Below are 55,895 nucleotides of genomic sequence, written 5' to 3'. Positions count from 1 at the left end.
GGTGTTGGGGTGCACGAAGAGCATCCGGGCCGCCCCTTCGAGGCTGCTCGCCTGCTCCAGATAGACGCTGAGCGTCTCCAAGAGCGCGGAGCCCGCCTCCTCCAACGGTCTGTAGATCTCCTCCACCAGCTGCTCGCGGGCCGCCGGATCCCCGGCCATCGCCCGCTCCGGCAGCAGATCGTCCGCGAGAACGGGCCGCGGGGCGTCCTGCCAGGCCGCGCTCGCCTTGAGCCCGGCGGCCGCGGCCTGCGCCGAGCGGGTCGCGGCGAGCAGGTCGGGAACGATGGGGCCCGCCACGACGGGACCGGCGGCGTACGGGCCGATCAGGGACTTCGCGACGTGCAGCGGATTGTCGTTGCCGCCCGCGATGACGACCAGACGGTCACCGAGAACACCGGTGAGGACCTGCAGCTTCGCGTGCCGGGCGGCGCGGCGGATGGCCTCGACGGTGAGCTCGCTGTCGCCGTCGGGGGCGGTGCCGAGGATCACGCAGACGTGCTCGGGGGAGTTCCAGCCGAGGGCGGCCGCGCGGGAGACGGCCCCCTCGTCGGCCTCCCCGGACAGCACCGCGTTGACGACCAGCGATTCGAGACGGGCGTCCCAGGCACCGCGTGCCTCGGCGGCCTGTGCGTACACCTGCGCGGTGGCGAAGGCGATCTCGCGGGCGTAGACGAGGAGCGCCTCGCGCAGCACGGACTCGTCGCCGGGCGCGGCGACCTCGTCGATCGCGGACTCCATCACCTCGATCGTCGTACGCACCATCTCCACGGTCTGGCGCAGGGTGATCGCCCTGGTCAGCTCGCGGGGCGCGGTCCCGAAGACATCGGTGGAGATGGCCTGCGGGGCGTCCGGGTACCGGAACCACTCGGTGAACGCGGCGATACCGGCCTGCGCGACCAGGCCGATCCATGATCGATTCTCCGGCGGCATCGCCCGGTACCAGGACAGCGTCTCGTCCATGCGCGCGATGGCCTGCGCCGCGAGACTCCCGGACGACTTCTCCAGACGCTTCAGGGTCGCGGCGTGGGCGTGGGCGGTCCGACGGGCGTCCTGGCCGGACTCCTGATGGGCTTCGTTCGCTGAGGGTTCGGGCACGTGACAAGACTGCCTTATCGGGACGGGGAGATGCGGTGCCGGGGCTACCGTGGGGTGCGTGATTGATGTACGGCGCTCCGGCGACCGGTACCGCGGCGGGGAGACCGCGGCCGGTATCGAGTCCTCCCACGCCTTCTCCTTCGGGCCGCACTACGACCCCGACAACCTCCGCTTCGGCGCGGTCCTGGCCTGCAACGAAGAACGGCTCGCCCCCGGCGCGGGCTTCGACGAACATCCGCACAGCCACACCGAGATCGTGACCTGGGTCGTCGAGGGCGAGCTCACCCACCGCGACTCGACGGGCCACGCGTCACGGGTGCGCCCCGGCGACGTGCAGCACCTCTCCGCCGCGGGCGGCGTCCGCCATGTGGAACGCAATGACGGCACGGGCCCCCTCGTCTTCGTCCAGATGTGGCTGGCCCCCCTCACCCCGGGCGGCGACCCCGCCTACGAGGTGGTGCGCGGCATCGCCGACTCCACGCCGTACGCGGTCCCCGGCGCCGGCGCCCTGCTCCATGTGCGGCGCCCGGCCGCGGGCGAGCGGCTCGCCCTCCCGGACGCGCCGTTCGTGTACGTCCATGTGGTCCGCGGCGAACTGGCCCTCGCCGACCACCGACTTGGCCCCGGCGACTCGGCCCGGATCAGCGACGAGACGGGACTGGAGGCCGTGGCCCCGGAGGCCTCGGACGCCCCCGCGGAACTCCTCGTCTGGGAGATGGCGAACGCGTCGTAGGACGCGGGCGAACGCGTCGTAGGACGCAGGGGACCGCGTCCTGCTGGGCGAGTGGCGTGGCGTCAGCCGCGGAGGCCGGCGAGGCGGGAGGCGACGTGGGAGGCGTGGGAGACGAGGTGGGAGAGGGGTGTGCTCAACCGCGGAGGCCGGCGAGTACCGCGTCGGTGAACGGGGGCCACACCTCGGCCGCCCACGGTCCGAAGGGCCGGTCGGTGAGCGCGACACAGGCCGCCCCCGCATCCGGGTCGACCCACAGGAACGTGCCCGCCTGCCCGAAGTGCCCGAACGTCCGCGGCGACGACGAACTCCCCGTCCAGTGCGGCTCCTTGGAGTCCCGGATCTCGAACCCGAGCCCCCAGTCGTTGGGGTTCTGATGCCCGTACCCCGGCAGGACGCCCTTCAGCCCCGGGTACGTCACGGTCATCGCCGCCGCGACCGTCCGCGCGTCGAGCAACCGTGGGGCCTGCACCTCCGCCGCGAACCGCACCAGGTCGTCGACCGTCGACACCCCGTCCTTGGCGGGCGAGAGGCCCCCTTCGAGCGCGGTGGAGGTCATCCCCAGCGGTACGAGGACCGCCTGGCGCAGGTACTCCGCGAAGGGAATGTCCGTCGCCTTGGCGATGTGATCCCCCAGCACCTCGAACCCCGCGTTCGAGTACAGCCGCCGCGTCCCCGGCTCCGACGTCACCCGGTGCTCGTCGAACGCCAGCCCGCTGGAGTGCGCGAGCAGGTGCCGCACCGTCGACCCCTCGGGCCCGGCCGCCTCGTCGAGCTCGATCGCCCCCTCTTCGTACGCGACGAGCGCCGCGTACGAGGCGAGGAGCTTGGTGACCGAGGCGAGGGCGAAACGCCGGTCCGTGGGGCCGTGCGTCCCGACCACGGTGCCGTCCGCTCGGACGACGGCCGCCGCGGCGGTGGGGACCGGCCAGTTCTCGATCAACGCCAGGCTCTGCATGCCCCGAGCCTAAGCGCCCCACCGACTCGACCGCCAAGCGCCCTATGGGTACGGTCGCCCCCCAGAGCACTCAGGGCCCCCAGAGGGCCCTATGGGTACGGCCGCCCCCAGGGCCCCAGGGCCCCAGGGCCCTCAGCCACCCCGGGGGCTTTACCGGCACAGTCGCCGCGCGCCTTGCGGGTTCGGCCGCCCAGCGCCTCACAGGTTCAGCCGCATCGAGGGGTCGGGCTTGCGCGTGAAGCCGAGCGAGACGTACAGCGGCTCCGCCTCCGCGGACGCGTTGAGGTCCACGCTCGCCGCCCCGCGCTCGCGGAACCACTCCAGCAGCGACTCCATGCACGCCCGCGCATGCCCCTTGCGTCGCTGGTCGGGATCGGTGGCGACACTGAAAACATGGCCGACCCGGCCGTGCGGATTGCCCAACCGTCCGATCCGGTACTCCAGCGTCCCCACCACCAGCGCCGCGAGGCCACCCGGCCGCTCCGGATGGTCGACGACGAACGCCACGAAGTCCCCCTCGGGCTCCCCGAGCCGCTTCCGCACGGTCGTCACGGACTCGGCATGCCAGCTGGTGTCGGACTCGGCCCCGGAGCGGGCGGCGAACACCGAATCGATCATCACCTGCCGCAGCCTGATCAGTTCCTCGGCGTCCTCTGGCGTGGCACGGCGTACGAGACTCATGCCCGGGACGGTAGTGACCACGAGGTGAGACGTCTCCCGAATTTCCCTCCGGATCCAACGGCGTCCTCCGAATCTGCTTGCTTGGAGTGCACTCCAAGGTTCTAGCGTGAGGGGCATGACGGTGATCGAGACGAGCAGCGCGCCGACCCGCCCGGCACGCGGGGCCCATGTCTGTGCCCCGGCACCCGCCCGGCCCCGGAGGCCGGACGGCCAGGACCACTACACGATCAGCGAAGTCGCCGCCTTCACCGGCCTCACCGCCTACACCCTGCGCTGGTACGAGCGGATCGGCCTGATGCCGCACATCGACCGCTCCCACACGGGCCAGCGCCGCTACCGCAACCGCGACCTGGACTGGCTCGCCTTCGTCGGCAAGCTGCGCCTGACGGGCATGCCGGTCGCGGACATGGTCCGTTACGCGGAGCTGGTGCGCGAGGGCGAGCACACCTTCGCCGAACGTCAGGAACTCCTGGAGCAGACCCGGCGCGACGTCCGCACCCGCATCGCGGAGCTCAACGACACCCTCGCCGTCCTCGACTACAAGATCGACACGTACGCGGGCGCCCGGAAGGCGTCAGAGAGGCCCTGACACTGATGACTGCCGAAAACCCCGCTACCTCCTCCACCCCCTCCACCTCCTCTGCTTCTGCTGTCTCCGTCGGCTCTTCCGCCCGGCTGGGGACGGTGCGGCTCGGGGCCGGCGGGCCCGAGGTCGGCCTCCAGGGCCTCGGCTGCATGGGCATGAGCTTCGCCTACGGCCCCACGGACACCGGCGAGGCCACGGCCACCCTGGACCGCGCCCTCGAACTGGGCGTCACCCTCTTCGACACCGCCGACGTCTACGGCATGGGCGAGAACGAGAGGTTCCTGGCGCCCTTCCTCAAGGCGCACCGCGACGAGATCGTCCTCGCCACCAAGTTCGCCCTCGGCATCGACCCGGCCGAGCCGACGAAGCGGCGCATCGACAACTCGCCGGAGTACATACGCTCCAGCGTCGACGCCAGCCTGCGCCGCCTGGGCACGGACGTCATCGACCTCTATTACATGCACCGCCGCGACCCGGCCGTGCCGATCGAGGAGACGGTCGGGGTCATGGCCGAGCTCGTCGCCGCGGGCAAGGTCAAGCACCTCGGCCTGAGCGAGGTGACCGGCGCCGAACTGCGGGCCGCGCACGCCGTCCACCCCGTGGCCGCCGTCCAGTCGGAGTGGTCGCTCTTCAGCCGCGACATCGAGCAGGGCGTGGTGCCCACCGCCGCCGAACTGGGAGTGGCCCTCGTGCCCTACTCGCCGCTCGGCCGAGGTTTCCTCACCGGCTCGTTCGTCAGCGCGGACAAGGAGCTCGGCGAGGACGACTTCCGCCGGCAGCAGCCTCGCTTCACCGGCGCCAACGCCACCGCCAACGCCGCTCTCCTGGACCCCGTCCGCACCGTCGCCGACGCCCACGGGGCGAGCCTCGGGCAGGTCGCCCTTGCCTGGGTCCAGCAGCAGGCCGCGGTCCACCACCTGCCCGTCGTCCCGATCCCCGGCACGCGCAGGCCCACCCGCGTCGAGGAGAACACCGCGGCCACCCGCATCACCCTCACCGACGAGGACCTCGCCCTGCTGGCCCCGATCGCCGCCGCCGTCGCGGGGGACCGGTATGCCGACATGACCTCCACCTCGGTCGGCCGCGAGTAGCCCGACGCGCCACCGTTCGTCTCCTCTCCCGCTCTCGCTCCCTCTCCCTCTCCCGCTCTCGCTCCCGCCCTCGTTCTTGGCTGGGGCTGGGGCTGGGGTTGCGTCGGCGCTTGGGGCTGGTGCTGGTGCTGCGTCTGGGGCGGCGTCCGGGGCCGGGCCGCGGAAGCTCGATCCGGTGCCCGTCACGTCAGCCCCAGGGCGAACACCGCGAACCCGGCCGCCAGCAATCCGGCCAGCGCCCGTCGGGCGCCGGTCGCCCGCTTCCAGGGGGCCTCGAACCCGCGGGCGTACCGGCCTATCAGCACCAGCAACCCCGCGAAGACGGGAAGCCAGGCGACGCGCGCGGCTGTCCAGCCGAGCGTGTCGGGACTCGTGGTCAACCCCGGCACCGCGCCGAGGAACGAGCCGGGAACCGCCGCCGCGAGCAGCGCCGTCTGGTGCCAGCACAGGATCGTCATCGCCGAGAGGTTGATGACGACGACCGGCGCCCACAGGGCGGGGCGGCGCAGCAGCCTGCCGATGCGGTCCCGCAGCAGGATCGCCGCACCGCTCTGTGCCCCGGCGAGGGCGAGGACCAGGAGCGACGGGGGATGGGAGTTCGTGCGGGCCTCGCCCGGGACGCCGACCATCGACGCCGGATAGTGGAAGACGAGGAGCAGCGCGGCGAAGAGCGCGGATCCGCCGGCGAGCAGGAACCACGCGCCGCGCCTGCCCAGCTTCTTCTCGCCCCAGCTGACGCCCAGCTGATAGGCGAACAGCCAGCCCGGCAGCAGATTCAGCAGGCTCAGCCAGGACGGCATGGCCGCCGCGAACGGGCCGTAGCGCAGGAGGTCGACGACGGCCACCGATCCGAGCAACGGCGCCGCGGACCAGGCCCCCAGCCGTTCCGCCGCCCGGATGCACCATGGGGTGAGGGCCGTGATCACCGCATAGACGCCCACGAACCACAGGGGTTGGACGACCAGCGTCGACGCGGTGTGCAGGGTCGTGCCCGGCACGCCCAGGGCGTACAGCGTCGGGACGAGCGCCGCCCATACGGCGGTGACCCCGAGGACAGGGCGGCCGAGCCGTGCGAGGCGCCCGCGCAGCCAGCCGCCGGTCGAACGGCCGCGTGCCACGGCCCGGCGGTAGGACAGCGCGGAAGCGTAGCCGCCCACCAGGAAGAAGATGCCCAGCATCTGCAGCACCCAACTGAGCGGGGCGAAGAAGCCGAACGCGGCCAAGGGGCTGGCGTTGTGCAGCGCCCCGCCCGAGTCGAGGCCGAAGCCGCCAAGGAGCCAGTGCCCGGTCGGCACGGCGAGCAGGGCGAGGGCGCGCAGCCCGTCCACGGCCCGGTCGCGATGGGAGGGAGTCCTGACGTCGATCTCCGACGCGGTGCTGCGCAGGGCACGCAGCGCGTTCCGTGGTCTCAGCGCGCTCCGGGACTTTCGGGAGCTCCGAGAACTTCGCGCGCTCCGAGGACTCTGGGTGCTCCGCGAGCTTGGGGAACTCAGGGTGGGGAGGCTCATGTCCGTACTCCGGTGGTTCGGTTGCCGGTGGGGGAGTCGGCTCCGACGGCGATGCGGGCGAAGGTCCGCAGGGAGTCGGTGCCGGGGGCGAAGTAGCCGGTGTGGCCCTCGGCCCGCTCGGCCGGGACGCGGCGGGCGCCGAAGTCGGGGCCGGTCGGGTCCGCGCCGTGGCCGAGGCCGAAGAGCTCGACGCTCGGCACGTTGTCGATCCAGTCGCTGTCGTCCTTCGCGGCCCAGACGCGGGCGGTGGTGTGCAGGTCCGCCACGCTGTCCGCCCGCATGCCGGGGGAGCCGAGCACCACGAGGTCGGACGCGGCCAGGCGTGGGGCGGCCAGGCCGCACACCACCGAGCCGTAGCTGTGGCAGAACACGGCGGGGCGCGGCGTGCCGGACGCCGTCAGGCCCTGGGTGAAGCGCGCGAGGCGCGGCGCCCCTGCCGCTGCCAGCCGTCCCGTGGCGGCGTCGGGGCCGAGGCCGACCGGGGTGGTGTATCCCACCCAGGCCACCACGGCGGTGCTCGCGCCCGTCGCCGCGCGCAGGGAGCGGCCCATCCCGGCCGGCGTGCCGTACGTGTCGCGGGCGCGGTCGAAGGTGCTCAGGTCGATGTCGGAGCCCGGTACGACGACGGAGACGTGCCCGGCAGTCGCCAAGTCTCCGTATACCTCGGCGACTTGGCCGCGCCCGCGCGGGTCGAACGCCAGTATCTGACGGCCGGGCGTCAGCAGCTCGTCGTAGCGGGCGACCAGCGCGCGGGCCTGGTCGTGATCCTGCAGGGTGAGGCCGGGGTCGGTCGACCGGACCTTCTCGCGGGTGCGCTCGGCGCGCAGGTAAAGGGAGTTGGCCTCGTAACGCAGGGAGGCGGGGGCGCCGTCCAGATTCCCGACGACCGAGGGGTGGCGTGCCACGAGACGCTGACGCTGAGCTTCGCTCAACGAGTCGAAGAACGCGGCGATCCGGGTGGGTGTCGCGGCCACCGGGTCCGGCAGCCGCTCGCCCCGCACTTCGTCCGCGCGCCAGGAACTGGTGCCGGGCGGCGGGCCCGTGAGCGGCTGCTGTTCATTGCCGACGGCCCAGCCTGCCGTGCCGACGACGACCGTCGTCATGAGTGAGGCTGCGACGAGCGCCCTCTTGCTCCGTGCTCTCCAGGATCGAAGCCCCATGGCTCGTCTTCCTCCCCGCTTCGTGGCGCGCTCTGGCCTGACGAAGGGAAAGGTAGGAAGACGGTGTGCGGCGGCACGTCACACCGCGGAGCCAACTCTCAGGTGATACCGGGGTATGCCGTGGTGATACCGAGGTAGGGGGGGTGGCTACTGCTCGCCGGGAGTGACCAGGCCCGACTCATAGGCGAAGATCACGGCTTGGGCGCGGTCCCGCAGGTCCAGCTTGTTGAGCACACGGCCGATGTGGGTCTTCACGGTCTGCTCGGCGAGTACCAGCCGTTCGGCGATCTCCTGGTTGGACAGGCCGCGGGCGATCAGCACCAGTACCTCGGTCTCACGCGGCGTCAGGCCGTTGAGGCGGAGGGACGCGTCGCTGCGCGGTGTCGTCCGCTGTTTGGCGAAGTCGGCGATCAGGCGGCGGGTCACCGACGGCGCGAGCAGCGCCTCGCCGGCCGCCACCACGCGGACGGCCGAGATGAGATCGGCGGGCGGCGCGTCCTTGAGCAGGAAACCGGAGGCGCCGGCACGCAGCGCCTCGTACACGTAGTCGTCCACGTCGAAGGTGGTCAGCATGAGCACCTTGGGCCGGTGCACCACGCCCGGCGGCGGGTCCAACAGGGCGCGGGCCGCGCCGAGTCCGTCCAGCTCCGGCATGCGGACGTCCATCAGCACGACGTCGGGATGGGTGCTGCGGCTGACCTCGATGCCCTTCCTGCCGTCCGGCGCCTCACCCACGACGTCGATGTCGCTCTGCGCCGCGAGCAGTGCGGCGAACCCCGCGCGCACCATGGCCTGGTCGTCGACGATGATCACGCGGATGGTCATGCGGTGCCGGATTCCTTCGGGATGAGAGGGAGACGGGCGGCCACACGGAAGCCGCCGTCGGGCAGCGGACCGACGTCGACCGTGCCGCCGACCAACCGTACGCGTTCGCGCATGCCGACGAGGCCGTGTCCCGTGCCGCTGCCCTCCAGCGGCGAGGAGGGCTCTGTGGACGGGCCGTTGACGACGAGGATCAGGAGGTGCTCCGGGTCCAGGGTCAGAGTGATCTTGGTGGGTGCGCCTGGCGCGTGACGCATCACGTTCGACAGCGCTTCCTGGACGATGCGGTACGCGGACAGGTCCACGGCCGGGGTCACCTTGGCCAGTTGCCTGAGGATCGCCAGCTCCGGACGTGACAGGTCGATCGGTATGCCGGCCCGCACCGTGGCCTCGACCAGGTGCGGCAGCCTGTCGAGTCCCGGCTGGGGCGCCCGCTCGCCGTTCGCCCCCTCGCTGCGCAGCACGGCGAGCAGCCGCCGCATCTCGGTGAGGGACTCCCGGGCGCTCGCCGCTATGCTCCCGAACTCCTCGCGCGCCGCGGCGGGAAGGCCGTCGAGCCGGTAGGGCGCGGAGTCGGCCTGGATGGTGATGACCGACATGTGGTGGGCGACGACGTCGTGCAACTCGCGAGCGATGCGGGCCCGTTCCTCAAGGAGGGTGCGCTGGGCGCGCTCGGTCTCGCTGATGGTCTCCTGCTCGACGAGCCTGCGCCGGGCGTCGCCGCGCTCGCGCAGCAGCGCGCCCAGCAGCAGCACCGCCCCGCTGAGCACGGTCAGGAGCACGCCGGTGTCCTGGCTCTCCTTGCCGCGGTACATGCCGAGCACCAGCCCGGATGCCACGGTGATCAGCCAGATGCCGAGGAGGGTGCGGCGGCTCTGCCGCAGGGACAGCGCGCAGCAGACGACCAGATAGCCCACGATGATCATGGGGGTCCAGGGCGCGGGGCGGTCGGGATCGGAGGCCATCGCGGCGATGGACCCGAGGACGTCCGCGACGATCACGATCCACCACGCCGGAAGCGGCCGGACGACCGCGAGGAGCAGGGGCGCGGACTGGGCGACGCCCAGGGCACCGGCCAGGCCGCCGTCGACGCCGTAGTCGTGCGTGAGGACCTGGACGGTGACCGGGATGAGGACGGCGACGAAGCAGGCGGCGATCAGCAGCGGCAGTCTCCGCACCCAGCGGTTGGAGGCGTGCGCGAGCAGCGGCTCGGACGGTTCTGCGGGCTCCGACAGCGCGGCTCCCGCCGCGTGCAGGCCGTCGCGGACGGCCGTGGCGGCACGGCGGAGGGCGGCACGGCGGAAGAAGGCGGCCGGGTGACCGGCCGGCTCGTGCGCCGGACGGCGTGGCTCTTGGTCGGGAGGTATCGATGCGCTGCTCATGGCCTGATCAGCGTAGGCGTGAAGCAGTCGGCGTGACGTCATACCGGGGAGCTGGATCGACCCCGTACCGCGGTATCAGGAGTGGCCCTCACGGATGGCTCCGGCGACGCTCCCGCGCCGCACGCCCGTCGCTCGCCGCCCGCCGCTCGCGCACGGGCACAGCCCTCGCAGCAGAGCCCCACGCGACACGAGACACCGCCCGCCCGCGGTGCGGGTTGCGGCCCCCGCACCGTACGGGTCAGAGCTCCGCCAGCAGCTCGGCCTTCTTCGTCGTGAACTCTTCGTCCGTGAGCAGGCCCGCCTGGTGCAGCTCACCCAGGTGCCGGATGCGGTCCGCGATGTCCGCCGGATCCCGCCGCACGGCCGTGGCCGTGGGGGAGCCCGTGCCGACGCCGTCGGAGAGCTGGGCGGGCCCCGACGCCTTCACCGCCGCGAGGACCGAGGCGGCGAACGGCAGTGACTCGTGGACCGGGCCGTAGCCGAGGCCGAAGACGACGGCCGCCGGATCCTGGTCGGCCTGCGCGGGCTGGGCCAGGGGGGTCTCGCGGCGCAGCAGCCGCAGATGGCCCTCGAACACCTCCGGGGAGCGCCATTCGATGCCGCACAGGTCGGTGACGGGGAAGCTCTGGTCGCCGGCCTTCCATTTCGCCGACGAGGCGCCCGTCCAGAACCAGCGGAAGGACACCAGCTTGCCGTCGAAGGACGCCTTGCCGTCGTACGCCTTGAACTGCTGGGGCGTCTCGGGAGCGGCCACCAGATAGCGATCGGACGGCTCACCGTCGTCCGGGGCGAGCTGCGCCCGCAGCTCGTCCGCGTAGTACTCGGCGAGCGTCTCCCGCTCGGCCGGCAGCACGAGGCGGTACGGGTCACCGCTCTCCTTGAGCTGCCCCGCCGCGGCCTCCATCAGAGGATCGGCGCCCGGTCTCGGTACGGCATGCAGAACCACCGTCCCGCGTTTGCCCGGGGAGAGAGTCACCGCCGCGATCGCCTCATGCGGGATGCGCCGTTCACCGAGAGCCTGGAAGAGCTTCGGCGTGCGGATTCCCCGTTCGAAGCGGATGAGCACGGAGTCGGACTTGAACTCCCAGGCGGCATGAAATCCGGCCAGTACGTCACCCATGCGGCTCATCGTAGGCGGCACGCGCGCCCCCGTCCCTCCTGCGGCGTCCCGCTGTTTCGTCGATTTCTACGCGCGTCAGGCCGCTGCCGAGCCGGAAGAACCCTTCCGGCAGGCGTCGCCGTGGCTCGCGCAGGTCACTCCGTGGTACGAACCCGTACCGATTTCCGCGAAGTTGCGGAGGCTCTCCGTGCCCGGCTCGAAATAGCCGGTGTGCCCCCGTGCGCCGGCCGCGGACAGGACGCGCGCACCGAAGCCGCCGGACACCGGGTCGGCGCCGTGGCCAAGCCCGCCGAACTCCATGTTCGGCACGTCCTGGATCCAGTCGTCGCTGTCCCGGGTGGCCCAGATCCGGGCGGCCGTACCCAACTGTGCGGCCGAGTCGGCGCGCATGCCGGGGCTGCCCGCCACCGCGATGTCGGTGACCCGCGGGGGCAGCGTTCGCGCCGCCACGCCGCACACCACGGAGCCGTAGCTGTGGCAGTACAGCGCGACCGGCGTGCGGCCGGGCAGGCCGCGCACCATGGCGTTCAGCCGCGGCGCGCCGTCCTCGGCGCGCATGGACGTGGCCGCGTCCACGCCGATCCCGACGGGCGCGGTGTAGTCGGCCCAGGCGATCACGGCGGTACGCGTGTGCGGGTTCGCGGCGCGCTCCGCGCGGTAGAGCGATTTCGCCATGCCCACCGGCGCCGAGTACTTGCGGAACGTCCGCTCGAAGGTCAGCACATTGGTGTCGACACCGGGCACCACGACCGAGACACGACGGGCCTTGTCGAGGTCCCCGAAGACTTCCGCCATGCGCCCGGAGCCCATCGGGTCGAAGGCGAAGACCTGGCGCCCGGGGCGCATCATGACCCCGAAGCGCTTCATCCTGCGCTCGGCCTCCTGCTGCCCCAAAGGCGAGAGGCGTTTGTCGTGCATGCGTTGACGCTCGACCTTGCGGGCCTGTCCCAGGGCGATGTGGTTCGCGCGATAGCGCAGGTCGGCCGGGGCGCCGTTCATGTTGCCTACCGCGAGTGGGTAGCGGGCGGCGAGCCTGTTGGCCTGCTGCGTGTCGAGCGACGCGAAGAAGTGGGCGAGACGCCCGGACGGAGCGTCCGGGTCGGGCAGCGCGCGCCCGTCTATGCTCCCCCGCTCCCAGGCGGAGAGTGCGGTCTGCAGAGGCGACGCGTCGCCTCTGTTGTGGCGCACGGCGGTCCAGCCGGTGGTCGCCAGCATGACGAACACGACGGCGAGCGCGAGCAGAGCGCGCCAGGCGTTGAGTTGAGGGGAGGAGTCGAAGGAAGTCACTACGGGACACCCTAGGAGAATCGTGATGCCTCCCGTGCATCGCGTGAGGCACATCACGTTTCTGTAGGGGTAATTGAGGCAAAGACGACACATCTTCCGTCATTTCGTGACGCTCCGTAGGCGGTGTGTCGGCGCGACGCAACAGAGCGGACGGTGACGCGGGGTGTGGAAGTCGTCGCTTAACGCACGGGTGAACTCCGTCGGTTGGATGACGTTCGGCGGACCCAGGGGGAGAGGGCTGGAAGGGGCCTGAGGGCCGTTGGAGCTCAGGTCGTTCAGGGAGCCTGGGGTGACGGCTGCCCGCGCCAGTCCTCGGCCAACGCGGGTCCCAGGTGGTCGAGATACTGCTCCGTGAGCGCGCGGATCGACTCCGGCGTGATGTCCCCTCCCGCACCCCACATCCGTCCCGTGACCCGCATGACGCCGCTGAAGGCGGCGACCGCCACGCGCGGGCGCGGGTCGCTGTCCAGGTCGAGCCCCTCGCGCTCGGCGATCACGCGGGCGACCTCGTCCTCCATCTCGATGGAGCGGCGCAGGTGATAGGCGAGCAGGGTCGGCGTCGACTCGATCACCTGGTAGATGCGCATGTGGAGTTCGACAGGGACGACTTCCTCGATGGACTGCCCTATCGCCTCCCAGGTGCCGAGGACGGCGCTGCGCAGTGCCGCGAGAGGGCCTTCGTGGGCAGGGCGGTCCCGCACGGCCTGGACGAACCGGGCCTCCACCATCTCCTGGACCGCGAAGGCGGCTTCCTGCTTGTTGGCGAAGTATCGGAAGAACGTGCGCTGGGAGACGTCGACGGCCTCGGCGATCTCGTCGACAGTCGTCTCCTCGTACCCCTTGGTCGTGAAGAGTTCGAGCGCCACGCGCAGGAGCGCGTCCCGGGTGCGCTGCTTCTTGCGCTCGCGCAGTCCGGGCCTGGTGGGCCCGTGGGCGGTGTCCTCGGTGCCCTCGGTGTCCTGGGTGTTCTCGGAGCTCTCCGGGTCCTCGGAGTCCTCCGGCATGGCCGCCGGGGAGTCCGTCGCTCGCTGCGTGGTCTTCACACCGTGGCCCTCTTCTCTGCCGTTTTCCCAGTTCACCATACCTGTGAGCAACGTGACAGTTACCGACTTGTGAATTTGTTTGTCAACTGTCAGTCGCTGTCACTAGCCTCGGCGCATGACTAGTCAGACCACCGTCGACAAGGCGGACAAGGCACCGGAGCCCGTGTCCGTGCCGGCCCCGGCCAAGGGGCTCCGCGGCCACCCTTGGCTGACACTTTTCGCCGTCGCGATCGGCGTGATGATGGTCGCCCTGGACGGCACCATCGTGGCCATCGCCAACCCGGCGATCCAGAAGGACCTGGGCGCCACCTTCGCGGACGTCCAGTGGATCACCAACGGTTACTTCCTCGCCCTCGCCGTCGCGCTGATCACGGCGGGCAAGCTGGGTGACCGTTTCGGCCACCGCCAGACCTTCCTCATAGGCGTCGTCGGCTTCGCCGCCGCCTCCGGAGCCATCGGCCTGTCGGACAGCATCGCGCTGGTGGTCACCTTCCGCGTGCTTCAGGGGCTCTTCGGCGCGCTGCTGATGCCCGCCGCGCTCGGCCTCCTCCGGGCCACGTTCCCGGCCGAGAAGCTCAACATGGCCATCGGTATCTGGGGCATGGTGATCGGCGCGTCCACGGCAGGCGGCCCGATCCTCGGCGGCCTCCTCGTCCAGCACGTCAGCTGGCAGTCCGTCTTCTTCATCAACGTGCCGGTCGGCATCATCGCCGTCGTCCTCGGCGTGGTCATCCTCAAGGACCACCGTGCCGAGAACGCCCCCAGGTCCTTCGACATCGTCGGCATCGTGCTGCTGTCGGCGGCCATGTTCTGCCTGGTCTGGGCGCTCATCAAGGCCCCGGCGTGGGGCTGGGGCGACGGCATGACCTGGACGTTCATCGGCGTCTCCGTGCTGAGCTTCGTGCTCTTCGCGGTCTGGGAGTCGAAGGTCGCGGAACCGCTCATCCCGCTGGCCCTGTTCCGTTCCGTGGCGCTGTCCGCCGGTGTGGTCCTGATGGTGCTCATGGCCATCGCCTTCATGGGCGGCCTTTTCTTCGTCACCTTCTACCTGCAGAACGTGCACGGGATGAGCCCCGTCGACAGTGGTCTGCACCTGCTGCCGCTCACCGGAATGATGATCGTGGGCTCGCCGCTGGCCGGCGCGATGATCACCAAGGTGGGTCCGCGGATCCCGCTGGCCGGCGGCATGCTCTGCACCGCCGTCGCCATGTACGGCATGTCCACGCTGGAGGCGGGGACCGGCAGCGGCCTCATGTCGATCTGGTTCGCGCTCCTCGGCCTCGGCCTCGCCCCGGTCATGGTCGGTGCGACGGAGGTCATCGTGGGCAACGCGCCGATGGAGCTCTCCGGTGTCGCAGGCGGCCTCCAGCAGGCCGCCATGCAGATCGGCGGCAGCCTCGGCACGGCCGTCCTCGGCGCCGTCATGGCCTCGAAGGTCGACAGCGACCTGCCCGACAACTGGGCCGATGCGAAGCTCCCGCCGATGAGCGAGGCCCAGCTCGACAAGGCCGCGGAGGCCGTCCAGGTCGGTGTGGCGCCGGTTCCGCCGAAGGCACCGGCGTCGATCGCCGACCAGATCACCTCGGTCGCGCACGACACCTTCATGTCGGGCATGGGCATGGCCTGCCTGGTCGCCACCGGAGTGGCCGTGGTCGCGGTCTTCGTCGCGTTCCTGACCAAGCGCGGCGTCAACGCCGAGGCCGGTGCGGGCGTGGGCCACATCTGAGCCGTCGGCCGCGTCCGAGGCTCTGCCTGCCGCCCGCGACCGCACGCCCCAAGCCGCCGCCCGAAACCGGGGCTCGGCAGGCCGCGGACGCCTCGGCGGGCCGAAGTAGGGGAAAGCCCCTCAGGGAGATCCTGGGGGGCTTTCCCCTATCCGGGTGACGCACATTCGTACCCCTTCCGGCGGCCCGGCCGACGGGTCCACAGTGCAGACAGAAGATCCGCACGACACGGACGACCGGGTCGCGCATCACGTGGACAACTGCGCCACATCACACGGGGGTTGAAGAAGATGCGTACAGCCATGCCCATGACCGCGATGGCAGCAGCACTCGCCGCGGTGATCCTCACACCCGCGTACGCCGGTGCCACCGCCCCGCCCACGCTCCGCGGCTGCGGGCCGGGTGAGCTCTGCCTTTGGGAGAAGGCGGGATTCCACGGCACCCGCCATGTGTACGAGCTGGCGGACATCGACATCGAGAGCTGTATCGCGCTGCCGGAGGGGGGCAGCGCGCAGGCGCTCGCGAACCGCACGGGGCGGCCCGTCACCGTGTACCAGTCGAAGGAGTGCGCCGAGACCGGAGAGTTCAACACCTACCCGGGCAGCGGCAGTTGGGCCCCCGAATCGCCTTATCGCGTACGGGCCTTCAAGGTCTGGGAACGATGAACGGGGGTCCTCCCCGGGAAGCCCGAAGCGGCCGACCCGAAGGGTGATGATGGCGGGCTTCGGACACACCACGCGCAAGCGCCCCGGCTCACGCGCCGGCCGTACGTGGTCGCGGAGTCGGCCGGACCGCGCGACGCTCGGGATCGTCGGAGTCATCCTTGCGATCGCCGGATTCCTCGCGCTGGGGATCATCCTCGGCCCCGTGGCGATCGTCTGCGGCCGGCTCGCCATGGGGCGCCGCTGGTCCGGCACCCGTCCGGTGCCGCTGGTCCGGCACCGGACGGGTGCCGGACCTGGTGGCCCTGTTGGCCCTGGTCCTGGGTGTGATCGACACGGTCCAGGCACTCATACGGACAGCGGGGGCGACCACGACGACCGGCCTGCGCCGAGACCGTGCCCCCGGCCCCGGCCCCGGCGCGGCCCGGCCCCGGCGCGGCCCGGCCCGGGCGCAGAGGCCCAGAAGGGATCAAGGGCTTCAGAACGCTGCCGCCCCGTCCGCCCTGCCCTCTGCCGCCCGTCCGTCCTGCCCCCTGCCGACCCGGCCGCATCGCGGAAACGCCGAAGGGCGGCGGGACCCATGGCCCGCCGCCCCTCGGAAGACGCACCGTCCGCGACGCGCTGCGCGGGGTCGCGCAGGTGCTGCGAGGGTGGTGCGGGTACTACGCGTCGCCCCCGGCCGCGCCCGGGTCGGCGGCCGTGACATCGAGCAGCTGGTACCGGTCGATGGCCTGCTTCAGGACGGCACGGTCGACCTTGCCCTCGCGGGCCAGCTCGGTGAGCACGCCGACCACGATCGACTGCGCGTCGATGTGGAAGAAGCGGCGGGCCGCACCGCGGGTGTCGGCGAAGCCGAAGCCGTCCGCGCCCAGCGACTGGTACGTGCCGGGCACCCAGCGGGCGATCTGGTCGGGGACGCTCCGCATCCAGTCGGAGACGGCCACGAACGGGCCCTCGGCGCCGGACAGCTTCTGCGTGACGTAGGGGACGCGCTGTTCCTCGTCCGGGTGCAGGAAGTTGTGGCGCTCCACGTCCACGGCCTCGCGGCGCAGCTCGTTCCAGGAGGTCGCCGACCAGACGTCCGCCTTGACGTTCCACTCCGAGGCGAGGATCTGCTGGGCCTCGACCGCCCACGGCACCGCGACGCCGGACGCGAGGATCTGGGCCGGAACGGCGCCCTGCTCACCGGACTTGAAGCGGTAGATGCCCTTGAGGATGCCGTCGACGTCCACGTCGGCGGGCTCGGCCGGGTGCTGGATCGGCTCGTTGTAGACGGTGAGGTAGTAGAAGACGTCCTCGCTGTCGGGGCCGTACATCCGGCGGAGGCCGTCCTTGACGATGTGCGCGATCTCGTAGCCGAAGGCGGGGTCGTAGGCGACACAGCCCGGGTTGGTCGAGGCGAGCAGCTGGGAGTGGCCGTCGGCGTGCTGCAGGCCCTCGCCGGTCAACGTCGTACGTCCGGCGGTCGCGCCGAGGACGAAACCGCGCGCGAGCTGGTCGGCCATCTGCCAGAACTGGTCGCCGGTGCGCTGGAAACCGAACATCGAGTAGAAGACGTACACCGGGATCAGCGGCTCGCCGTGGGTGGCGTAGGCCGAACCGGCGGCGATGAGGGACGCCGTGCAGCCCGCCTCCGAGATGCCGTCGTGCAGCATCTGGCCGGTCGGCGACTCCTTGTAGGCGAGGAGGAGTTCGCGGTCCACGGACTCGTACTGCTGGCCGAGCGGGTTGTAGATCTTGGCGCTCGGGAAGAAGGCGTCCATGCCGAAGGTGCGGTACTCGTCGGGGGCGATCAGCACGAAGCGCTTGCCGATCTCCTTGTCCCGCATGAGGTCCTTCAGGATGCGGACGAACGCCATGGTGGTGGCGATCGACTGCTGGCCCGAGCCCTTCTTCGCCGCCGCGTAGGTCTTCTCCTCGGGGAGCTGCAGCGGCTTGGAGCGCACCACGCGGGTCGGGACGTAGCCGCCCAGGCCCTTGCGGCGGTCGTGCATGTACTGGATCTCTTCGGAGTCCCGGCCCGGGTGGTAGTACGGCGGGGCGCCGTCCTCCAGCTGCTTGTCCGTGATCGGGATGTGCAGCCGGTCGCGGAAGCCCTTGAGGTCGTCGACGGTGAGCTTCTTCATCTGGTGCGTGGCGTTGCGGCCCTCGAAGTTCGGGCCGAGGGTCCAGCCCTTGACCGTCTGCGCGAGGATCACCGTCGGCTGGCCCTTGTGGGCCTTGGCCGCCGCGTACGCCGCGTAGACCTTCTTGTGGTCGTGGCCGCCGCGGCCCAGGTGCAGGATCTGCTCGTCGGTCATGTTCTCGACCATGGCGCGCAGCCGGTGGTCGTCGCCGAAGAAGTGGTCGCGGATGTACGAGCCGGTCTCGGTGGCGTACGTCTGGAACTGGCCGTCGGGCGTGGTGTTGAGCCGGTTGACCAGGACGCCGTCGCGGTCCTGCGCGAGCAGCGGGTCCCAACTCCGGTCCCAGACCAGCTTGATGACGTTCCAGCCGGCGCCGCGGAACTGCGACTCGAGCTCCTGGATGATCTTGCCGTTGCCGCGCACCGGGCCGTCGAGGCGCTGGAGGTTGCAGTTGACCACGAAGGTCAGGTTGTCCAGGCCCTCGCGGGCGGCGATGGAGAGCTGGCCGAGCGACTCGGGCTCGTCCATCTCGCCGTCGCCGAGGTAGGCCCAGACGTGCGACTTGGAGGTGTCGGCGAGGCCGCGCGCCTCCATGTAGCGGTTCATCCGCGCCTGGAAGATCGCGCCGAGCGGGCCGAGGCCCATGGAGACCGTCGGGAACTCCCAGAAGTCCGGCATCAGGCGCGGGTGGGGGTAGGACGAGAGGCCGTTCGGGGCCTTCGACTTCTCCTGACGGAACGCGTCGAGCTGCGGCTCGGTGAGCCGGTCAAGGAGGAACGCGCGGGCGTAGATGCCGGGGGACGCGTGCCCCTGGAAGAAGATCTGGTCGCCGCCGTCGCCCTCGTCCTTGCCCCGGAAGAAGTGGTTGAAGCCCACGTCGTAGAGGGAGGCGGAGGAGGCGAAGGTGGCGATGTGGCCGCCGACGCCGATGCCCGGGCGCTGGGCGCGGGAGACCATCACCGCGGCGTTCCAGCGGGTGGCGTTCAGGACCTTGCGTTCGATTTCCTCGTTGCCGGGGAAGAACGGCTCGTCCTTGGTGGCGATGGTGTTGACGTAGTCGGTACTGCGCATCTCGGGCACGGCGACGCGCTTCTCGCGCGCCCGCTCGATCAACCGGAGCATCAGGTAGCGGGCCCGCTCGCGGCCGCGTTCGTCGACCGCGGCATCGAGGGAGTCAAGCCACTCCTGGGTCTCTTCGGGATCGAAGTCCGGGACCTGACTCGGCAGGCCGCCAATGATGATCGGGTTGCGATCGGATCCGGAAGCCACGCTGTTCCTTCGCTGTTGGGGCTCTCGCCTGGGTTATGCCTGGCCGTGCACCGCTGCCCATCGTGTACCGCGTGGACGCGATCGTCATCTCTACCGATAGGTAACCGAGACGTTCATCCGGCGTCCCTGGGGTAGGCTCGGCTCAAATCGCAACGATACGCCCATCCTGCCTAGCCGCTTCGCTGAGCCGTTCGGTCTCGTGCGGATGGGGCGACAGTTGCGGCGACACGGTCGGGAACGTCACCGTTTCGGCGGTCTCGGCGGCCGGGTACTTGCGCGATCCGCCCCGCCCGTGTGGACTACGGCCAACGCCCCGCGCACGCGCGTGGCTGACAGGCATTCCCAAAAACATGATCAGGAGGCAATCCGTGAGCGCGACCGCGGACCACGCGGAGACGAACCTGGCCGTAAGGCTTGGTTTCCAGCCCGACCAGGTGGTCCAGGAGATCGGCTACGACGACGACGTCGACCAGGAGCTCCGCGAGGCCATCGAGCAGGCCACAGGCACAGAGCTCGTCGACGAGGAGTACGACGACGTGGCCGACGCCGTGGTGCTCTGGTTCCGTGAGGACGACGGGGACCTGACTGATGCGTTGGTGGATGCCATCGCGTACATGGAGGAGGGCGGCTCGATTCTGCTGCTGACTCCGAAGACCGGTCGTGACGGGTACGTCGAGCCGAGCGAGATCGGCGAGGCCGCCACCACTGCGGGCCTGTCGGCCACCAAGAGCGTCAACGCCGGCAAGGAGTGGAGCGGCAGCCGCCTGGTCACGCCGAAGGCGGCCGCCAAGAAGCGCTAGGCACCGCGCCAGGCCCCCTGTGGCCGGATGGAGCGCCAGGGCCCCGGCCCGCGCGCCGGCCGGCCGGAGAATCACCGTGAGGCCCCCGTCGACATGCCGTCGACGGGGGCCTCACGCTCACATGGGGCGCAGATCGTCGGACGTAGGGTGGAGGTCACCCGAACAGCCCCACCCGAGGGGCTCCGTCGAAAGGGATGCGTACTCATGGCGCTCGCTGGCATCGCGACCGGCACCAAGGCCCCGGAATTCGAGCTGAAGGACAACCACGGCCGGACCGTGAAGCTCGCCGACTTCCGCGGCGAGAAGAACGTGGTGCTGCTCTTCTACCCCTTCGCGTTCACCGGTGTGTGCACCGGAGAGCTCTGTGCGCTCCGTGACGAGCTGCCGAAGTTCGTCAACGACGACACCCAGCTGCTCGCCGTCTCCAACGACTCCATCCACACCCTGCGCGTGTTCGCCGAGCAGGAGGGCCTGGAGTACCCGCTGGTCTCGGACTTCTGGCCGCACGGCGAGGTCTCGCGGGCGTACGGCGTCTTCGACGAGGACAAGGGATGCGCGGTGCGTGGCACGTTCATCATCGACAAGGAAGGTGTGGTGCGCTGGAGCGTGGTCAACGACCTGCCGGACGCACGTGACCTGAACGAGTACGTCAAGGCCCTGGGCACCCTGTGATTCCTCAGGGGTGACACCCTGTGATTCTTCGGGTGCAGAGCCTGTGGCGCCCGGGAACCGGTCACTAGGATCCAGTCGTTGATCCGATGGCAACGCAACGCTTGGGGCTCCCCGCCCCTGGACACCAATTGGGAGGACTCGTGGGAGTCAGCCTCAGCAAGGGCGGCAACGTATCGCTGAGCAAGGAGGCGCCGGGCCTGACCGCAGTTCTGGTCGGCCTCGGCTGGGACGTCCGCACCACCACCGGTACGGACTTCGACCTCGACGCCAGCGCGATCCTGACGAACGCGGAGGGCAAGGTCTCCAGCGACCAGAACTTCGTCTTCTTCAACAACCTGAAGAGCCCCGACGGCTCCGTGGAGCACACCGGTGACAACACCACCGGTGAGGGCGAGGGCGACGACGAGGCGATCAAGGTCGACCTGGCCGCGGTCCCCGCCGACGTCGAGAAGATCGTCTTCCCGGTCTCGATCTACGACGCCGAGACCCGCCAGCAGTCGTTCGGCCAGGTCCGCAACGCGTTCATCCGCGTGGTGAACCAGGCGGGCGGCGCGGAGATCGCCCGTTACGACCTCTCCGAGGACGCCTCGACGGAGACCGCCATGGTCTTCGGCGAGCTGTACCGCCACGGCGCCGAGTGGAAGTTCCGCGCGGTCGGCCAGGGCTACGCCTCGGGCCTGCGCGGCATCGCGCAGGACTTCGGCGTCAACGTCTGAGCCGACACGGGCCCGCGGGCCCCGCACATCCCGTCCGGCGCCGCACACGTACGAGTGCGGCGCCGGACGCGCTCGCCACCTCGTGTTCCCGTGACGACGGGCGCACGGGTCCCCGTCACCTCGGGGACACGTGTTCCCTTCCCTCGCGGGGACCCGGGCTCCCGGCATCCACGGGAACAACCGCACTCGTCACCTCGGGGAGGACCATCACCATGGGCGTCACGCTCGCCAAGGGAGGCAACGTCTCCCTCTCCAAGGCCGCACCCAATCTCACCCAGGTCCTCGTCGGCCTGGGCTGGGACGCGCGCTCCACCACCGGCGCCCCCTTCGACCTCGATGCCAGCGCCCTGCTGTGCAACGCGGGCAGGGTCCTGGGCGACGAGTGGTTCGTCTTCTACAACAATTTGAAGAGCCCCGACGGCTCCGTCGAACACACCGGTGACAACCTCACGGGTGAGGGCGACGGCGACGACGAGTCGGTCCTGATCGACCTCGCCAAGGTGCCGGCCAACTGCGACAAGATCATTTTCCCGGTCTCGATTCACGAGGCGGACAACAGGGGCCAGACGTTCGGCCAGGTCAGCAACGCGTTCATCCGCGTGGTGAACCAGGCGGACGGCCAGGAGCTCGCGCGCTACGACCTCAGTGAGGACGCCTCCACGGAGACCGCGATGATCTTCGGCGAGGTGTACAGGTATGGCGGGGAGTGGAAGTTCCGTGCGGTCGGGCAGGGGTACGCGTCGGGTCTGCGCGGTATCGCTCTAGACTTCGGGGTCAACGTTTCGTAAAGCAGGGGACCGGCGCGGGGGAGACCGCTACACGGGAGCCCGTACACACACGATTGGGTAGCCAGTGCTTCTGAAAACCTTCGGCTGGTCGTTCGCGGTCACCGCGCTCGGCCTAGTCGCCGCGGTTCTCTACGGGGGGTGGACCGGCTTCGGCGTCGTGGCGATCCTGTCCATCCTCGAGATCTCGCTGTCCTTCGACAACGCGGTGGTCAACGCCGGGGTCCTGAAGAAGATGAATGCCTTCTGGCAGAAGATCTTCCTCACCGTCGGCGTGCTGATCGCGGTCTTCGGCATGCGGCTGGTCTTCCCGGTCGTGATCGTGGCCATCAGCGCCAAGATCGGTCCGATCGAAGCGGTACGGCTCGCGCTCGACGACAAGGACAAGTACCAGCAGCTGGTGACCGACGCGCACCCGTCGATCGCCGCCTTCGGTGGCATGTTCCTCCTGATGATCTTCCTCGACTTCATCTTCGAGGACCGTGACATCAAGTGGCTCAGCTGGATCGAGCGTCCGCTCGCCAAGCTCGGCAAGGTCGACATGCTGTCGGTCTGCATCGCGCTCATCGTGCTCATGGTCTCCGCGATGACCGTCGCCACCCACGCCCACCAGCACGGTGGCATGCATGTGGACAAGGCGCAGACCGTCCTCATCTCAGGTATCGCGGGTCTGATCACCTATCTCGTCGTCGGCGGACTCTCCGGCTACTTCGAGAACAAGCTGGAGGAGGACGAGGAGCGCGAGCACGAGGAGGAGGAAGAGGCCAAGCGGACCGGCAAGAAGGTTCCCGCGGTCGTCATGGCCGGCAAGGCCGCCTTCTTCATGTTCCTCTACCTCGAGGTCCTGGACGCGTCCTTCTCGTTCGACGGCGTCATCGGCGCCTTCGCCATCACCAACGACATCGTCCTGATGGCGCTCGGCCTCGGCATCGGCGCCATGTACGTCCGGTCCCTGACCGTCTACCTGGTCCGCCAGGGCACCCTCGACGACTACGTCTACCTGGAGCACGGCGCGCACTACGCGATCGGCGCCCTCGCCGTGATCCTCCTGATCACGATCCAGTACGAGATCCACGAGGTCATCACCGGTCTCGTCGGCGTCGTCCTGATCGCCTGGTCCTTCATCTCCTCCGTGATCCGCAACAAGCGCGTCGCGGCAGCCGAGGGACAGGGGAGTCCGGGGGACAAGACCGAGGTCTCTTCCGGGGTCTGAGGCTGACTGATTCCCTCGCCGGGCTGTCCGATTCCGCTCCAGGAGTGTGACGGCGGCCGGTGCGAGGAACGCTCTGTTCGGGGCGGCCGTCGAGGAGATGTCCTCATGGCCGCCCCGTCCGGTTTCGTGGCGGGCACCGCCCGTCCGCGTCGCCGGAACCACCGGCACGCGTAGGGCACAAGGGCACTTGGGGGCGGAATGTCCTTCTGGGACGGTCTGTGGCGTGGGCGTTCGATGGACTTCGAATCGGGCAGCGCCGCGACCAACTCCATCGAACTGACCAAACGGCACCCGACGGTCTCGCTCTCCAAGCAGGGCGCGGCCTCGGGCAACCTGCGGGTCAACCTCTCCTGGCAGATGCGCACGTCCGACATCATGGGCAAGCCGCGGGCCGGCAGCAGTCTGCTGCGCAACCCCTTCCAGATGTTCCGGCCCGAGCCGGTGCAGGCGCACACCCAGAGCATGGTCAACGTCGACCTCGACCTGGGCTGCCTGTACGAGCTGACGGACGGCGAGAAGGGCGTGGTGCAGCCGCTGGGCAACTTCTTCGGCAGCCTCAACTCGCCGCCGTACGTGAAGGGCAGCGGCGACGACCGGTTCGGTTCGGGGTCGGGCGAGACGCTCTACGTCAACCTCGACCACCGCGAGTCGATCAAGCGCCTGTTGATCTTCGTGTACATCTACGACCAGACACCGGCCTTTGACCGCACGCACGCCAAGGTCACGCTCTACCCGAGCAACGGCCCCCGGATCGAGATCGACCTGGACGAGCGCCAGCCGCAGGCCCGCTCGTGCGCGGTGGTCTCCGTCGAGAACGTCAAGGACGAGCTGATCGTCCGGCGCGAGGTGAAGTTCGTCTACGGATTCCAGGCCGAGCTCGACCGGCTGTACGGCTGGGGCCTGCAGTGGGGCCGGGGCTACAAGACCAAGGTCGGCTGACCCGGTGCGCCCGCCCGGCCGCCCTCGCGGGGCTTGCCGGGCGCCTTCGCCGCGTCCTCAGCGGGGCAGGAACTGCGGCCCCTGCGGGGGCAGCCGGAAGTTCGGGTCCGGCATCGGGGCCACCGGCTGCGGATAGCCGTACGAGGGCTGGGCGACCGGGGCCGGCTGGGCGATCGGCGTGGGCTGGGTGGGCGCCGCCGGAGGGTAGCCGTACGAGGGCTGGGGCGCCGGGTACCGGGGCGGCTCCGGCGGATATCCGTAGGCGGGCTGCGGCGGCGACTGCGGGGCCGGCCGGGCGACGGACGGACGGCCCGCGGGCTGGTGCGGCACGGGCTGCTGGGGCGGCAGCGGGAAGGACGCCGAGGGCGCCGGTTCCGTGGACCCGGAGTCCGAGTCGTCCACGGAGATCCCGAAGTCGGAGGCGAGGCCCTCAAGGCCGTTGGAGTAGCCCTCGCCGAGCGCGCGGAACTTCCAGCCCTCGCCGCGCCGGTAGAGCTCCCCGCAGATCAGCGCCGTCTCCTCGCCGGTCTGCGGCGTGATGTCGAAGTGCGCGAGCGGCTCGCCGTCGGCGACCGTGGCGTCGTACAGCAGGATGCGCAGCGCGGGTACGTGCTCGAAGGAGATGCCCTCGGCCGACGCGGCCAGGAGCACCCGGTTCACCGCCGGGTCCATGCCCGCCAGGTCCGTCTGGATCGTGTCGGTCAGCCCCTCGGCGACCCGCTTCTTGCCGAGCCGCCAGACCTTGCCCCCGGGGTGGCGCGGCTGGTTGTAGAAGACGAAGTCCTCGTCGGAGCGCACCCTGCCGTCGCCGCCGAGCAGCAGGGCCGACGCGTCGACGTCGGGGACGCCCTGTCCGGGCGTCCAGCGCAGCACGGCGCGGACGGCCGAGGCTTCGAGAGGGACGTTCGACCCCTTCAACATCGCGTGCGTCATGCGGTCATCCTGCCTTCCCCCGCAGGGGTGGGACAACGCGGGGGGCCCAAGGTCCCGACCGCGTCACCAGGCTCCTGACCTGCGGGTGGTGCGAGCGTGCGACGGTTGTGTGGTGAGGGTGTGCGACATGGCCGGGTTACCTGAAGTTCATGCCCGCCGGGAACCCCCGGCACCCGTCTCTACGTACTATTACCGGCCACATCAGAACGGTCCACGTCGACGAGACAGGCGATAGCAGAGGAGTCACATGCGACATTTCGGGCACATTGCCCCAGAGGTGCGGCAGCGCCTCTTCCACCGGGAGCCGTGTGCCTTCACCGCGGACTCCCCGCCGCACCTGCTCGCGCCCGCCCTGGGCGCCACGCTCTACAGCCCCGCCACCCGCCCCCGCCTCGCCGACGACATCCTGAAGCAGGCCGCGCGTGGCGTGATCTCCATGGTGATCTGCCTGGAGGACTCGATCGACGACGCCGAGGTCGTCGACGCCGAGGAGAACCTGGTCCGGCAATTCGCCGAGCTGGCGGAACGGGGCACGGAGCCGCCGCTGCTCTTCATCCGGGTCCGCGCCGCCGAACAGATACCCGACCTGGTCCGCAGGCTCGGACCCGACGTCCGGCTGTTGTCCGGATTCGTACTGCCCAAGTTCACCGAGGAGCGGGGCGTTCCGTTCCTGGAGGCGGTGGTGGCCGCGGAGGCGGAGCTCGCCTGTGCCGCCGACGGCCCGGTCCGGCGGCTCTTCGCGATGCCCGTCCTGGAGTCGCCAGAGCTGCTGCACCTGGAGAGCCGCGGAGACACCCTCGCCGGCATCGCCCGCACCGTCGACAAGTACCGCGACCGGGTCCTCGCGCTGCGCCTCGGCGTCACCGACTTCTGCTCGGCGTACGGGCTGCGCAGACCGCCCGACATGACCGCCTACGACGTGCAGATCGTCGCCTCCGTCATCGCCGACGTGGTGAACGTCCTCGGCAGGGCCGACGGCACCGGCTTCACCGTGACCGGGCCCGTCTGGGAGTACTTCCGCGTCCAGGAGCGGATGTTCAAGCCGCAGCTGCGCCGCAGCCCCTTCCTGGAGGGCCGCGCCGACGAACTGCGCCAGGCCCTCATCGAGCACGACATGGACGGACTGCTCCGCGAGATCGAGCTCGACCGCGCCAACGGCCTGCTCGGCAAGACCTGCATCCACCCCTCGCACGTGCTGCCCGTGCACGCGCTCTCCGTGGTCAGCCACGAGGAGTTCAGCGACGCCGAGGACATCCTGCGTCCCGAGCGGGGCGGCGGCGGGGTCCTGCGCTCCTCGTACACGAACAAGATGAACGAGGTGAAGCCGCACCGCGCCTGGGCCGAGCGGACCCTGCGGCGCGCCGAGGTCTTCGGCGTCGCCAAGGAGGACGTCGGCTTCGTGGAACTGCTCACCGCCGGGCTCCCCGGCTGAACCCCCGGACCTCCCGGGCCCGGGTCTCCGGGCCCCCGCACATCTGGATCTCCCACGCCGGACCGACCGTCCGGCCGAACGCAAGGAACAAGACGTACGTGACTGAAGACGCGGTGTGGTCGGGGACCTGGGTCGCCGAGCGGCTCGGGGTCGGACTCGAGGGCGACGAGGCGCTGCGCGGCATGCTCGGGCTCGCCCTGCGCCGCAACCCCAAGCGGGCACACCTCCTCGTGTCGAACGTGCTCGGCAAGCACGTCCCGCAGCGCCCCTCGGTCGTGTACGCGGCCGGGCACGACCTCGGCGTCCGCGTGCGGGAGCTGCTCGGCGACGACGCGGCCCGGCACGCCGTCGTCCTCGGCTACGCGGAGACCGCGACGGGCCTCGGCCACGCGGTCGCCGACGGCGTCCACCTCGCGCCCTACCTGCACTCCACCCGGCGCCCCGTCGAAGGCGTGGAGCGGGCCGGCGGCTTCGAGGAGTCCCACTCGCACGCCACCTCGCACCTGCTGCTGCCCGAGGACCCGCGACTGCTCGCCGGGGACGGCCCGCTCGTCCTCGTCGACGACGAGTTCTCCACCGGCAACACCGTCCTGAACACCGTCCGCGCCCTGCACGAGCGCTTCCCGCGCGAGCGGTACGTGATCGTGGCGCTGGTCGACATGCGCTCGCCCGACGACCGGGAGCGGCTCGACGACTTCGCCCGCGAGATCGGCGCGCGCGTCGACCTCGTCGCCACGGTCTCCGGGACGGTGGCACTGCCCGACGGCGTCCTGGAGCAGGGGCGGGCGCTGGTCGCCGCGTACGAGAGCGCCGCCGTCCCGCAGCCGCGCGGCGAGCACGGCCCGGCCACCCGTGTCCCGCTCGACTGGCCCGCTGGCGTGCCCGACGGCGGACGGCACGGCTTCACGCCCGCGCACCGCACGGCCCTGGACGCGGCGCTGCCCGATCTGGCCCGCGCAGTCGCGAAGGCGCTGCCCGCGGGCGCGCGCCGGGTGCTCGTCCTCGGCTTCGAGGAGCTGATGTACGCGCCGCTCGCGCTCGGCGTGGAGCTGGAGCGCACCGTCGGCGCCGAGGTGCGGTTCTCCACGACGACCCGCTCGCCCGTCCTCGCCGTGGACGACCCCGGCTACGCGATCCGCACCCGGCTCGCCTTCCCCGCGCACGACGACCCCGCCGACGGCCCCGGGACGCGGTACGCCTACAACGTGGCGGGCGGCGGCTTCGACGCCGTCGTCGCGGTCGTCGACTCGGTCGCGGACACCCCCGCGCTGCACGCCCCGGACGGCCTGCTCGCGCAGCTGTCCGCGCACACCGGGAGCGTCCTGCTGGCCGTCGTCCCCTCGTACGTCCCCGAAAGGCCCTCCATGCTCCCCGAGCCCCTCCGCGGCCCCGCCTTCTCCTCGTACGCGCCCGAGGACGTCGGCTGGCTGCTCCAGGACCTCTCCGACGTGACGCTCGAAGCGCCCACCGAGGAGCGCGAGGAGGCGATACAGAGCGGTGGCGCGCACTACGCCGAGTCGCTGCCCGTCGAGTACCAGCCGAGCGCCCAGTACCAGGAGCTGTTCCGCGCCGCGCTCGACACCTCCGCCGCCCGCATCGCCCAGGCCGTCGGCACCGTCACCGAGACCGTCCTCGCCGAGCTCCCCCGGGGACGCGCGGGGGACGCCCTGCCGCGCCCCGTCCTGGTGTCCCTGGCCCGCGCGGGCACCCCCGTCGGCGTCCTGATGCGCCGCTGGGCCGCGCACCGGCACGGCCTCGACCTGCCGCACTACGCCGTGTCGATCGTGCGCGGCCGCGGCATCGACGCCAACGCGCTGCGCTGGCTCGCCTCCCACCACGACCCCGCCGACGTCGTCTTCGTCGACGGCTGGACCGGCAAGGGCGCGATCACCCGTGAACTGGCCGATGCCATCCGCGAGTTCGAGGAGTCGGGCGGGCCGAAGGGCTTCAGCCCGGAGATCGCCGTGCTCGCCGACCCCGGCTCCTGCGTACGCACCTACGGCACCCGCGAGGACTTCCTCATCCCCTCCGCCTGCCTCAACTCCACCGTCTCCGGCCTGATCTCACGCACCGTGCTCCGCGCCGACCTGGTCGGGCCCGACGACTTCCACGGCGCGAAGTTCTACCGGGAACTCGCGGACGGCGATGTCTCCGCGGACTTCGTCGACGCCGTCGTCGCCCGCTTCGCGGAGGTCGACGACGCGGTGGACGCGCAGGTCAAGGAGGTGCTGTCCGCCGACAGGGCGCCGACCTGGGAGGGCTGGGCCGCCGTCGAGCGGATCAGTGAGGAGCACGGCATCCACGACGTGAACCTCGTCAAGCCGGGCGTCGGTGAGACCACCCGCGTGCTGCTGCGCCGCGTCCCCTGGAAGATCCTGGCCCGCGCCGGTGCCGGGGCGGACCTCGACCACGTACGCCTGCTCGCCGAGCAGCGGGGCGTGCCCGTCGAGGAGGTCGGTGAACTCCCGTACACCTGCGTGGGGTTGATCCACCCCAAGTACACGCGGGGCGCGACGGGCGCGGACGGCAAGGCGGTGGCCTCGAAGTGACCAGACTCGTCGCCAGCGACCTCGACCGCACCCTCATCTACTCCGCCGCCGCCCTGGGCCTCGCCGTGCCGGACGCCGAGGCGCCGCGCCTGCTCTGCGTCGAGGTGTACGAGGGCAAGCCGCTCTCGTACGTCACCGAGACCGCCGCCGGACTCCTCGGCGAGCTGGGCGGACCCGGCCACGACGGCGTCTTCGTGCCGACCACGACCCGCACGCGCGAGCAGTACGGGCGCATCCATCTCCCGGGCCCGGCACCGCGGTTCGCGATCTGCGCCAACGGCGGGCACCTGCTCGTCGACGGCGTCTCCGACCCCGACTGGCAGGCGGCCGTCGCCCGTCGCCTCGCCGCCGAGTGCGCCTCGCTCGACGAGGTCCGCGCCCATCTGGTGCGCACCGCGGACCCGGCGTGGCTGCTCAAGGAGCGCGTCGCCGAGGACCTCTTCGCCTACCTCGTCGTCGAGCGCGCGCTGCTGCCCGACCAGTGGGTCAAGGAGCTCGCCGCGTGGGCCGAGGGGCGCGGCTGGACGGTGTCGCTGCAGGGCCGCAAGCTCTACGCCGTGCCGAAGCCGCTCACCAAGAGCGCGGCGGTGAGGGAGGTCGCGCGGCGCACCGGCGCGCGGGAGATCCTCGCCGCGGGCGACTCGCTCCTCGACGCGGACCTGCTGCTCGCCGCCGACCGCTCGTGGCGGCCGGGGCACGGGGAGCTGGCCGACACGGGGTTCGAGGCGCCGGGGCTCACCGTGCTGCCGGAGCGCGGGGTCGCGGCGGGGGAGGAGATCGCCAGGGCGTTCCTCGGGGCGGTGCGGGCGCCTTAACCTGGGGCCATGCCTCGATACGAGTACCGATGCCGGTCCTGCGGCGACACGTTCGAACTGAGCCGTCCGATGGCCGAGTCCGCGGCGCCCGCGGTGTGTCCTGACGGGCACGAGGACACGGTGAAGCTGCTGTCGACCGTCGCGGTCGGCGGGTCGGCGTCCGCCTCCGCCCCTCGCGGAGGCGGAGGTGGGGGCGGCGGCGGTTGCTGTGGGGGCGGTTGTTGCGGCTGAGGGGTGAGCTGCGGGCCGGTCGTGGCTGGTCGCGCAGTTCACCGCGCCCCGGGGTGTTTGCCGGGGCGCGCCCCTGAGGTGCGCCCGGAGCCGGGGCGTTCCCTTCGTGCGGGCTAGCGGACCACCGTGCCGGAGGCCGAGGTCAGCAGGGGCAGCTCCGCCCGCGTGGGGGCGCCTTCCCAGTCGCCGTGCGAGGCGACGGCGAACGCGCCCGTGGTGACCGCCCGGTCCAGCCGGTCCGGCACGTCCGCGCCGTCGAGCAGCGCCGACAGGTAACCGGCGACGAACGCGTCGCCCGCGCCCACCGCGTCCACGGCCTTCACCTTCCGTGCGGGAGCGTGCAGGGCGCCCTCCGCGGTGTGGGCGGTCGCGCCGTCCGCGCCGAGCTTGACCACGACCTCGCGCACTCCCGCGTCCAGGAGGAGCTTCTCCGGGGGTATGCCGTCGCCGGTGCCCGGCGTCGGCAGGCACAGGGGCAGCTCGTCGTCGGAGGCGATGAGAACGTCGACGTGACGGACCCAGTCGCGCAGCTCCGCCGACGCCTCCTGCGCACTCCACAGCCGTGAGCGGAAATTGACGTCCAGGCAGATCTTCGTGCCGTGCTCGCGGGCGAGGTGCAGGGCGAGCCGGCAGGCCTCGGCCGCCGACGGGCCGAGGGCCGGGGTGATGCCGGTCAGGTGCAGGACGCGCGGTGCGCCGGCGACGAAGGCGGCCTCGACCGCGTCCGGGGTGAGCCGTGAACCGGCCGACCCCGCGCGGTAATAGTGCACGCGGGTCACCTCCGGCAGCCGGGGCTCGAAGAGGATCAGGCCCGTCGGGGCCCGCGGGTCTCGCGTGGCCGAGCCGACGTCGACGCCCTCCGCACGCAGCGTGCGCAGGACCAGCTCACCGGCCTCGTCGTCGCCGACGGCGCCCGCCCAGCGGACGGTGTGGCCGAGGCGGGACAGGCCGATGGCGACGTTGCTCTCGGCGCCCGCGACCGACACGTCCATCGAGCCGCCCAGCTTGAGGGGGCCGCTGCCGCGCAGGGCGACCATGGTCTCGCCGAGGGTGAGGACGTCGGCCGCACCGGCGTTGTCGTGGCGCGCGCTCATCGGCCTACCGTCCCTGGGCCGTCCGCCGTTCCCGCGGCCTCCGCCACCCGCACGAACTCCGCGGCCCGTGCGCGCAGCGCGCCCAGGTCGCCGCCGTCCGCCGCGTCGCCGATCAGCGGGGAGCCGACGCCCACGGCGACCGCGCCAAGTGCCAGATACGCCTCGGCGGCCGCCGCGTCCACGCCGCCGACCGGCACGAAGGGGGCGTCGGGGAAGGGGGCGCGCAGGGCCTTGAGGTAGGAGGGCCCGCCCATGGCCGACGCGGGGAAGATCTTCAGCGCCGTCACGTTCGCGGCCCGCGCCGCGATGACGTCGGTCGGCGTGAGGACACCGCCGAGCACCGGGAGGCCGAGGCGCACGGCCTCGTCGACACCGGCGCCGAGCCCCGGCGTGACGATGAGGTTGGCGCCCGCGTCGGCCGCCCTGCCCGCGTCGTCGGTGGTGAGGACCGTGCCCGCGCCGAGCCAGGCGTCCGTGCCCAGTTCGGTCCGCGCCCGGCGCAGCACGCCGAGGGCGTCCGCGCCGCTGAGGGAGACCTCGACGAGGGGGACGCCGGACTCCACCAGCGTCATGACCGTACGGAAAGAGGCGTCCGGGTCGGTGCCGCGCACGATGGCGACGAGGCGCCGCGCCCGGAGAGCCGTGGGGAAGTCGAGCATGCCCCCCACACTCGCACAGCGGAATCGGCCACTCCGATCCGGGGTTTCGGCCAGGGCTGTCAGGGCTGTCAGGGCGTGCCAGTGCCGGAGGGAGCGGCCTGGCCGGCCGCTCGCGGGGTCAGCGGGCCCGGTCCGGGTGGCGCGCCTTCCAGTAGGGGTTGTCGTGCGGCAGCCCGCCGCTGACCCGCCCGTACATGCCGAAGGTCATGAGCAGCACGCCCACCACGAAGCTGAACAGGACGTTCTGGATCCGGAACGCGAGGATGTTGTGGCCGGAATCCAGCAGGGCGAGGTTGACGAAGCCGCTGAGGACGAACGCGGCGCCCAGGACCATGTTCAGCGTCGAGGCGAGGTTGCCGCCGACGACCATGCCGGCGAAGAGCAGCAGCCCGACGGCGATCGACAGGACGCTCAGGGCGCCGTTGGTGCTGAGCCCCGCCACGGTGTCGCCGCGGGTGTCGAAGAACCCGATCCTGTCGATGAGCCCGAGGATCCCGAACGCGAGCAGGACCAGGCCCATGAGCCCCGCGCCCACGCGGTAGACCTTGCTCAGCCGGTGGTCGACGGGCAACTCCTCGTCGAGGGTGATGCGCCGCCGGTGCCCCTTGCCGCCGGGCCCGCCCGGCCCCCGCTTCGTCCCCCGCGCCCCCGGGTGCAGTGTGTGCGTGGCCATGGCCGCCTCCTGGTGCGCGCGGAGGCCCTCGGTCCTTGCGCGTCCCTGTGCGCCCCTACGTATCCGTACATAGCTGTACGAGCTGTACGTGTCCGTACGCCGGGTCCCGTGCGCAACTCCAGGATCCGCCCGTCGCCCGCCGACCGCCAATCGCGCCCCCTCGGCACCGGGGCTCAGGCGCCCTGCCCCCGCTCCTCCCGTATCCGGGCGACCACGCGCGCCACGGTCGTGCGGACCGCCTCGGTCTCGGTCAGGAAGTGCCAGTAGTCGGGGTGGCGGCCTTCCAGGGAGGCGACCGCGCGGTCCAGGCGGGCCACGGAGTCGTCCAGCGGGCGGGCGTGGCGCGGCTCGGGGGTCTGGCGGCCCGCCATCGCCAGGCGCTGCGCGTCCCGGATCGCGAAGCGGGTGCGCTCGATCTCCTGCTGTGGGTCCTTCGCCACCGCGTTCAGCCGGTGGAGGCGGTCGCCGGCCGCCGAGACGGCCTCGTCCGTCGAGTTCAGCAGGGCACGGACCGTGGAGAGCAGCGACGTGGCGTCCGGCCAGCGCTGCTCGTCGCGCGCCTGCTGGGCCTCCTTGAGCTTGGCCTCGGCCTGGCGCACGTTCTCCGCGGCCTGGTCGGGGACGCGCTGGAGGTCCTGCCAGCAGGCGGCGGAGAAACGGCGCCGCAGTTCGCTGAGGACCGGGTCGACCTGGCCGCTGCGGGTGGTCAGGGCCTGTGCGCGGGTGCGCAGCGACACGAGGCGCCGGTCTGTCTCGGCGGCACGCTCGGGCAGCCGCTCGGCCTCGGCGCGGACGGCCTCGGCGTCGCGCAGGACGCGGTCGGCGCGCCGCAGCGTCTCCGGGACGCCGTGCCGGCCCGCGCCCTGGTTGAGCTTGGTCAGCTCGGGGCCGAGGGCGGCGAGCCGGGCCGCGAGGTCGTCGGCCCGCAGACCGGCGGCGCGCACGGAGTCCAGTGCGTTGCTCGCGGCGAGCAGGGTCTGGCGGGCCCGCTCCACTGCGGGCGCGAGCCGGGCCAGCTGGGTCTCGGCCTTGTCGAGCAGCGGGCCGAGGCCCTGCTGGAAGCGCTCCAGGTCCTGCTTGGTCCTGCCCAGCTCGTCCTTGGCCGCGGTGAGCTCGGTCCTCGCGCGGGCCGCCACCGAGGACTCCAGGTCGTCCCGGTCCAGGTCGTGGGCGTCCACCGCGCTGATGTACTGGTGGCTGACCTCGTCGATGCGCCGGCCGATCGCCTCGAAGTCGGAGACGACGCGCTGCGCCGCGGGCGAGGAGTCCACGGCGACGATCGTCTCGATGGAGATGCGCAGGTCGCGCTGGGCGGTGTCCAGCTCGTAGAAGGCGGCGGCAGCGGCGTCCTTCGCGGCCTGCGCCTCGGCGCGCTGGCTCTCGCCGCGGCCCCCGAACCACCGGCGCGTGCCGCCGCCCGCGAAGGCCGCGGGGAGGGCGGCGGCGAGCAGCGGCAGGGGGAGGAGGGCGAGGGTGAGGACGTCTCGCAGGGGGCCGCCGCGGCGTACGCTCCCGCGGGGGCGGCGCGGGGGGCCGTGCGGCGCGCGAACCGTGCCCGCCGCGTTGCCCGGCGCTGTGGTCGTGGTGCTCCTGGCGTCGGTTCTGTCCGGTGTGCACGGCTGCGAAGGTGTCGCCGTCACTATCCCTCTCCCGTGCTGTCATCCGCCCTGCCCGGTGTCACATTCTCCCACCGGTTAAGGACGAATACACGGGCCGGTTAGTTCGCGGTGCGCACCGTGACTTTGCCGTCGGCGCCGCGGACGGACAGGTGGTGGGGGCCGTGGTCGTCGCGCGGCACGGACACGTCGACGGAGCCGTCGCAGGTCTCGGTCCGCACGTCGTAGGAGACCTTGCCCCCGCCGCCCCGGTCGTCCTGCCGGGCACCGCGATGTCGACGGAACCGTCCGTGAGGTCAACCGGTTGACCCCAGGAAGGGGTTTGCGGGGCACTGCCTGCGGCAAGGTAGGCTGTCGACTCGTTCCCGGGCGCGTAGCTCAGGGGTAGAGCGCCTCCCTTACAAGGAGGATGTCGGCGGTTCGAAACCGTCCGCGCCCACCGGGTATGACCAGCAGCGGAGCCCCTTACCAAGATCGGTAAGGGGCTCCGCTCTGATCGTTCAGGGGATATTCAGGAGATCAACTTTTCGGGGATCTCATCCCGCGCTCCGCAGTGCCACACGCTGCCCGCGCTCCCACCGAGCCTCAAGGCGGACAAGACGGTGGGCCGCCCCGGTCCCATCCCGATCACACGAGGCAGGAGCCCATCGGGGCACTGCGCAAGGACATCCCGATCCGCGACCTCCAGCGCGCCCCCCCAGCGCGTCCCCGACGCCGGCCGCCACCACACGGACTACGAGGCATCCCGCGGCGGCAGCTACCCGCCCAAGGAGCGGCCTGTTCCAGATGCGTCGAAGGACCGCCGCTGACACTCTGGACATATAGGCCCCGCCGCGCTCACCCCCCCCGACGCGGTGGGGCCTTCGCCGTTCCCGCCCCCGTCGGCATCCTGCGCCGTTACGATCCGGCGCTCGACAAGACGCTCTCGACATCATGCTGGGGGAACTATGCGCCGCACCGCCATCGCCGCTTTACCCGCCGCCGTCGTCGTCGCACTCGCACTGGCCGGCTGCTCGAAGTCCGCAGGGGAGGAAGCCAAGAGCTGCGCCACTGCGCTCGCGAAGCGGACCGGCGACAACTTCGAAGAGACGCCGACCGTCAGCGAAGCGGAGGAGCGGGTCGATGCGCTCGACAAGACGCTCGCGGGCATGGTCCGGTCGGGGTACGCAGGCCCGGCCAACAAGGCGGCGGACGCGCTGGAGAGGAAGACTCGGAGCGTGCAGAGCCGGCCGGTGGAATGCGAGCCGCTGCCGGGGGATGACTACTCCGCGCTGCGTACGGCCACGGCGATCCGCGGACTGGGCTGGACGAACAAGGACGGGGAGTTCGACAAGCTCAAGATGGCGGAGGGCTTGGACGGCTAGGTGGGGATGGTGTCCCACTCGGCTAGCTCGTCATCAGCGTCGAGCCGCCAGACCACCCCTTGCGCATCACGGAAGTACAGGAACGGCCTATGCACCCGCACATCATGCTCACTGGCCCACCGGCGAGATGCGAAGGTGACTTCTTTCTCGGGCCCAAGGACGGGGATCGGCACACGCCGTTCACCGCTTGGGGTGTTGGCCTTGTAGCTACCGCCGCCGTCACGCTCGAAGTTGACGGTCACGTGGTACACAGGCTTATCGCTGGGATTCGTCACCGTGACGGTCCAGTACGTGTCCGGGTCACGCGTTCTCAGGGCAGAGTCCGTCACAACAGCGCCAGCCATCGAGGCGACTCGGCGGAGTTTTCGGGCTTGAGCCCACTTTCGATCCTGCGCCAGCGCCACGAGCTCTGCACGCTCCAAGTCGAGGACTTCGGACTGCCGCTCGATGAAGTCACGCTGCTCGCCAATCTGATCTCATGCACACTGGGCCGCAGATTTGGCGTGCCCGGAAACAGAGCCCCAGACCCCACGGAGCCCCCGACCGACATCCCTGGCCGGGGGCTCCGCCATGAGCAGGACCTACAGGACCTACAGGACCTACAGGCTGTCGAGGATCTTCGCCCGCCGATCCCGGTACTCCTCGTCCGTGATCGCCCCCGCCGCCCGAAGCTGATCCAGCGTCGCCAGACGGGACGCAACGTCCCCACCTCCGGCAGCAGGCGCAGCCTGAGGCTCTACCGCAGCGGCGGCCCCCACCGCGCTGCCAGCCAGCCGGGCCCGGAGCGCGTCCGCGAGGGCCTTCCCCGAGTCCTTCGGCATCTGCTTGATCTCAGCCTTGTTGCCCGACGAGAACACCGTCAGCGTGCCCATGAGCATGCCGCCCGACCACTGCACCGAGCTGATCCGGCTGTACGGGAAGTCCTCGACCTGCTGCGACATGATCCCGTGCTTCAGGAAGATCAGCCGCTGGTTGGTCATCGCCACCAGCCCGTTGCCCTTGCCGTACAGCCCCGGCGCAAGCATCTCGACCGTCTCGCCCTCCCACAGGACTTCCGGCAGCCGCTGAATCTCGCGCTTCGAGCCGACCGCGCTCTTCAGCTTCGCCGCTGCTGCGTCGATGTCCGGCCGTACGTTGACGTCCACCATGTGGCACCCCTCCACGTCGAGCGGCGGGGGCGCCCCTGCTCTGCGGTACCGCGCCCCCGCCGCGATAAGGCCAAGAGCATATCGCCCGAAATGCTGCCTGCGGAGGGGAAGATGCCGAACCAGTACACCCACACGATCACCGACGCCGACCTGCAGTGCATCCGTGACCTGCACGCCGACGGCAAGGGCCGCAACGAGATCGCCCGGATCATCGGCCGCGGCCCGCGCACCATCAGCGTGTACGCCGAGCGGCTGCACCTGACGTTCGACCGCACCATGACCAAGGCAACCCGAGCGCGTAAAGCCGACCTTGAGGAGCTCCGGGTCCTGCTCGCCGAGGCGCTGCAAAGCGACGCCGAGCGGCTGTCCGGGCAGCGCCTCGGCCAACGTGATCTTCCTGTTCGCCACCCGCGACAAGGCGGTCAGCAAGACGACTTCGAACCCTGGGTTCGCGGAGGCGGTGCGCAAGGGCGTCGACTACGCCGGCCTCCTCGAACTGGCCGGCAAGGGGTCGGTGCAGGCGCCCGGCATCATCCCGTCGCCGCTGCTCGGCGCACTCCCGCCGGAGCAGGCGCCCGAGCGGGACGTCGCGGGAGCCAAGGCGGCGCTCGCGGCGAGCGGACTAACATCCGCACCGGCTCGCCCGGGGCCCTGCTCATGGTCGGGAAGACCGAGCGCACGCTGAAGCGGAACATCATCGACGTCATCGAGCGGATGGTCGGCAAGAAGCGCTGCGGCTACCGGGCGGGCGCCGGTGAGGTCGTCATCTTCGGCCGCACGATCTACCTGGCCGGGGCGAACGACGAGAAGGCCGTCGACAAGGTCAAGGGCCTGACCCTCGCGGGCGCGTACTGCGACGAGGTCACGACGTACCCCGAGACGTTCTTCCAGATGCTGGAGACGCGCCTGAGTGTGCACGGGGCGCAGTGGTTCGCCACGACCAACCCCGAGGGCCCGAACACTGGCTGAAGAAGATCAGCTACGACACGGTGTACGCGGTCCGCCGGCATGAAGGACCGACCTGGAAACACCTGCCCGGACGGCAGGCCAAGTACCTGGAGTGGGCCATGAACAGCGAGCGCGACGTCGTGCTCCAGCTCATGGCCGTCACGCTCCGCCGATTCTTTCCGCGGTTGAGACGCAGGTCCCTCGCGCCGGCTCGACGCGTCTCCGGTCCGGGTCAGTCCGAGTTGGGATCGCAGTTCTTCCACCAGATGTGAGACCGGTATTTGATGCCGTCGTTGGGGCCCGAATTGCCCTTCCAACCGGGCTTGGCGCAGGTGTGGCTGCCAGTGTGGTTCGCTCCGGTAAAGAAGATCACGTAGCCGTACCTGCCGCCGTCGCTGTAGTTGTAGAGGGACTTGACCCCCTTGTTCTTGGACCAGCTGCACTTGTCGTCCGCAGGCCCCTTCCGCCAGTCGTTGTCGTCGCCGTACCAAAGGCACCTGCCCGTCGCCCCGTCGCCGCCGTCGGCCTTGTTCCAGACGCAGATCGCTCCTTCCGGACAGTCGTACGCGGCGGCGGCCGAGGCGGCGCCGGCCGGACTGATTCCCATCACGCTGCCTGCCGCGATCGCGGCGGTGGCAATGGCTATGCGGACCTTCGGCATATCGCCCTCCCTGACTGCGCCGGTTGCTGCGGCGGCGCCCCCGTCCTGGTCTTCCTCAGCCTGGCGTGGCGCTCGGCCGGTCGAAAGACGTTTTGGCCTCACCCAAAACGGCGGCAGGGCTTCCGTCTCGTGATCGGCGGCGCACGGCGCATACCTCGGATGGGCTAATCGGCTCGCGACGGGACAGATCGCGCCGAAGCCTTCTGCGGTGCCGTCGAACGGCTCTCGGGCGGTGTTTCGCGCACGGTGCGTGACCCTTCTGGTTGCGGCGCGGCGCGGCACGACGCGCGATGGGGGTGAGGCGTGCGTCGTCCGTGGCGAGAGTCGATCTGCCCGTCGCGCGCTCCGAGGGAGTGATCACCCATGACGCAGGGCGAGGCCTTCACCAATGCCGACGGGCTCGCGGGCCTGACGGCTTACGACCAGACCGGCGAGAAGATCGGCAGCGTCGAGCAGGTGTATCTCGACGACCGAAGCGGCCGTCCCGAGTGGGTGACCGTCAAGACCGGCCTCTTCGGCATGAAGCAGAGCTTCGTCCCGCTCGCCGGTGCCCGTCGCCAGCAGGACGAGCTGCACGTGGCGGCGACCAAGGAAGCCGTCAAGGACGCCCCGCGCATCGACGCCGATCAGCACCTCGAACCGGGCGAGGAGCACGAGCTCTACACCCACTACGGCCTGACCCGGCCCGACGCCGCGGCCCGCGGCACGGCGGGCGGCGTGCAGCCCGGTACCGCGGCGGCCGGCGGGCGTGACCGCGCCGGGGCGGCGGGCGCGGCCGGCCTGGCCGGGGCGGGCGCGGGGGCAGGCGTGGGCGGCCGAGAGTTCGCCACCCGTGGTGCGGCGGCCGACGAGAGCAAGGGCGCCGACGAGATGATCCGCTCCGAGGAGCGGCTGCGGGTCGGCACGCAAGAGGAAGAGGTCGGCCGTGCGCGGCTGCGCAAGGTCGTGGTCACCGAGAACGTGACGACCTCCGTGCCCATCTCCCACGAGGAGGTCCGGGTCGTCCGCGAGCCCATCCGTGAGGGTGACCGCTCGCGCGCCGCCAACATCGGCGAGGCCGAGACCGAGGTGACCCTGCACGCCGAGAAGGCCGTGGTCAGCAAGGAGACGGTGCCGGTCGAGCGGGTGCGTCTGGAGACCGAGAAGGTCACCGAGACGCAGGAGGTCTCCGACACCGTGCGCAAGGAGCAGATCGAGTTCGACGACGCCAAGGGCGAGCGCGGTGCGCAGGGCAAGGACTGGCGCGACCGGAAGCAGGGCCCGCGCCACTGACGGCCCGCGCCTCGGTGGCACCACGCCACGGCGGAGGGCGGGAAACACTCGACGCGAGTGTTTCCCGCCCTCCGTGTGTCCGGCTGTCCGTGTCGCGGCCGATCCCGTGCGATCCGGCCATCACGGCGGGGGCTTCAGCGGCCGGAACCCGGGTGTGTCCTACGGTACCTGCGGTCCCAGCGCTCCTGGCGTTCCTTACGGAGGCGGTAGTCGCGGTAGGTCTTGGGGTAGCCGCCACCTCCGCCGGCGCCGCCTCCCCCGCCTCCGCTTCCGCCGCCCGCGCCTCCGCCACCACTGCCGCCGGCACCGCTGCTGCCCGAGCTGCTCTTCTCGGCGGACGAGCCGCCCTCGTAGAAGCGCATCAAGTAGAAGGCGAGTGCCGCTGCGGCCAGCCACAGCAGGGGTTGCTTGAAGCCCAGGCCGACGAGGGCCAGGATCGCGACGACTATCAGGACGTTCATGGCTGCACCTCCGTGGCTCGAAGGGGGCTCTCGCGCGGCTGGTAGCGAGTCAACGCCCGCCGTCTGCGGCTGTCAATGGCTTGCGGGGAGGGAGTCGTCAGGCCTCTCGTGGGCGTGCTTGAGGCCGGCCCGCGCGGTGACGACGTCCGGCCCCGAGACCTGTTCCCAGTAGCTGTGGCAGGTCACGAAGACCGCCAACTCCCGCTCCTTCATGCGGAGTTTCTCGACCTCGGCCTGTTCGTCCGGGGTCCAGCCGGGGGAGGCGGGGCGTTCCACTTTGCGCCAGCCGCCGGTGTCGCTGAAGCCGTCGAGCGGCTCGACCGACCAGGGCAGGCGTTTGAGCAGGGCCAGGAGCACGGAGCGGACCTGGTGCAGTTCCTCCTGGCCGGCGAGGAGGTCGCTCGGGAAGTCATGGGCTGGGGTGGGAGGCACATCGTAATGGTACTCCTGTTCGAATTACGTGTGCGAGCGAAACGGAACGAGAGGCGGGAAACAGAACGAGAGGCGGGAGGGGGCCGGGGGGAGGGAGCGGGGTGGCGGTTCACTGGGCGCGTGGCGCCGTCCGCGCTGCGGATCGGTGGGCCGCCGGGGGCGGGCGGTCCTCGGCGGGGGTGACCGTGGCGGTGGCAAGCTGGAGGTATGTGCCGAAGCATCAAGACGCTCCGTCCGCCCGCCATCCCCGAGGACGCCACCGAGGAGGAGATCCGGGCCGCCGCGCTGCAGTACGTGCGCAAGGTGTCCGGGTTCCGCGCCCCGGCCGCGCACAACCGCGAGGTCTTCGACCGCGCGGTGGACGCCGTGGCCGAGGCGACCGCGGAGCTGCTCGCCGACCTGGAAGTGCGCGGGGCGCGCGCGTCGTAGCGGGGGCGGGTGTCCCCCTCCGGATCAGCCCGCCGTCGCCGGGCGGCGGACCAGGAAGGCCGCGCCCGCGCCCGCCGCGAACAGGGCGAGCAGGGAGACGCCCGTGGCCAGCCATGTGGCGCCGAGCCACTGGGCGCCGAAGTAGCCGAGGGCGACGCTGTAGCCCGCCCAGGCCACGCCCGCCAGGGCGGACCACGGCAGGAACTCGCGCAGTTTGCGGTGGGCCGCGCCCGCGCCGAGAGAGACGATCGAGCGGCCCGCGGGGGCGAAGCGGGCGATGACGACGAGGATGCCGCCGCCGCGTGCGAGCGCCGTGCCGAGCCGTTCCTGCGCGGTGGTCAGCCGGCGGGAGCGGGCGATGGCGCGGTCCAGGCGTGCGCCACCGCGCCAGGCCAGGCGGAAGGCGACCATGTCGCCGAGCACGGAGGCGGTGGCGGCGCAGAGGGTGAGCATCAGGATGTCGGGGACGCCGCTCGGCACCGGCGCGGCGCCGGTCCCCGCCGCCGCGGCCGCGGTCGCCGACATGATGACGATGACGCCGCTCGGCAGGACCGGCACGAACACGTCGAACAGGACGGACAGGGCGACGACCGCGTAGATCCACGGACTGCCGGTCAACGCCCCCACACTTTCAAGCACCGTAACTCCCCGTTACTCCCCGGTCGGCAGCGCGTCGCCGCAGTGTCTCCGAGGACGGCAGGGGCGGCCTTATGTCAGCTATACAGCGTACGCCGAGTGGTGGGGAGTAGATCCACTGGGGGGCCGGATGTTCGCTACGTCACGTTCACCCGGCTGCCTCCTCCGATGCGGCGTACGGCACCGAAGTCCCGTACGAACGAGTCAGCGTCCCGCGGCATGCGGACGGCGCGAAGGCGAAGGACGGGAGCGGGCGATGGTGGCAGGAACGCTGGCCGGTGCGGTGGCGGCGGCCGTGCTGGCCGCGGGCGGCGGCGTGGCGGACGGGGTGGGTGAGGGGGTGGGTGACGAGACGGCCGACGTGGCGGCGGAGTCCTCCTGGGCGCGGGCCGAGGCGACGTTCGCGCCGCCGACCGCCTTCATCCCCTCGACCGCGATCACGTACGACATGCGGGTGGTCCCTGCCGCGTCCTGGATCGAGGTCGAGCAGCACAGCGTGCCGGGTGCCACGACCGTCTCGCTGCGGGTCACGGGCATGAAGCCGGGGCACGCGTACGGCGTGCACGTGCACCAGAAGCCGTGCGGGGCGTCGCCGGAGGCGGCGGGTGGCCACTACCAGGACCGCGTCGACCCGGTGCAGCCGTCGAAGGACCCCGCCTACGTCAACGCGGACAACGAGGTGTGGCTGGACTTCACCGCCGGTGCCGACGGCTCGGGATCGGCCGCCGCGCGGCAGACCTGGGGCTTCCGTCCCGGCGGCGCCGCTTCCGTGGTCCTGCACGACGAGCCGGGCGGCGCGGGCGACCGGGCCGCGTGCTTCACCGTGCCGTTCGGGTCCCTGCCCAGCGCCCAGGCCGAGGGCGCGTCCGCGGGTACCGGTGAGTGAGGGGCGCCAGGACGGACGACGGCGCCCCCTTCCACGTACAGACGCTCGGACGCTCGTACGGACGAAGGAGGGGGCGCCGTTCCGTGTGCGGGGCGGGCCCGCGGGTCAGGCCGCGACCGGCGTGCGCTTCGCGTCCTCGCCCGCCGCGTCGCGCCGGTTCGCGCTCCGCGCGGTGAGGAGCCGGTCCAGGCCGAACGCGCCGGGCCCGGTGAAGACGATGAGCAGCATCGCCCAGCAGAAGAGCGCCGCGGCCTCGCCGCCGTTCTCCATCGGCCACAGCGCCTCGGGCTGGTGGACCTTGAAGTACGCGTAGGCCATCGAGCCGGACGAGACGAGCGCGGCGGCGCGGGTGCCGAGGCCGAGCAGGACCAGGGTGCCGCCGACGAGCTGGATCACGGCCGCGTACCAGCCGGGCCAGGTGCCTGCGTCGATCGTGCCGCCGCCGGCCGCGCCGCCGAGGACGCCGAAGAGCGAGGCGGCGCCGTGGCAGGCGAAGAGCAGGCCGATGACTGTGCGGAACAGCCCGAGGGCGTAGGGCTGGGCGCTGTTGAGACGTCCAGTCATGGTGGGGGACTCCTTCGGTTGGGGGACGGTAACCGAGCGGAGGCCCTAGATTAGGGGAACCTAATTTGTGCTTGCAAGTTCAACATTCGGTCAGCCGAAGATTCCGTTTCGGGTCCGGCGCGGCGCTCAGGAGTGGCTCGACGGTCCCCGCCGCCGTCCGCAGCGCGGCCCGCGCCACCGCGTCCGCGTCCGACAGCGTGACCGAGTCGACCCCAGGCCTGGCACCGGCCGCGGTCACCCAGTGGACTCCTTCGGTGGGCACTCCGAACGCGAACCTCCGCGCGTGGGGCAGCCCTTGACGGTCGATCACGCGGTAGGGGCGCGAGGTCACGTCCAGGCCTCCGGTTTCATAGCCGTCGACCACATGCGGGCGGCACTGCCCGTCCGCCAGGAGCTGTCCGAGCAGCTCGTCGGTGGTGCGGCGCAGGTCGGGCTCGGGCAGTCGCGCCTCGATCAGCGTGGTGACGCGCACGGTGGAATCCGGCACGTCGGGGGAGTGCGCGACGAACGCCCCGCCGTCGGGCCGCACCGCCAGGCGCGGGCCGAGCACCTCGAGGACCCCGGCCTCGACGAGGGCCACCGCCTCCTCGATGCGGCGGCGCGGCGGGCCGATGGAGAGGAAGGCGTTGAGAGGGGTGTACCAGCGGTCGAGGTGGTCGCGGCGCGAGCTGCCGGAGAGGCCGCCGTGGTCGACGACCTGGCGGAGCTCGTTGCGCAGGTCGCGCAGGACGTCGAGTGCGGCCTTCAGCGGGCCGGCGACATTGCCGAGCGCGGCCTCCGCCGCGTCCTCGCGCAGTCGGCCGATGAGCCAGGCGCGGTGCGCGTCCCGCGAGGTGAAGGCGTCGGCCGGGTGCGGCCGGGAGAGCCGGTCCCAGGACCAGAGCTCGTCGTCCGTGATGCCGGACTCGGCCAGGACGCGGGCCTCTTGAGGGCTCCGGTGCCCCGTGGCGAGAAACCGCTCCCGGAAGGCACACGCATCCCCGCCGGCGCCCGTGGCACCCACGGTGCCCGCGCCGCCCGTGGCACCCGCGCCGCCGACGCCGTCCGCAGTACCCACGGCACCCGCGCCGTCCCCGGCACCACCGGCCCGCCCCGCGAGCAGCGCCGCGTAGTAGACCGTCTCCACCTCCTTCGCGATCAACGGCCATATCTCGGCGCGGAAGTCGGGCGCGTCCCCGCTGTCCGTGCGCTTGCGGAAGCGGGCCACGGCGTCGGCGGTGAGGACGGCGGGTTCGTGCCGTCCGTACGGGCCCTTCGCGTTGTCCCCGCGCGCCTGGTACGGGACGCCCCGCCGTGACCCGGCGTACAGTCGCGGCTCGCGGCCCGACGGCTCGTAGCGCAGAGTCCCCTCGGGCGTCCGTGCGTACCGTCCGCCGCGGCCCTCGGTCAGCAGCGCCATGTGGTCGAAGAAGTTGAGGCCGAGCCCGCGCAGCAGCACCCGCTCGCCGGGGGCGATCACGGACAGGTCCAGGTCGGCGGGGTTGGCGGGCGGGAAGTGGTGCAGGCCGTGCCGGGCCGCGTGGTCCGTCAGGTGCCGCTGGTCCCGGTCGTGGGCCGTCGGCAGGTGGCCCTGCGCGAGGACGACCGCCGCGAGCCCGGCGAGCTCGACACCGTTGTCCAGTACGAGGGTCTGCAGCCCGTCGGACGTCTCGTCGAGGCGCACGGCGCGCGCCGCGTGGGCCCGGACGCGGACCGCGTCGGGGGCGCAGCGCACGGTCTCGGCGAAGACCCACTCCAGGTAGCGGCCGTAGCAGGCGCGGGTCGGGTAGTCGTCGGGCCCGAGCCCGGGAACGCGCCCCTCGGCGGCCCACTCGTACAGGCTCGGACCCGGGCGTATCGGTCCCGAGCAGTCGACGCTGGCGTCCGTGAAGAGGGTCACCTGGGAGGCGACGGTGTTCATCAGGAGCTCGTCGGGCTGTGCCGTCCGCCAGACGCGGCCCGCGCCCGGCGGGGCGGGGTCGACGACGTGGACCGTCAGACGTGCCCCGGGCACGAGAAGTTCGGTCGCCGACGCGCAGAGCCGTTCGAGCACGCTGGTGCCGCGAGGGCCCGCACCGACCAGAGCGAGCGCGGAAACATCCGGTGCGGCCCGGCGCGGCGCGGGCAGAAGTGCAGACAAAAGCGTGACTCCCGGGGCATAGAGAACGCTGGAAGCGGATGGTCCGCATCATCATGCCGCCGAGGGCTCCCTCGCCGAACCCCGGACGGAGGATCCGGATTCCGGTGTGGGCTGTGTCACGTCAGGGTGGTGCGCAGGGTGTGAACAGGGGGTGTGAGGCCTGTGCGAGAGCGGTGTGCGGGGTCGGTGGGGTCGGTGTGGTCTGTCCGAGGAGGGGCGGATCGGTGCGGTCTGTCCGAGGGGGGGCGCACGGTCTGCGCGCGGGTCACGAGAGCCGGGTCGTCTCCGCCGTCTCCAGCTGTACGTCCCCGCCGCGCGAGGCCCGTGCCTGGTCGAGGCGGAGCAGGGCCGAGCGGCCGCGCAGCGTCAGCGTCATGAGCTGGTTGCCGAACCAGGGCCCGCCCGTCCTGTGCCAGTCGATGCCCGCCTGCGTCACCGAGCCGTGCCGCGCGAAGCGCCGCCCGAGGGCGCGTCCCACGCGGCTCCAGCCGAACCGGAAGCCGAGCCTGATAGACGCGGGAATGGAGTTGTGGACGGGGGAGCAGGTCAGCTGGAGGACCCGGGCCTCGGGCCCCTCGCCCGGGGGCCAGCTCGGCTCGGCGATGTAGGCGTGGTGGACGTCGCCGGAGAGTACGCAGACCGTCGCGGGGGCGTCCGCGCCCGCACCGGCCTCCGCGATCAGCGCGGTGAGCGCCTCGAAGGAGGACGGGAAGGCGGCCCAGTGCTCCAGGTCGGAACGCCTGCGCAGGTTCTCGCCGAAGCGGGCCCAGCGCTCGCCGCGCTCACCCCGGCACAGCGCCGCGTTCCACCCCTCGGCGTCGTGGATGAGATGGGGCAGCAGCCAGGGCAGAGAGGTGCCGACGAGGAGGTGGTCGTAGCTGCCAGGGCCCTCCAGTGCCTGCTCGCGCAGCCAGCGCGCCTCGTCGGCGTCGAGCATGGCGCGCTTGCCCTCCTCCAGGACGCGGGCCGCGCGGGTGTCGACCATCAGCAGGCGTACGCGTCCGAAGTCGCGGCGGTAGCTCCAGCGGGTGCTGGTGGGGTCCGCGTCGGCCGCGGCGGCGAAGGCGCGCAGCGCGTCGGTGCCGTCCGGGCTCGCGCACACGGACGCGTAGAGGGCGTCGGCCGCCAGCTCCTGCGGGCGCAGGTTGCCCAGGTGCTGGTGGACCCAGTACGACATCAGGCCGCTCAGGATCCGCTCACGCCACCAGGGCGTCGCCCGCATCTCGGCGAGCCAGGAAGAACTGGTGTTCCAATCGTCTATCACGTCGTGATCGTCGAAGATCATGCAACTGGGCACGGTGGAGAGCAGCCAGCGCACCTCGGGGTCGAGCCAGGACTCGTAGTAGAGGTGGGTGTACTCCTCGTAGTCCGCGACCTGGGCGCCCGGGGGATCGGTGAGGTCCCTGCGGGCGGCGAGCCAGCGCTGGGTGGCCTTGGAGGTCTGGTCCGCGTACACCTGGTCGCCCAGGAGCAGCAGCACGTCCGGGCGCTCGGCCGCCGGGTCGGCGGCGATGCGGGCCGCGAGGGTGTCCAGGGCGTCGGGCCCCACGGGGTCGTGCTCGCCGGAGGGCGGCGCGGCCCAGCGGCAGGAGCCGAACGTCACGCGCAGCTCGTCGTCGCCGGCCAGGGACGGGGTGCGGATGGTGCTCGCGGGGAAGGGTGAATCGGGCAGCGGCCAGACGGCGACTCCCGCGCCCTCGCCGGGCCGCACCTCCTCGCCGAGCCGCACCTCGTACGCCGTCTCGGTGCCGGGGGTCAGCCCGGTGACCGGGACGAGCGCGTAATGGTGGCCTGCGACCTGGAAGGTGCGCGCCGAGCCGCGCGCGCCGTCCGCGCACCGCACCTCGGCGGTGCAGGGCCGGTCGGCCTCCACCCAGACGGTCGCCGTCGAACCGTCGACGTACCTCAGCAGTGGACCAAGGCGCAGCCGTGCCACAGGTGATCACCCTCCTCCGTCGCCCCGTAGGGTACGGAACGTCGGAGGGGGGTGGGCCGGTTCCGGGATATCCCGGAGGCGGACAGCCCTAGCGGGCCGGTGCCCGGCAGCCCTTGCGGGCCGGTGGTCAGCAGCCGTTGAGGATCGAGGTCAGGGTGCTCTTCTCCTCGGTGTTCAGGCTGAGCTTGTAGTGGTGCTTCACGTCCACCCACATGCGGGCGTAGTAGCAGTGGTACGAGGTGGTGGGCGGGAGCCACTTGGCCGGGTCCTTGTCGCCCTTGGCCTGGTTCACGTTGTCGGTGACGGCGATCAGCTGCGGCCGGGTCAGGTCGTTGGCGAAGCCCTCGCGCTGTGCCGTGGTCCAGCTGTTGGCGCCGGACTTCCAGGCCTCGGAGAGCGGCACGACGTGGTCGATGTCGAGGTCGGACGCGGCGGTCCAGGTGCCGCCGTCGTAGTCGGACTTCCAGTGTCCGGAGGTCGCGGCGCAGCTGGAGTCCTGCTCGACGTCGGTGCCGTCGCGCTTGAGGACGACCTCACGGGTGTTGCAGGCGCCGGACTGCGTGCTCCAGTGCGGGAACTTGTCGCGGCTGTAGCCGTCGGAGGACCCCTCGGCCTTGACCGTGAGCTCCCCGAGGTAGGTGCGGGCCGTTGCGGCGCTGACCGGGGCCGGGGGAGCTGCCTGGGCCGGGGTGCCGGTGAGGAGGGTGGTGGCCGTGGCGAGGACGACGGCCGCGGCGGCGATGGTGGGGCGGGCGTGTCGACGCGCGTAGACGACGGACATGTGAACTCCCTTTGTGTGGGGGGAAGTTGACCGGTGGGGCGGTCATGGTTGCCTGGTGGAGTTACCCGTGGATGTGCAGCTGGTGACAGGGTCGCGTCAATCGGGTGCCGACTTCAAGGGTTCTGGCGCAGTGTCATGAATGTGTCGTGGGGCGGCAGTTGTGCGAGCGCGGGCCGATTTACGCCGAGGTGGTGTGGTTGATGCTGGTCGGGGCGGGTGTGCGCCGGGGTGGGACGGGTCCCGACTGCGCGTGACGGAGGGGGAGTTGGGGTGGTGGCGGCGTGGTGTGTGTGGGGTTCGGCGTCCGCGGCGCCCTCGGCGGGCCGCTGCTCCTGCCGCCTTCCTCGCCGCCACTCGTGGAGAGTGCGTGCCGCCGAACGGGGTGCCGTCGGCCTCACCGCGAAGTGGCCGCCGTCCCTTCTGGGGCTCGGGGCCGGAGCGGGGCGGCCGTACGGGGTGCGGGCGGGCTCATGGCCGGGTGCCCTGCTTCCGCGCGGGCGTGAACGCGGACGGGGGCGCGGATGGGGATGCCGATGCGGGCGCGAACGTGGGCGGTGTCGCGAACGTGGGCGGTGTGCGGGCGTGGGCGCCGACGAGGGCGCGGCTCCGGAGGTCACCCCGCCCGCGAGTGGTCCCTTTTGGGGTGCTTGGGTGGTGTGACCTGCGGCGTTGGCTTTTGCGGCCCAGGTTTTGTACCGTGCAGGAACAAAGTGGCTCCGCCCGTAATCCCTGACCGGCGGGCGGGGCTGCCTTGATCTTTCGCCGCCTCTGCGCTCTGGAGCACCCGATGACGGCCACGACCGCCGCCCCCGTTCTCACGACCCGGGCCGTCCTCCTGGACATGGACGGCACCCTCGTCAACTCCGACGCCGTCGTCGAACGCTGCTGGCAGCGCTGGGCGGCACGGCACGGGCTCGACTTCGACGAGGTCATCAAGGTCGTCCACGGGCGGCAGGGCTACGCGTCCATGGCGGTACTGCTGCCGGACCGCCCCATGGAGGAGAACTACGCGGAGAACCGCGAGATGCTCGCCGCGGAGACCTCCGACATGGACGGCGTCGTACCGGTGCCCGGCGCACCCGCGTTCATGGCTTCACTGGCCGAACTGGGCCTGCCGCACGCGCTCGTGACCTCCGCCGACGTGCCGCTGTCCACCGGACGGATGGCCGCGGCCGGTCTCGCGCTGCCGGACGTGCGGGTGACCGCGGAGAGCGTGGGCGCCAGCAAGCCGGACCCCGAGGGGTTCCTCAAGGGAGCGGCGGCACTCGGCTTCGAACCGGCGGACTGCGTGGTCTTCGAGGACTCCGAGGCGGGCATACGCGCCGGGCAGGCGGCCGGCATGCGGGTCGTGGGCGTCGGTCCGAGGGCCGCCCGGTTCGGCCCGACGGTGCACGTCGAGGACCTGTCCGGGCTGCGGGTCGAGGACGCGGGCGACGGTTCGATCCGCCTGACGTTCGCCTGATCCCTGCACTCGGGCCAGCAGGTCCCAGCAGGTCCCAGCAGGTCCCAGCAGGTCCCAGCAGGTCCCAGCACCCGGGCCCGGCTGATCCCTGTACTCGGGCCCAGTTGCTCTCCGAGCCGGGCTTACCGTCTGATCCAGTCACTCGGGCCCAGCTGACCCTGCACCCGGGCTCGGCTGATCCCTGCACCCGGGCCCGGCTGATCCCTGTACTCGGGCCCAGTTGCTCTCCGAGCCCGGCTTCCCGTCTGATCCAGTCACCCGGACCAGGCCTCAGGGTTCCCTCGTCTCCGACTCCAGGCTGCGGCGCGTCTCGTCGCCGTACTCGCCCCGCTCGTCGGCCCTGAGTCCGCGGGCCCACTGGTAGCGGGTCACCGCCTGGGTGACCTCCGCCGTGTAGTCGCCGTCCCGCTTGCCCACGTACAGGTACAGCTGTGCCAAGCGGTCCTGCAGTTCCGCGACCCGCGGCCCCTCGTCGCCCTCCCGCAACGTCGCCCCGGCCGCCCTGCGGGGCGGTGACGGTGACGGTGACGTGCCGACCGATCCCGTCGCCCGCGCCGTCGGCGGCGCCGGGGGCGCGGAGGCCGGGGGCGAGGGGCGCGTCGGCGTGGTGGTGGGCGAGGGTGTCGGACTCGGTGCGGCGGGGCGCGTGCGCGAGCGGGACACGGACGGCTGTGCCGAGGGCGGCGCGGGCTTCGTCGGGTCCGCGTACGCCGACGCCGGGTCGGCCGGCAGCGCGCGGTCCCGGGCCGGCCTGTCCGAGGCCGACGACAGCAGCCCCATCGCGAAGACGGTGGCCGCGGTCACGGCCGTTGCCGCGCCCACCCCGGCGAGCAGTACGTAGACGCGTTTGCGGGCCGGTCTCCGGCCGTGCGCGTCCTGGGAGTGCCGGTCGTCCTGGCCGTCCACACCGTTCTCGCCGTCCACGCCGTCCACCGCGTCCGGCGCAGATTCGGACGCCCCGCCCGATCTCGATCCCGATCCCGCACCGAAGCGGTGTACGTCCGCAGCATCCGGCGGCGGACCGCCCGCACCGGCGAGCGGCAGAGGCGCCAGAGGCGGCAGGGGTGCCAGAGGCGCCATAGGCGGCACAGGGGCGGTGGGCGATGGGGAAGCCGGCGGGTCCGTCGCCTCGGGGTCCGGCAGCGACACGTAGGGCCGTATCCGCAGCGGATCGAAGTCCGACGCGGCGGCCGCCTCCGCCGACCGCGTCCGGGTCGCCGCTCCGCGTCGGCGTCGGCCGTGCGCCGGGCGCAGCCGCACGCCGCCGCGTTCCCCGGCTCACGCACGGCCCCGCACTGCGGGCACCGCGCGCCGTTCCGCGGGCCCCGCGCGTCCTGACGTCCGTCCGGTGTGTGTTGTGCGTCCGGTGCGTCCTGTCCGGCCATCGGCCGTCCCTCCCCTCATTCGTCGTCCCGCCCGCCCCGAGAGCTCCAGCGATTATGCAGACCCTCGCTTCAACAGGCCATAACCGCAGACACGGACCAGGATGGAGAGGGTAGGCCCGCCACAACAGGGTGAAACGGCCCGAGACGGCGGACCAGGCCGGACCTCCGGACCTTCGGGAGCGGACCCGGCAGGACCCCCAGGAGGTGTCCATGACGCAGGACGTCGGCGCCCGCCCCGCGGAGCCGGACCCGGAGCCCGAGCCGGTGCCGGGCGCGGGCGGCAACGGGCACCCCTTGGTCAACACGCCCCCCTCCGTCAACACGCACCCCTCCGCCAACGGACATCCCTCCGGCGGCGTGCTGGTCTCCATCGGTGCGCTGCTGCTCGGCATGCTGCTCGCGGCCCTCGACCAGACGATCGTCTCCACTGCGCTGCCGACGATCGTCAGCGACCTCGGCGGCATGGACCACCTCTCCTGGGTCGTCACCGCGTACATGCTGGCCGCGACGGCCGCGACCCCGCTGTGGGGCAAGCTCGGCGACCAGTACGGGCGCAAGAAACTGTTCCTCACCGCGATCGTGATCTTCCTCGTCGGCTCCGCGCTCTGCGGCATGGCGCAGAACATGCCGCAGCTCATCGGGTTCCGCGCGCTGCAGGGACTCGGCGGCGGCGGCCTCATGGTGCTGTCGATGGCGATCGTCGGAGACCTCGTGTCGCCGCGCGAACGCGGCAAGTACCAGGGCCTGTTCGGTGCCGTCTTCGGCGCGACCAGCGTGCTCGGGCCGCTGCTCGGCGGCCTCTTCACCGAACACCTCAGCTGGCGCTGGGTCTTCTACGTCAACCTGCCCATCGGCGTCATCGCCCTCCTCGTCATCGCCACCACGCTGCACATCCCGGTGCGCGACACCAAGCACACCATCGACTACCTCGGCACCTTCCTCATCGCCTCCGTCGCCACCTGCCTGGTCCTGGTGGCCTCGCTCGGCGGCACCACGTGGGCCTGGGGTTCGCCGCAGATCGTCGGGCTCGCGGTGCTCGGCGCGGTGCTCGCCGTCGCCTTCGCGGCGGTGGAGCGCAGGGCGGCGGAACCGGTGATCCCGCTGAAGCTGTTCCGGATCCGCACCTTCACGCTCTCCGCCGTCATCAGCTTCATCGTGGGCTTCGCGATGTTCGGGGCGATGACCTACCTGCCGACGTTCCTGCAGGTCGTGCAGGGTGTCAGCCCGACCATGTCGGGCGTGCACATGCTGCCGATGGTGGTCGGCATGCTCCTGTCCACCACGGCGTCCGGCCAGATCGTCAGCCGTACCGGACGCTGGAAGGTCTTCCCCGTCGCGGGCACGGCCGTCACCACGCTGGGCCTGCTCCTGCTCCACCAGCTGAACGAGAACAGCGGCACCGCCGAGATGAGCGCGTACTTCTTCGTCTTCGGTCTGGGTCTCGGCCTGGTCATGCAGGTGCTCGTCCTCATCGTGCAGAACGCCGTCAGCTACGAGGACCTGGGCGTGGCCACGTCCGGCGCGACGTTCTTCCGCTCCATCGGCGCCTCCTTCGGCGTCGCGATCTTCGGCACGGTCTTCACCAACCGGCTCGGCGACAAACTCACCGACGCCCTCGCGGGGCGGCAGCTGCCGCCCGGCCTGAGCGTGAACGCCCTGGAGGCCGACCCGCGCGGCATCTCCCGCCTCCCCGCCGACCTGCGCCCCAGCGCCCTGCACGCCTACGCCTCGTCGATCACGGACGTCTTCCTGTACGCGGCGCCGGTCGCCCTGCTCGCCTTCGTCCTCGCCTGGTTCCTGCGCGAGGACAAGCTGCGCGCCTCGGTCACCGCGCCCGACCCGACCCAGACGCTGGCCAGCAACCCCGTGGAACGCTCGTCGTACGACGAGTGCGCGCGGGCGCTCTCCGTGCTGGGCACGCGCGAGGGCCGGCGCGCGGTCTACGAGAAGATCACCGAGCGGGCGGGGTACGACCTGCTGCCCGCGTCGAGCTGGCTGCTCCTGCGCATCGCCCGGCACGGCTCCGTCGAACCCGGCGTGCTCGCCGAGCGCACCACGGTGCCGCTGACGGTCGTCACGGCGGCCGCCCGCCAGGTCGAGGAACGGCACCTCGCCGAACGGCAGGGCCTGGAGATGACCCTCACCGCACGGGGCCGCGAGGTCGCCGGCGGTCTCGCCAAGGCCCGCGAGGAGTCCCTGGCGGAGCTGCTCGGCGACTGGTGGGGCCCGGACAGGCCCACCGACCTGGTCCAGCTGGTCGAGGAGCTCAGCGCCGAGCTGTGCGGCTCGGAGTCGGAGCGGCCGCACAACGGTTCGTCGGTGGTCCGCGCGGCCTGAGCCGGTCCCGCCTGACCCGGTCCCGCCTGACCCGGTCCCGCCTGAGCCGGTTCCACCTGACCTGGTCCCGCCTCGGCCGTCCCGGCCTGCGCCGGCCCGCCGGGGCTCACCTCGCGGCGGGACCTCCGGCGAGCTCCTTGGCGTACCAGCGCTCGGCGTAGGGCCGTACGGTGAGCGGCTCGGTCTCCTCGTACCCGTGGCGCGTGTACAGCGCGCGGGCCTCCACCAGGTCGGTGCGCGTGTCGAGGATGACGCGCCCGGCCCCGAGCGCGCGGGCCGCGTCCTCGGCGGCGGCGAGCAGTACGGACGCGCCGCCCCTGCCGCGCATGTCCTCGCGCAGGAAGACGCGCTTGAGTTCGGCGGTCGCCGCGTCCAGGAGCCGCACACCCGCCGTCCCGGCGGGCTCGCCCCCGTACCGCGCGACGAGCAGCACGCCGTCGGGCGCGGCGAGATCGGCGCCCGTCTCCGCCGCGACCTCCCGCTCCAACTCCTCGGGGTCGGTGGTACGGCCTTCGTGGAGCAGGTACCAGCGGTCGCTGACCTCCGTGTAGTACGCACGCCAGAGCGCGGCGGCGACGGGGGAGTCGTACGCCTCCGGGGCGACGGTCCAGGACGAGGTGCGAGCGGTGGTGGCGGTGTCGTTCATGACGTCATTCTGAGCCGGTGCGGACACCGCCCCGCAAGTGAATTGCGCCCGGGACAGCTCAGAACGGCCCCGGGCGGCCACTCTCATGCCGCCCCTCGTCCGGACCCGGGCGACTGTCCGCAACTACCCCTTGGGGGCGGCCTGCTGGACGACCTCGAAGGACCACAGCGAGGACCTGCCGACAGCGGGCTTGGGCCGCTCGCCGCCGCCCTCGCCGCCACCCTGGTGAGCGGCCTTCATGGGCCCCTCCACCCACGCCTGGAAGGAGGCCTCGTCGCGCCGGCGGGTGTGGATGAGGTACTGGTCGGCGCCTTCGACCGGGCACAGGGTGCGCGGATGACCATTCGCAGCCTGAGCGATGACGTCTCAGCACCGAGGGAGCCCTGATCACCTCACGCAACCACGCCAGCAAGGACGTCTCGATCAGCCCCAGTTGCTGTCCATTGACGTCGAAGCGATCTCCTGCGGCCCCTCGACCATCGCCTCGCCGCCGGGATAGTCGGTCGCAGGCGTCTCAGACGCAGGCGGCGTACCCCGGTTGGGGTCAGCGTGCGCTGCCGAGGCACCCCCCAGCGCAAGGACCGCCGCAGCAGCCACCGAGCAGGTTGCGATGCCGAAAACGCGCAACTTCTTCATGATCTCTCCGTCCAGTAGATCTTCGCGGCTACGTTACGTCCAACTTTTCTGTGGTCAGTCGAAGTTGAGGTAACTCGACAGATGGTGTCGCGTATCGCACGCTGAGGGGGAGGCATCCGACCGGCTCGGCCACCATCGCCGGGTAGTCGAACGCACGATGTCCTGGCTGTCCGGCTGCCGCCGCCTCCACCGCCGTTACGAACGCAAGCCGGAACGCTTCCTCGCCTTCACTGCCATCGCCGCGACCCTCATATGCCACCGCCGGCTCACCAACTGAAATGACGCATCAGTCCCTCGCGCACAGTGGGGAGACCTACAGGGGCAGAGCTGGGCTGTTCTCGTGCGCTTGTCCACGGACGAGGGCGAGGACGACGAGGAGCCGGTCGCGGAGCCGGGGGCGCCGGGGAGAAGGCTCGACGCCGAGGCCCGATGGCGGGCCGCGACATCGAGGGCGCGCCTGCGGTGCGCCGGGCCGCCATGGCGCCTCGGTCGGGCGTGCGGCGTGGCCGTGGTTCCCGGCCGGTCTCCCCGCGGTCCGAACCGCAGCGCACCAGAGGGGGCGAGACGTTGCCTGGCCGTCCCTCCCCGGGGCCGCTCACAGGGGCTGGGGGGCGACGGCCTCCGAGGCTTTAGGCAGCTCCCATGGGGCGAGCCTCGCTCCCATGGGGCGAGCCTCGAAGAACAGGGGGCCCATCGGGCACACCGGCGGGCAGGTCCAGTACCTGCCTGCTGCGTCGAGACCATCGCGCAGCCCGTCTTCACCCGTGCCGGCCACCTTTCCCACCTCTGCCGCTTCTGTCTCACGGATCATCAACTTCCTTGCGCCGGGGCAGAGATGCGGCACTGCGGTCCCCGGTACCACCAGGTACCGGGGACCGCAGTGTGCCCTTGCCGGACCATCCCGGTTGCTGCCAGGCGCGGGGGGTGGTGCGGGCTCGGTATGTGGTTGGGCGGATGGTGCGGCAAGCTCTACGTCACGCTGTCGGGGTTCCCGCCGTCGAGGTCGAAGCGGCACCACACGGTCTTGCCGCCCACCTCGCCCGGCTCGTACCAGACGAAGTCGACGAGACGATGCACGATGAACAGGCCCCGCCCGTTGTCCGGCAACACCGCTGCGGATAACTCGCCGGCCAGTTCCGGGGAGACGAACTCACCCACCGGCAGGTCAGGTGGCGTCGAGTCCTCGTCGGCCACCCCGATGAAGAGCCACTTCGGCCACATCTTGACGACGACGTCGATACGCCGCGCGGCGCCGGGCCGCGCCAGGCATCGGTCCGGCACTACGTGGTGGATGACATTGCCGACCAGCTCCGACACGACAACGCGCGCGTCATCCAGGAGTGGAGTGAGCCCCCAGTCCCGGAGGCATGTGCTCACCATGGCGCGCGAGCCGCGCACACAGTCCGGAGACTCAGCGAAGA

Annotated in this window: 54 protein-coding genes, 1 tRNA gene and 3 pseudogenes (2 of these 58 cut by a window edge); 27 read left to right on the top strand and 31 right to left on the bottom strand. The window is 71.6% G+C overall.

Going from position 1 to position 55,895, the window contains the following annotated elements:
* Window positions 1–1,095 carry the 5' portion of a PucR family transcriptional regulator gene (locus tag ACZ592_RS29360; RefSeq protein WP_471584667.1) on the bottom strand. The gene continues 126 nt to the left of window position 1, outside the view, so only the first 1,095 of its 1,221 coding nucleotides appear in the window; its start codon is at window positions 1,093–1,095; its stop codon lies off the left edge, out of view.
* A gap of 58 nt (window positions 1,096–1,153) precedes the next feature.
* Between ACZ592_RS29360 and ACZ592_RS29355 the strand changes: the two genes are divergently transcribed.
* A complete protein-coding gene (locus ACZ592_RS29355; protein ID WP_471584666.1) occupies window positions 1,154–1,828 on the top strand; it encodes a pirin family protein in 675 nt (224 codons plus the stop codon).
* A gap of 133 nt (window positions 1,829–1,961) precedes the next feature.
* Here ACZ592_RS29355 and ACZ592_RS29350 read toward each other — a convergent pair whose 3' ends face one another.
* Window positions 1,962–2,783, bottom strand: coding sequence for a serine hydrolase domain-containing protein (locus ACZ592_RS29350; protein WP_471584665.1), 822 nt, complete (start codon window positions 2,781–2,783; stop codon window positions 1,962–1,964).
* A gap of 198 nt (window positions 2,784–2,981) precedes the next feature.
* The gene (locus ACZ592_RS29345; protein ID WP_471584664.1) at window positions 2,982–3,464 is read right to left on the bottom strand and encodes a GNAT family N-acetyltransferase; all 483 of its coding nucleotides are present in this window, start codon (window positions 3,462–3,464) and stop codon (window positions 2,982–2,984) included.
* A 115-nt stretch (window positions 3,465–3,579) separates the two neighbouring features.
* Here ACZ592_RS29345 and ACZ592_RS29340 point away from each other — a divergent pair, with 115 nt between their 5' ends.
* Both ACZ592_RS29340 and ACZ592_RS29335 read left to right on the top strand, forming a co-directional pair.
* Window positions 3,580–4,053, top strand: a complete 474-nt coding sequence (locus tag ACZ592_RS29340; protein ID WP_471584663.1) for a MerR family transcriptional regulator — start codon at window positions 3,580–3,582, stop codon at window positions 4,051–4,053.
* Window positions 4,054–4,058: 5 nt separating this feature from the next.
* Entirely contained in the window at window positions 4,059–5,141 is a 1,083-nt protein-coding gene (locus ACZ592_RS29335) for an aldo/keto reductase (RefSeq protein ID WP_471584662.1), read from the top strand.
* A gap of 182 nt (window positions 5,142–5,323) precedes the next feature.
* Here the strand turns inward: ACZ592_RS29335 and ACZ592_RS29330 are convergent, their stop codons facing one another.
* The 7 genes from ACZ592_RS29330 to ACZ592_RS29300 form a co-directional block, all read right to left on the bottom strand.
* Entirely contained in the window at window positions 5,324–6,469 is a 1,146-nt protein-coding gene (locus ACZ592_RS29330; protein ID WP_471584661.1) for an acyltransferase family protein, read from the bottom strand.
* 176 nt (window positions 6,470–6,645) lie between these two features.
* Window positions 6,646–7,752, bottom strand: a complete 1,107-nt coding sequence (locus ACZ592_RS29325) for an alpha/beta hydrolase (protein WP_471584660.1) — start codon at window positions 7,750–7,752, stop codon at window positions 6,646–6,648.
* A gap of 204 nt (window positions 7,753–7,956) precedes the next feature.
* The gene (locus ACZ592_RS29320) at window positions 7,957–8,634 is read right to left on the bottom strand and encodes a response regulator (RefSeq protein WP_471584659.1); all 678 of its coding nucleotides are present in this window, start codon (window positions 8,632–8,634) and stop codon (window positions 7,957–7,959) included.
* Window positions 8,631–10,013: a sensor histidine kinase gene (locus ACZ592_RS29315; RefSeq protein ID WP_471584658.1), complete on the bottom strand. Its 1,383-nt coding sequence runs from the start codon at window positions 10,011–10,013 to the stop codon at window positions 8,631–8,633. Before ACZ592_RS29315 ends, ACZ592_RS29320 begins: the two co-directional genes overlap by 4 nt.
* Window positions 10,014–10,251: 238 nt before the next feature.
* Complete coding sequence (locus ACZ592_RS29310) at window positions 10,252–11,133, bottom strand: DUF4429 domain-containing protein (protein WP_471584657.1); 882 nt, start codon at window positions 11,131–11,133, stop codon at window positions 10,252–10,254.
* Between the two features lie 75 nt (window positions 11,134–11,208).
* Entirely contained in the window at window positions 11,209–12,420 is a 1,212-nt protein-coding gene (locus ACZ592_RS29305; RefSeq protein WP_471584656.1) for an alpha/beta hydrolase, read from the bottom strand.
* Between the two features lie 275 nt (window positions 12,421–12,695).
* Window positions 12,696–13,463 (bottom strand): TetR/AcrR family transcriptional regulator, encoded by a 768-nt coding sequence (locus ACZ592_RS29300; RefSeq protein ID WP_471584655.1) that lies wholly within the window; start codon window positions 13,461–13,463, stop codon window positions 12,696–12,698.
* A 115-nt stretch (window positions 13,464–13,578) separates the two neighbouring features.
* Here ACZ592_RS29300 and ACZ592_RS29295 point away from each other — a divergent pair, with 115 nt between their 5' ends.
* The 3 genes and pseudogenes from ACZ592_RS29295 to ACZ592_RS29285 all read left to right on the top strand — a co-directional run.
* Entirely contained in the window at window positions 13,579–15,189 is a 1,611-nt protein-coding gene (locus tag ACZ592_RS29295) for an MFS transporter (RefSeq protein ID WP_471584654.1), read from the top strand.
* A gap of 306 nt (window positions 15,190–15,495) precedes the next feature.
* Entirely contained in the window at window positions 15,496–15,852 is a 357-nt protein-coding gene (locus tag ACZ592_RS29290; protein ID WP_471584653.1) for a peptidase inhibitor family I36 protein, read from the top strand.
* Between the two features lie 46 nt (window positions 15,853–15,898).
* Window positions 15,899–16,223, top strand: a pseudogene (locus tag ACZ592_RS29285) (hypothetical protein); the annotation flags it as partial.
* A 288-nt stretch (window positions 16,224–16,511) separates the two neighbouring features.
* Here the strand turns inward: ACZ592_RS29285 and aceE are convergent.
* Window positions 16,512–19,244: a pyruvate dehydrogenase (acetyl-transferring), homodimeric type gene (aceE, locus tag ACZ592_RS29280; protein WP_471584652.1), complete on the bottom strand. Its 2,733-nt coding sequence runs from the start codon at window positions 19,242–19,244 to the stop codon at window positions 16,512–16,514.
* Window positions 19,245–19,612: 368 nt separating this feature from the next.
* Between aceE and ACZ592_RS29275 the strand changes: the two genes are divergently transcribed.
* From ACZ592_RS29275 to ACZ592_RS29250, 6 genes are all read left to right on the top strand, one after another.
* On the top strand, window positions 19,613–20,044 hold the full coding sequence (locus ACZ592_RS29275) for a DUF3052 domain-containing protein (protein ID WP_471584651.1): 432 nt from the start codon (window positions 19,613–19,615) through the stop codon (window positions 20,042–20,044).
* A gap of 204 nt (window positions 20,045–20,248) precedes the next feature.
* The gene (locus tag ACZ592_RS29270) at window positions 20,249–20,716 is read left to right on the top strand and encodes a peroxiredoxin (protein WP_471584650.1); all 468 of its coding nucleotides are present in this window, start codon (window positions 20,249–20,251) and stop codon (window positions 20,714–20,716) included.
* A 140-nt stretch (window positions 20,717–20,856) separates the two neighbouring features.
* Window positions 20,857–21,432: a TerD family protein gene (locus ACZ592_RS29265; protein ID WP_062781869.1), complete on the top strand. Its 576-nt coding sequence runs from the start codon at window positions 20,857–20,859 to the stop codon at window positions 21,430–21,432.
* Window positions 21,433–21,644: 212 nt separating this feature from the next.
* Complete coding sequence (locus ACZ592_RS29260) at window positions 21,645–22,220, top strand: TerD family protein (protein WP_471584649.1); 576 nt, start codon at window positions 21,645–21,647, stop codon at window positions 22,218–22,220.
* Between the two features lie 64 nt (window positions 22,221–22,284).
* Window positions 22,285–23,430 carry a DUF475 domain-containing protein gene (locus ACZ592_RS29255; RefSeq protein WP_471584648.1) on the top strand — a complete coding sequence of 382 codons (1,146 nt, stop codon included), beginning with the start codon at window positions 22,285–22,287 and terminating at the stop codon, window positions 23,428–23,430.
* Window positions 23,431–23,628: 198 nt separating this feature from the next.
* On the top strand, window positions 23,629–24,369 hold the full coding sequence (locus ACZ592_RS29250) for a TerD family protein (protein ID WP_471584647.1): 741 nt from the start codon (window positions 23,629–23,631) through the stop codon (window positions 24,367–24,369).
* Between the two features lie 57 nt (window positions 24,370–24,426).
* Here ACZ592_RS29250 and ACZ592_RS29245 read toward each other — a convergent pair whose 3' ends face one another.
* Window positions 24,427–25,302 (bottom strand): TerD family protein, encoded by an 876-nt coding sequence (locus ACZ592_RS29245; protein ID WP_471584646.1) that lies wholly within the window; start codon window positions 25,300–25,302, stop codon window positions 24,427–24,429.
* A 247-nt stretch (window positions 25,303–25,549) separates the two neighbouring features.
* Between ACZ592_RS29245 and ACZ592_RS29240 the strand changes: the two genes are divergently transcribed.
* The 4 genes from ACZ592_RS29240 to ACZ592_RS29225 all read left to right on the top strand — a co-directional run bounded on the left by ACZ592_RS29240 (window position 25,550) and on the right by ACZ592_RS29225 (window position 30,329).
* Complete coding sequence (locus tag ACZ592_RS29240) at window positions 25,550–26,734, top strand: HpcH/HpaI aldolase/citrate lyase family protein (RefSeq protein ID WP_471584645.1); 1,185 nt, start codon at window positions 25,550–25,552, stop codon at window positions 26,732–26,734.
* Between the two features lie 98 nt (window positions 26,735–26,832).
* Window positions 26,833–29,283, top strand: coding sequence for a phosphoribosyltransferase (locus ACZ592_RS29235; protein ID WP_471584644.1), 2,451 nt, complete (start codon window positions 26,833–26,835; stop codon window positions 29,281–29,283).
* On the top strand, window positions 29,280–30,098 hold the full coding sequence (locus ACZ592_RS29230; protein WP_471584643.1) for an HAD family hydrolase: 819 nt from the start codon (window positions 29,280–29,282) through the stop codon (window positions 30,096–30,098). The genes ACZ592_RS29235 and ACZ592_RS29230 overlap by 4 nt, the downstream gene beginning before the upstream one ends.
* A gap of 9 nt (window positions 30,099–30,107) precedes the next feature.
* Window positions 30,108–30,329 (top strand): FmdB family zinc ribbon protein, encoded by a 222-nt coding sequence (locus ACZ592_RS29225; protein WP_471584642.1) that lies wholly within the window; start codon window positions 30,108–30,110, stop codon window positions 30,327–30,329.
* A gap of 113 nt (window positions 30,330–30,442) precedes the next feature.
* Here the strand turns inward: ACZ592_RS29225 and ACZ592_RS29220 are convergent, their stop codons facing one another.
* The 4 genes from ACZ592_RS29220 to ACZ592_RS29205 form a co-directional block, all read right to left on the bottom strand.
* Complete coding sequence (locus ACZ592_RS29220; RefSeq protein WP_471584641.1) at window positions 30,443–31,423, bottom strand: sugar kinase; 981 nt, start codon at window positions 31,421–31,423, stop codon at window positions 30,443–30,445.
* Window positions 31,420–32,082: a bifunctional 4-hydroxy-2-oxoglutarate aldolase/2-dehydro-3-deoxy-phosphogluconate aldolase gene (locus ACZ592_RS29215; RefSeq protein ID WP_471584640.1), complete on the bottom strand. Its 663-nt coding sequence runs from the start codon at window positions 32,080–32,082 to the stop codon at window positions 31,420–31,422. The genes ACZ592_RS29220 and ACZ592_RS29215 overlap by 4 nt, the downstream gene beginning before the upstream one ends.
* Before the next feature lie 118 nt (window positions 32,083–32,200).
* Window positions 32,201–32,755, bottom strand: coding sequence for a DUF4383 domain-containing protein (locus ACZ592_RS29210; RefSeq protein WP_471584639.1), 555 nt, complete (start codon window positions 32,753–32,755; stop codon window positions 32,201–32,203).
* A 173-nt stretch (window positions 32,756–32,928) separates the two neighbouring features.
* The gene (locus tag ACZ592_RS29205) at window positions 32,929–34,395 is read right to left on the bottom strand and encodes a hypothetical protein (RefSeq protein ID WP_471584638.1); all 1,467 of its coding nucleotides are present in this window, start codon (window positions 34,393–34,395) and stop codon (window positions 32,929–32,931) included.
* 343 nt (window positions 34,396–34,738) lie between these two features.
* Between ACZ592_RS29205 and ACZ592_RS29200 the strand changes: the two genes are divergently transcribed.
* Window positions 34,739–34,810, top strand: a tRNA-Val gene (locus tag ACZ592_RS29200).
* A 508-nt stretch (window positions 34,811–35,318) separates the two neighbouring features.
* The gene (locus tag ACZ592_RS29195; protein ID WP_471584637.1) at window positions 35,319–35,735 is read left to right on the top strand and encodes a hypothetical protein; all 417 of its coding nucleotides are present in this window, start codon (window positions 35,319–35,321) and stop codon (window positions 35,733–35,735) included.
* Here the strand turns inward: ACZ592_RS29195 and ACZ592_RS29190 are convergent.
* Window positions 35,732–35,977 (bottom strand): hypothetical protein, encoded by a 246-nt coding sequence (locus ACZ592_RS29190; protein ID WP_471584636.1) that lies wholly within the window; start codon window positions 35,975–35,977, stop codon window positions 35,732–35,734. The genes ACZ592_RS29195 and ACZ592_RS29190 overlap by 4 nt on opposite strands.
* Window positions 35,978–36,334: 357 nt before the next feature.
* Window positions 36,335–37,270, bottom strand: coding sequence for a PH domain-containing protein (locus tag ACZ592_RS29185; RefSeq protein ID WP_471584635.1), 936 nt, complete (start codon window positions 37,268–37,270; stop codon window positions 36,335–36,337).
* A 1-nt stretch (window position 37,271) separates the two neighbouring features.
* Between ACZ592_RS29185 and ACZ592_RS29180 the strand changes: the two genes are divergently transcribed.
* Complete coding sequence (locus ACZ592_RS29180; protein ID WP_471584634.1) at window positions 37,272–37,568, top strand: hypothetical protein; 297 nt, start codon at window positions 37,272–37,274, stop codon at window positions 37,566–37,568.
* Entirely contained in the window at window positions 37,541–37,852 is a 312-nt protein-coding gene (locus ACZ592_RS29175) for a hypothetical protein (protein ID WP_471584633.1), read from the top strand. The genes ACZ592_RS29180 and ACZ592_RS29175 overlap by 28 nt, the downstream gene beginning before the upstream one ends.
* A gap of 211 nt (window positions 37,853–38,063) precedes the next feature.
* Here ACZ592_RS29175 and ACZ592_RS29170 read toward each other — a convergent pair whose 3' ends face one another.
* Window positions 38,064–38,492, bottom strand: coding sequence for a peptidase inhibitor family I36 protein (locus ACZ592_RS29170; protein ID WP_471584632.1), 429 nt, complete (start codon window positions 38,490–38,492; stop codon window positions 38,064–38,066).
* A 363-nt stretch (window positions 38,493–38,855) separates the two neighbouring features.
* Between ACZ592_RS29170 and ACZ592_RS29165 the strand changes: the two genes are divergently transcribed.
* Window positions 38,856–39,764: a DUF2382 domain-containing protein gene (locus ACZ592_RS29165; RefSeq protein ID WP_471584631.1), complete on the top strand. Its 909-nt coding sequence runs from the start codon at window positions 38,856–38,858 to the stop codon at window positions 39,762–39,764.
* 134 nt (window positions 39,765–39,898) lie between these two features.
* On the opposite strand, the gene ACZ592_RS29160 is transcribed toward ACZ592_RS29165, so the two are convergent.
* The gene (locus ACZ592_RS29160) at window positions 39,899–40,225 is read right to left on the bottom strand and encodes a hypothetical protein (RefSeq protein WP_471584630.1); all 327 of its coding nucleotides are present in this window, start codon (window positions 40,223–40,225) and stop codon (window positions 39,899–39,901) included.
* A gap of 72 nt (window positions 40,226–40,297) precedes the next feature.
* Window positions 40,298–40,657, bottom strand: a complete 360-nt coding sequence (locus tag ACZ592_RS29155) for a hypothetical protein (RefSeq protein ID WP_471584629.1) — start codon at window positions 40,655–40,657, stop codon at window positions 40,298–40,300.
* A gap of 207 nt (window positions 40,658–40,864) precedes the next feature.
* Here ACZ592_RS29155 and ACZ592_RS29150 point away from each other — a divergent pair, with 207 nt between their 5' ends.
* Entirely contained in the window at window positions 40,865–41,086 is a 222-nt protein-coding gene (locus ACZ592_RS29150; protein WP_471584628.1) for a DUF2277 domain-containing protein, read from the top strand.
* A gap of 24 nt (window positions 41,087–41,110) precedes the next feature.
* Here ACZ592_RS29150 and ACZ592_RS29145 read toward each other — a convergent pair whose 3' ends face one another.
* Complete coding sequence (locus ACZ592_RS29145) at window positions 41,111–41,725, bottom strand: DedA family protein (RefSeq protein ID WP_471584627.1); 615 nt, start codon at window positions 41,723–41,725, stop codon at window positions 41,111–41,113.
* A gap of 253 nt (window positions 41,726–41,978) precedes the next feature.
* Between ACZ592_RS29145 and ACZ592_RS29140 the strand changes: the two genes are divergently transcribed.
* Window positions 41,979–42,608 carry a superoxide dismutase family protein gene (locus tag ACZ592_RS29140; protein ID WP_471584626.1) on the top strand — a complete coding sequence of 210 codons (630 nt, stop codon included), beginning with the start codon at window positions 41,979–41,981 and terminating at the stop codon, window positions 42,606–42,608.
* 105 nt (window positions 42,609–42,713) lie between these two features.
* Here ACZ592_RS29140 and ACZ592_RS29135 read toward each other — a convergent pair whose 3' ends face one another.
* The 4 genes from ACZ592_RS29135 to ACZ592_RS29120 all read right to left on the bottom strand — a co-directional run bounded on the left by ACZ592_RS29135 (window position 42,714) and on the right by ACZ592_RS29120 (window position 48,008).
* Window positions 42,714–43,172, bottom strand: coding sequence for a DoxX family protein (locus tag ACZ592_RS29135; protein ID WP_471584625.1), 459 nt, complete (start codon window positions 43,170–43,172; stop codon window positions 42,714–42,716).
* A gap of 79 nt (window positions 43,173–43,251) precedes the next feature.
* On the bottom strand, window positions 43,252–45,291 hold the full coding sequence (locus tag ACZ592_RS29130; protein ID WP_471584624.1) for an FAD/NAD(P)-binding protein: 2,040 nt from the start codon (window positions 45,289–45,291) through the stop codon (window positions 43,252–43,254).
* 265 nt (window positions 45,292–45,556) lie between these two features.
* The gene (locus ACZ592_RS29125; protein ID WP_471584623.1) at window positions 45,557–47,227 is read right to left on the bottom strand and encodes an alkaline phosphatase D family protein; all 1,671 of its coding nucleotides are present in this window, start codon (window positions 47,225–47,227) and stop codon (window positions 45,557–45,559) included.
* Between the two features lie 127 nt (window positions 47,228–47,354).
* Window positions 47,355–48,008, bottom strand: coding sequence for an HNH endonuclease family protein (locus ACZ592_RS29120; protein WP_471584622.1), 654 nt, complete (start codon window positions 48,006–48,008; stop codon window positions 47,355–47,357).
* A gap of 787 nt (window positions 48,009–48,795) precedes the next feature.
* Between ACZ592_RS29120 and ACZ592_RS29115 the strand changes: the two genes are divergently transcribed.
* Complete coding sequence (locus ACZ592_RS29115) at window positions 48,796–49,470, top strand: HAD family hydrolase (protein WP_471584621.1); 675 nt, start codon at window positions 48,796–48,798, stop codon at window positions 49,468–49,470.
* A 270-nt stretch (window positions 49,471–49,740) separates the two neighbouring features.
* Here the strand turns inward: ACZ592_RS29115 and ACZ592_RS29110 are convergent, their stop codons facing one another.
* Entirely contained in the window at window positions 49,741–49,908 is a 168-nt protein-coding gene (locus tag ACZ592_RS29110) for a peptidoglycan-binding domain-containing protein (RefSeq protein ID WP_471584620.1), read from the bottom strand.
* Window positions 49,909–49,999: 91 nt separating this feature from the next.
* Here ACZ592_RS29110 and ACZ592_RS29105 point away from each other — a divergent pair, with 91 nt between their 5' ends.
* Both ACZ592_RS29105 and ACZ592_RS29100 read left to right on the top strand, forming a co-directional pair.
* On the top strand, window positions 50,000–50,311 hold the full coding sequence (locus ACZ592_RS29105; protein ID WP_471584619.1) for a hypothetical protein: 312 nt from the start codon (window positions 50,000–50,002) through the stop codon (window positions 50,309–50,311).
* Window positions 50,312–51,065: 754 nt separating this feature from the next.
* The gene (locus tag ACZ592_RS29100) at window positions 51,066–53,192 is read left to right on the top strand and encodes an MDR family MFS transporter (protein WP_471584618.1); all 2,127 of its coding nucleotides are present in this window, start codon (window positions 51,066–51,068) and stop codon (window positions 53,190–53,192) included.
* Window positions 53,193–53,298: 106 nt separating this feature from the next.
* On the opposite strand, the gene ACZ592_RS29095 is transcribed toward ACZ592_RS29100, so the two are convergent.
* From ACZ592_RS29095 to ACZ592_RS29085, 3 genes and pseudogenes are all read right to left on the bottom strand, one after another.
* Window positions 53,299–53,838, bottom strand: a complete 540-nt coding sequence (locus ACZ592_RS29095) for a GNAT family N-acetyltransferase (RefSeq protein ID WP_471584617.1) — start codon at window positions 53,836–53,838, stop codon at window positions 53,299–53,301.
* A gap of 123 nt (window positions 53,839–53,961) precedes the next feature.
* A pseudogene (locus ACZ592_RS29090) lies at window positions 53,962–54,165 on the bottom strand (antibiotic biosynthesis monooxygenase family protein); the annotation flags it as partial.
* A gap of 96 nt (window positions 54,166–54,261) precedes the next feature.
* The gene (locus ACZ592_RS29085) at window positions 54,262–54,474 is read right to left on the bottom strand and encodes a hypothetical protein (protein ID WP_471584616.1); all 213 of its coding nucleotides are present in this window, start codon (window positions 54,472–54,474) and stop codon (window positions 54,262–54,264) included.
* A gap of 115 nt (window positions 54,475–54,589) precedes the next feature.
* Here ACZ592_RS29085 and ACZ592_RS29080 point away from each other — a divergent pair.
* Window positions 54,590–54,751: pseudogene (locus ACZ592_RS29080) on the top strand (IS5/IS1182 family transposase); the annotation flags it as partial.
* 692 nt (window positions 54,752–55,443) lie between these two features.
* Here the strand turns inward: ACZ592_RS29080 and ACZ592_RS29075 are convergent.
* Window positions 55,444–55,895: the 3' portion of an ATP-binding protein gene (locus ACZ592_RS29075; protein WP_471584615.1), read on the bottom strand. Its footprint extends 103 nt past the window's final position; only the last 452 of its 555 coding nucleotides appear in the window; its start codon lies off the right edge, out of view; its stop codon occupies window positions 55,444–55,446.

It is taken from the genome of Streptomyces sp. NPDC040622 (assembly GCF_055593965.1).
This window is presented reverse-complemented; position numbering and strand designations above follow the sequence as displayed.

Bases quoted from the DNA above. Each gene is read 5' to 3' on its own strand.
- ACZ592_RS29165 (WP_471584631.1), top strand. From the start codon at position 38,856: ATGACGCAGGGCGAGGCCTTCACCAATGCCGACGGGCTCGCGGGCCTG.
- ACZ592_RS29215 (WP_471584640.1), bottom strand. From the start codon at position 32,082: ATGCTCGACTTCCCCACGGCTCTCCGGGCGCGGCGCCTCGTCGCCATC.
- ACZ592_RS29120 (WP_471584622.1), bottom strand. From the start codon at position 48,008: ATGTCCGTCGTCTACGCGCGTCGACACGCCCGCCCCACCATCGCCGCC.
- ACZ592_RS29210 (WP_471584639.1), bottom strand. From the start codon at position 32,755: ATGGCCACGCACACACTGCACCCGGGGGCGCGGGGGACGAAGCGGGGG.
- ACZ592_RS29135 (WP_471584625.1), bottom strand. From the start codon at position 43,172: ATGACTGGACGTCTCAACAGCGCCCAGCCCTACGCCCTCGGGCTGTTC.
- ACZ592_RS29320 (WP_471584659.1), bottom strand. From the start codon at position 8,634: ATGACCATCCGCGTGATCATCGTCGACGACCAGGCCATGGTGCGCGCG.
- ACZ592_RS29245 (WP_471584646.1), bottom strand. From the start codon at position 25,302: ATGACGCACGCGATGTTGAAGGGGTCGAACGTCCCTCTCGAAGCCTCG.
- ACZ592_RS29345 (WP_471584664.1), bottom strand. From the start codon at position 3,464: ATGAGTCTCGTACGCCGTGCCACGCCAGAGGACGCCGAGGAACTGATC.
- ACZ592_RS29220 (WP_471584641.1), bottom strand. From the start codon at position 31,423: ATGAGCGCGCGCCACGACAACGCCGGTGCGGCCGACGTCCTCACCCTC.
- ACZ592_RS29175 (WP_471584633.1), top strand. From the start codon at position 37,541: ATGGTCGGGAAGACCGAGCGCACGCTGAAGCGGAACATCATCGACGTC.
- ACZ592_RS29195 (WP_471584637.1), top strand. From the start codon at position 35,319: ATGCGCCGCACCGCCATCGCCGCTTTACCCGCCGCCGTCGTCGTCGCA.
- ACZ592_RS29140 (WP_471584626.1), top strand. From the start codon at position 41,979: ATGGTGGCAGGAACGCTGGCCGGTGCGGTGGCGGCGGCCGTGCTGGCC.
- ACZ592_RS29260 (WP_471584649.1), top strand. From the start codon at position 21,645: ATGGGCGTCACGCTCGCCAAGGGAGGCAACGTCTCCCTCTCCAAGGCC.
- ACZ592_RS29270 (WP_471584650.1), top strand. From the start codon at position 20,249: ATGGCGCTCGCTGGCATCGCGACCGGCACCAAGGCCCCGGAATTCGAG.
- ACZ592_RS29315 (WP_471584658.1), bottom strand. From the start codon at position 10,013: ATGAGCAGCGCATCGATACCTCCCGACCAAGAGCCACGCCGTCCGGCG.
- ACZ592_RS29150 (WP_471584628.1), top strand. From the start codon at position 40,865: ATGTGCCGAAGCATCAAGACGCTCCGTCCGCCCGCCATCCCCGAGGAC.
- ACZ592_RS29350 (WP_471584665.1), bottom strand. From the start codon at position 2,783: ATGCAGAGCCTGGCGTTGATCGAGAACTGGCCGGTCCCCACCGCCGCG.
- ACZ592_RS29160 (WP_471584630.1), bottom strand. From the start codon at position 40,225: ATGAACGTCCTGATAGTCGTCGCGATCCTGGCCCTCGTCGGCCTGGGC.
- ACZ592_RS29250 (WP_471584647.1), top strand. From the start codon at position 23,629: ATGTCCTTCTGGGACGGTCTGTGGCGTGGGCGTTCGATGGACTTCGAA.
- ACZ592_RS29115 (WP_471584621.1), top strand. From the start codon at position 48,796: ATGACGGCCACGACCGCCGCCCCCGTTCTCACGACCCGGGCCGTCCTC.
- ACZ592_RS29225 (WP_471584642.1), top strand. From the start codon at position 30,108: ATGCCTCGATACGAGTACCGATGCCGGTCCTGCGGCGACACGTTCGAA.
- ACZ592_RS29240 (WP_471584645.1), top strand. From the start codon at position 25,550: ATGCGACATTTCGGGCACATTGCCCCAGAGGTGCGGCAGCGCCTCTTC.
- ACZ592_RS29295 (WP_471584654.1), top strand. From the start codon at position 13,579: ATGACTAGTCAGACCACCGTCGACAAGGCGGACAAGGCACCGGAGCCC.
- ACZ592_RS29310 (WP_471584657.1), bottom strand. From the start codon at position 11,133: ATGGGTGACGTACTGGCCGGATTTCATGCCGCCTGGGAGTTCAAGTCC.
- ACZ592_RS29085 (WP_471584616.1), bottom strand. From the start codon at position 54,474: ATGAAGAAGTTGCGCGTTTTCGGCATCGCAACCTGCTCGGTGGCTGCT.
- ACZ592_RS29170 (WP_471584632.1), bottom strand. From the start codon at position 38,492: ATGCCGAAGGTCCGCATAGCCATTGCCACCGCCGCGATCGCGGCAGGC.
- ACZ592_RS29335 (WP_471584662.1), top strand. From the start codon at position 4,059: ATGACTGCCGAAAACCCCGCTACCTCCTCCACCCCCTCCACCTCCTCT.
- ACZ592_RS29290 (WP_471584653.1), top strand. From the start codon at position 15,496: ATGACCGCGATGGCAGCAGCACTCGCCGCGGTGATCCTCACACCCGCG.
- ACZ592_RS29095 (WP_471584617.1), bottom strand. From the start codon at position 53,838: ATGAACGACACCGCCACCACCGCTCGCACCTCGTCCTGGACCGTCGCC.
- ACZ592_RS29325 (WP_471584660.1), bottom strand. From the start codon at position 7,752: ATGACGACGGTCGTCGTCGGCACGGCAGGCTGGGCCGTCGGCAATGAA.
- ACZ592_RS29100 (WP_471584618.1), top strand. From the start codon at position 51,066: ATGACGCAGGACGTCGGCGCCCGCCCCGCGGAGCCGGACCCGGAGCCC.
- ACZ592_RS29340 (WP_471584663.1), top strand. From the start codon at position 3,580: ATGACGGTGATCGAGACGAGCAGCGCGCCGACCCGCCCGGCACGCGGG.